The 57,671-nt window shown below is 71.4% G+C and carries 45 protein-coding genes, 2 pseudogenes and 1 riboswitch (1 of these 48 running past the window's edge); of the genes and pseudogenes, 14 read left to right on the top strand and 33 right to left on the bottom strand.

The genetic code is table 11. The features are described from left to right. The 4 genes from ACFWWQ_RS05435 to ACFWWQ_RS05420 form a co-directional block, all read right to left on the bottom strand. Window positions 1–1,729, bottom strand: the 5' portion of a protein-coding gene (locus ACFWWQ_RS05435) for a flotillin family protein (RefSeq protein ID WP_384590479.1). Its footprint begins 401 nt before the window's first position; only the first 1,729 of its 2,130 coding nucleotides appear in the window; it begins with the start codon at window positions 1,727–1,729; its stop codon lies beyond the left edge, outside the window. A 112-nt stretch (window positions 1,730–1,841) separates the two neighbouring features. Further along, window positions 1,842–2,441 (bottom strand): hypothetical protein, encoded by a 600-nt coding sequence (locus ACFWWQ_RS05430; protein ID WP_384590476.1) that lies wholly within the window; start codon window positions 2,439–2,441, stop codon window positions 1,842–1,844. 167 nt (window positions 2,442–2,608) lie between these two features. Next, entirely contained in the window at window positions 2,609–3,724 is a 1,116-nt protein-coding gene (locus tag ACFWWQ_RS05425) for a PucR family transcriptional regulator (protein WP_384590473.1), read from the bottom strand. Window positions 3,725–3,861: 137 nt separating this feature from the next. After that, a complete protein-coding gene (locus ACFWWQ_RS05420; protein ID WP_384590960.1) occupies window positions 3,862–5,832 on the bottom strand; it encodes an NAD-binding protein in 1,971 nt (656 codons plus the stop codon). Window positions 5,833–6,416: 584 nt separating this feature from the next. Here ACFWWQ_RS05420 and ACFWWQ_RS05415 point away from each other — a divergent pair. Next, window positions 6,417–7,085: a TrkA family potassium uptake protein gene (locus ACFWWQ_RS05415; protein WP_345087011.1), complete on the top strand. Its 669-nt coding sequence runs from the start codon at window positions 6,417–6,419 to the stop codon at window positions 7,083–7,085. Next, window positions 7,082–7,753 carry a TrkA family potassium uptake protein gene (locus ACFWWQ_RS05410; protein ID WP_030285300.1) on the top strand — a complete coding sequence of 224 codons (672 nt, stop codon included), beginning with the start codon at window positions 7,082–7,084 and terminating at the stop codon, window positions 7,751–7,753. Before ACFWWQ_RS05415 ends, ACFWWQ_RS05410 begins: the two co-directional genes overlap by 4 nt. Window positions 7,754–7,835: 82 nt before the next feature. Here ACFWWQ_RS05410 and ACFWWQ_RS05405 read toward each other — a convergent pair whose 3' ends face one another. From ACFWWQ_RS05405 to ACFWWQ_RS05370, 8 genes and pseudogenes are all read right to left on the bottom strand, one after another. Continuing rightward, window positions 7,836–8,687, bottom strand: coding sequence for a DUF3159 domain-containing protein (locus ACFWWQ_RS05405; RefSeq protein WP_384590469.1), 852 nt, complete (start codon window positions 8,685–8,687; stop codon window positions 7,836–7,838). A 3-nt stretch (window positions 8,688–8,690) separates the two neighbouring features. Then, window positions 8,691–9,089: an OB-fold nucleic acid binding domain-containing protein gene (locus ACFWWQ_RS05400; protein WP_078654088.1), complete on the bottom strand. Its 399-nt coding sequence runs from the start codon at window positions 9,087–9,089 to the stop codon at window positions 8,691–8,693. Window positions 9,090–9,291: 202 nt separating this feature from the next. Further along, a complete protein-coding gene (locus ACFWWQ_RS05395; protein ID WP_384590466.1) occupies window positions 9,292–9,975 on the bottom strand; it encodes a response regulator in 684 nt (227 codons plus the stop codon). Between the two features lie 157 nt (window positions 9,976–10,132). Then, window positions 10,133–12,694 (bottom strand): DUF4118 domain-containing protein, encoded by a 2,562-nt coding sequence (locus ACFWWQ_RS05390; protein ID WP_384590463.1) that lies wholly within the window; start codon window positions 12,692–12,694, stop codon window positions 10,133–10,135. A gap of 581 nt (window positions 12,695–13,275) precedes the next feature. Further along, window positions 13,276–13,563 (bottom strand): annotated as a pseudogene (locus ACFWWQ_RS05385) (ATP-binding cassette domain-containing protein); the annotation flags it as partial. 445 nt (window positions 13,564–14,008) lie between these two features. Beyond that, a complete protein-coding gene (locus ACFWWQ_RS05380; protein ID WP_384590460.1) occupies window positions 14,009–14,773 on the bottom strand; it encodes a DUF3710 domain-containing protein in 765 nt (254 codons plus the stop codon). Window position 14,774: 1 nt separating this feature from the next. After that, window positions 14,775–15,296: a dUTP diphosphatase gene (gene dut, locus ACFWWQ_RS05375; protein WP_384590457.1), complete on the bottom strand. Its 522-nt coding sequence runs from the start codon at window positions 15,294–15,296 to the stop codon at window positions 14,775–14,777. After that, window positions 15,293–15,886 carry a PaaI family thioesterase gene (locus tag ACFWWQ_RS05370; RefSeq protein WP_384590453.1) on the bottom strand — a complete coding sequence of 198 codons (594 nt, stop codon included), beginning with the start codon at window positions 15,884–15,886 and terminating at the stop codon, window positions 15,293–15,295. Before ACFWWQ_RS05370 ends, dut begins: the two co-directional genes overlap by 4 nt. Window positions 15,887–15,944: 58 nt before the next feature. Here ACFWWQ_RS05370 and ACFWWQ_RS05365 point away from each other — a divergent pair, with 58 nt between their 5' ends. After that, complete coding sequence (locus ACFWWQ_RS05365; protein WP_384590450.1) at window positions 15,945–16,388, top strand: DUF3093 domain-containing protein; 444 nt, start codon at window positions 15,945–15,947, stop codon at window positions 16,386–16,388. Between the two features lie 15 nt (window positions 16,389–16,403). Here ACFWWQ_RS05365 and ACFWWQ_RS05360 read toward each other — a convergent pair whose 3' ends face one another. From ACFWWQ_RS05360 to ACFWWQ_RS05345, 4 genes are all read right to left on the bottom strand, one after another. Continuing rightward, window positions 16,404–17,246, bottom strand: a complete 843-nt coding sequence (locus ACFWWQ_RS05360) for a hypothetical protein (RefSeq protein WP_384590446.1) — start codon at window positions 17,244–17,246, stop codon at window positions 16,404–16,406. Between the two features lie 14 nt (window positions 17,247–17,260). Beyond that, a complete protein-coding gene (locus tag ACFWWQ_RS05355; protein WP_016575747.1) occupies window positions 17,261–17,563 on the bottom strand; it encodes a DUF4193 domain-containing protein in 303 nt (100 codons plus the stop codon). A gap of 556 nt (window positions 17,564–18,119) precedes the next feature. After that, entirely contained in the window at window positions 18,120–19,379 is a 1,260-nt protein-coding gene (locus tag ACFWWQ_RS05350; protein ID WP_384590442.1) for a sensor histidine kinase, read from the bottom strand. A gap of 4 nt (window positions 19,380–19,383) precedes the next feature. Next, on the bottom strand, window positions 19,384–20,037 hold the full coding sequence (locus ACFWWQ_RS05345; protein WP_143941515.1) for a response regulator transcription factor: 654 nt from the start codon (window positions 20,035–20,037) through the stop codon (window positions 19,384–19,386). A 301-nt stretch (window positions 20,038–20,338) separates the two neighbouring features. On the opposite strand from ACFWWQ_RS05345, the gene ACFWWQ_RS05340 reads away from it, so the two are divergent. Next, a complete protein-coding gene (locus ACFWWQ_RS05340; protein WP_384590439.1) occupies window positions 20,339–20,512 on the top strand; it encodes a hypothetical protein in 174 nt (57 codons plus the stop codon). 68 nt (window positions 20,513–20,580) lie between these two features. Here the strand turns inward: ACFWWQ_RS05340 and ACFWWQ_RS05335 are convergent, their stop codons facing one another. Together ACFWWQ_RS05335 and ACFWWQ_RS05330 are read right to left on the bottom strand one after the other, a co-directional pair. After that, complete coding sequence (locus ACFWWQ_RS05335; RefSeq protein ID WP_384590436.1) at window positions 20,581–21,381, bottom strand: inositol monophosphatase family protein; 801 nt, start codon at window positions 21,379–21,381, stop codon at window positions 20,581–20,583. Window positions 21,382–21,456: 75 nt separating this feature from the next. Next, window positions 21,457–22,602 (bottom strand): ferrochelatase, encoded by a 1,146-nt coding sequence (locus ACFWWQ_RS05330; protein ID WP_384590433.1) that lies wholly within the window; start codon window positions 22,600–22,602, stop codon window positions 21,457–21,459. A 339-nt stretch (window positions 22,603–22,941) separates the two neighbouring features. Between ACFWWQ_RS05330 and ACFWWQ_RS05325 the strand changes: the two genes are divergently transcribed. Both ACFWWQ_RS05325 and ACFWWQ_RS05320 read left to right on the top strand, forming a co-directional pair. Continuing rightward, window positions 22,942–24,207 (top strand): MFS transporter, encoded by a 1,266-nt coding sequence (locus tag ACFWWQ_RS05325; protein ID WP_384590429.1) that lies wholly within the window; start codon window positions 22,942–22,944, stop codon window positions 24,205–24,207. 564 nt (window positions 24,208–24,771) lie between these two features. After that, the gene (locus ACFWWQ_RS05320; protein ID WP_384590426.1) at window positions 24,772–26,112 is read left to right on the top strand and encodes a D-arabinono-1,4-lactone oxidase; all 1,341 of its coding nucleotides are present in this window, start codon (window positions 24,772–24,774) and stop codon (window positions 26,110–26,112) included. Between the two features lie 61 nt (window positions 26,113–26,173). Here ACFWWQ_RS05320 and ACFWWQ_RS05315 read toward each other — a convergent pair whose 3' ends face one another. Beyond that, on the bottom strand, window positions 26,174–27,328 hold the full coding sequence (locus ACFWWQ_RS05315; protein ID WP_384590423.1) for a hypothetical protein: 1,155 nt from the start codon (window positions 27,326–27,328) through the stop codon (window positions 26,174–26,176). Between the two features lie 501 nt (window positions 27,329–27,829). Between ACFWWQ_RS05315 and sepH the strand changes: the two genes are divergently transcribed. After that, window positions 27,830–28,897, top strand: coding sequence for a septation protein SepH (gene sepH, locus ACFWWQ_RS05310; protein WP_384590420.1), 1,068 nt, complete (start codon window positions 27,830–27,832; stop codon window positions 28,895–28,897). Between the two features lie 77 nt (window positions 28,898–28,974). On the opposite strand, the gene ACFWWQ_RS05305 is transcribed toward sepH, so the two are convergent. After that, the gene (locus ACFWWQ_RS05305; RefSeq protein WP_384590417.1) at window positions 28,975–29,811 is read right to left on the bottom strand and encodes a sulfurtransferase; all 837 of its coding nucleotides are present in this window, start codon (window positions 29,809–29,811) and stop codon (window positions 28,975–28,977) included. A gap of 250 nt (window positions 29,812–30,061) precedes the next feature. Here ACFWWQ_RS05305 and ACFWWQ_RS05300 point away from each other — a divergent pair, with 250 nt between their 5' ends. Beyond that, window positions 30,062–30,859 (top strand): VOC family protein, encoded by a 798-nt coding sequence (locus ACFWWQ_RS05300; RefSeq protein WP_384590414.1) that lies wholly within the window; start codon window positions 30,062–30,064, stop codon window positions 30,857–30,859. A gap of 58 nt (window positions 30,860–30,917) precedes the next feature. On the opposite strand, the gene ACFWWQ_RS05295 is transcribed toward ACFWWQ_RS05300, so the two are convergent. The 5 genes from ACFWWQ_RS05295 to ACFWWQ_RS05275 all read right to left on the bottom strand — a co-directional run bounded on the left by ACFWWQ_RS05295 (window position 30,918) and on the right by ACFWWQ_RS05275 (window position 39,158). Continuing rightward, window positions 30,918–33,155, bottom strand: coding sequence for an MMPL family transporter (locus tag ACFWWQ_RS05295; RefSeq protein WP_384590411.1), 2,238 nt, complete (start codon window positions 33,153–33,155; stop codon window positions 30,918–30,920). Between the two features lie 205 nt (window positions 33,156–33,360). Beyond that, window positions 33,361–34,011 (bottom strand): thymidine kinase, encoded by a 651-nt coding sequence (locus ACFWWQ_RS05290; RefSeq protein WP_384590408.1) that lies wholly within the window; start codon window positions 34,009–34,011, stop codon window positions 33,361–33,363. Between the two features lie 217 nt (window positions 34,012–34,228). Continuing rightward, window positions 34,229–35,419, bottom strand: coding sequence for an alkaline phosphatase family protein (locus ACFWWQ_RS05285; RefSeq protein WP_384590405.1), 1,191 nt, complete (start codon window positions 35,417–35,419; stop codon window positions 34,229–34,231). Then, window positions 35,419–36,012 carry a DUF5998 family protein gene (locus ACFWWQ_RS05280; RefSeq protein WP_030285252.1) on the bottom strand — a complete coding sequence of 198 codons (594 nt, stop codon included), beginning with the start codon at window positions 36,010–36,012 and terminating at the stop codon, window positions 35,419–35,421. Before ACFWWQ_RS05280 ends, ACFWWQ_RS05285 begins: the two co-directional genes overlap by 1 nt. A 119-nt stretch (window positions 36,013–36,131) precedes the next feature. Further along, the gene (locus tag ACFWWQ_RS05275; RefSeq protein WP_384590401.1) at window positions 36,132–39,158 is read right to left on the bottom strand and encodes a GNAT family N-acetyltransferase; all 3,027 of its coding nucleotides are present in this window, start codon (window positions 39,156–39,158) and stop codon (window positions 36,132–36,134) included. Window positions 39,159–39,417: 259 nt separating this feature from the next. Here ACFWWQ_RS05275 and ACFWWQ_RS05270 point away from each other — a divergent pair, with 259 nt between their 5' ends. Then, the gene (locus tag ACFWWQ_RS05270; RefSeq protein WP_384590398.1) at window positions 39,418–39,699 is read left to right on the top strand and encodes an HPr family phosphocarrier protein; all 282 of its coding nucleotides are present in this window, start codon (window positions 39,418–39,420) and stop codon (window positions 39,697–39,699) included. Between the two features lie 295 nt (window positions 39,700–39,994). Here ACFWWQ_RS05270 and ACFWWQ_RS05265 read toward each other — a convergent pair whose 3' ends face one another. The 4 genes from ACFWWQ_RS05265 to ACFWWQ_RS05250 form a co-directional block, all read right to left on the bottom strand. Next, complete coding sequence (locus ACFWWQ_RS05265) at window positions 39,995–40,690, bottom strand: GntR family transcriptional regulator (protein WP_384590395.1); 696 nt, start codon at window positions 40,688–40,690, stop codon at window positions 39,995–39,997. A gap of 229 nt (window positions 40,691–40,919) precedes the next feature. Beyond that, a complete protein-coding gene (locus tag ACFWWQ_RS05260) occupies window positions 40,920–41,696 on the bottom strand; it encodes a M23 family metallopeptidase (RefSeq protein WP_384590392.1) in 777 nt (258 codons plus the stop codon). Between the two features lie 13 nt (window positions 41,697–41,709). Continuing rightward, window positions 41,710–41,865, bottom strand: a riboswitch (cyclic di-AMP (ydaO/yuaA leader). Window positions 41,866–42,109: 244 nt separating this feature from the next. Further along, window positions 42,110–43,492, bottom strand: coding sequence for a M16 family metallopeptidase (locus tag ACFWWQ_RS05255; RefSeq protein WP_384590956.1), 1,383 nt, complete (start codon window positions 43,490–43,492; stop codon window positions 42,110–42,112). Window positions 43,493–43,530: 38 nt separating this feature from the next. Further along, window positions 43,531–44,868: a M16 family metallopeptidase gene (locus ACFWWQ_RS05250; protein ID WP_384590953.1), complete on the bottom strand. Its 1,338-nt coding sequence runs from the start codon at window positions 44,866–44,868 to the stop codon at window positions 43,531–43,533. 294 nt (window positions 44,869–45,162) lie between these two features. Here ACFWWQ_RS05250 and ACFWWQ_RS05245 point away from each other — a divergent pair, with 294 nt between their 5' ends. After that, on the top strand, window positions 45,163–47,610 hold the full coding sequence (locus ACFWWQ_RS05245) for a DNA topoisomerase (ATP-hydrolyzing) subunit A (RefSeq protein WP_384590389.1): 2,448 nt from the start codon (window positions 45,163–45,165) through the stop codon (window positions 47,608–47,610). Window positions 47,611–48,086: 476 nt separating this feature from the next. After that, window positions 48,087–48,533 (top strand): annotated as a pseudogene (locus tag ACFWWQ_RS05240) (transposase); the annotation flags it as partial. Window positions 48,534–48,596: 63 nt separating this feature from the next. Here the strand turns inward: ACFWWQ_RS05240 and ACFWWQ_RS05235 are convergent. Further along, window positions 48,597–49,970: a CobW family GTP-binding protein gene (locus ACFWWQ_RS05235; RefSeq protein ID WP_384590386.1), complete on the bottom strand. Its 1,374-nt coding sequence runs from the start codon at window positions 49,968–49,970 to the stop codon at window positions 48,597–48,599. 707 nt (window positions 49,971–50,677) lie between these two features. Between ACFWWQ_RS05235 and ACFWWQ_RS05230 the strand changes: the two genes are divergently transcribed. The 3 genes from ACFWWQ_RS05230 (at window position 50,678) to ACFWWQ_RS05220 (ending at window position 54,767) form a co-directional block, all read left to right on the top strand. After that, entirely contained in the window at window positions 50,678–51,688 is a 1,011-nt protein-coding gene (locus ACFWWQ_RS05230; protein WP_384590383.1) for a sucrase ferredoxin, read from the top strand. A 752-nt stretch (window positions 51,689–52,440) separates the two neighbouring features. Beyond that, window positions 52,441–54,096 (top strand): ATP-binding protein, encoded by a 1,656-nt coding sequence (locus tag ACFWWQ_RS05225; protein ID WP_384590380.1) that lies wholly within the window; start codon window positions 52,441–52,443, stop codon window positions 54,094–54,096. Further along, entirely contained in the window at window positions 54,093–54,767 is a 675-nt protein-coding gene (locus ACFWWQ_RS05220) for a response regulator (RefSeq protein ID WP_384590377.1), read from the top strand. Before ACFWWQ_RS05225 ends, ACFWWQ_RS05220 begins: the two co-directional genes overlap by 4 nt. 335 nt (window positions 54,768–55,102) lie before the next feature. On the opposite strand, the gene ACFWWQ_RS05215 is transcribed toward ACFWWQ_RS05220, so the two are convergent. From ACFWWQ_RS05215 to ACFWWQ_RS05205, 3 genes are read right to left on the bottom strand one after another with little or no spacing between them, the layout of a single operon-like run. Continuing rightward, window positions 55,103–55,789: a response regulator gene (locus ACFWWQ_RS05215; RefSeq protein WP_384590375.1), complete on the bottom strand. Its 687-nt coding sequence runs from the start codon at window positions 55,787–55,789 to the stop codon at window positions 55,103–55,105. Further along, window positions 55,786–56,952 (bottom strand): sensor histidine kinase, encoded by a 1,167-nt coding sequence (locus ACFWWQ_RS05210; RefSeq protein WP_384590372.1) that lies wholly within the window; start codon window positions 56,950–56,952, stop codon window positions 55,786–55,788. Before ACFWWQ_RS05210 ends, ACFWWQ_RS05215 begins: the two co-directional genes overlap by 4 nt. Window positions 56,953–56,982: 30 nt before the next feature. Next, on the bottom strand, window positions 56,983–57,471 hold the full coding sequence (locus ACFWWQ_RS05205; protein ID WP_384590369.1) for a DUF1453 domain-containing protein: 489 nt from the start codon (window positions 57,469–57,471) through the stop codon (window positions 56,983–56,985). Window positions 57,472–57,671: the final 200 nt, after the last annotated feature.

The raw sequence follows: 57,671 nt of genomic DNA, 5'->3' as shown, positions 1-57,671 counted from the left end.
TCTCCAGGCCGGTGGCGAGCACCGTCGCCTGCGCCTCGGCGACCTGCCGCCGTACGTCGAGCTCGGCCATCCGGATGTCCTTCTCGGCGGCGAGCCGCAGCCGGTACTCCTCGTGCTCGCGGCTCGCGGCGTCCAGCGCGGCCATCGCCCCGGCCTTCTCGGTGAGCCCGGCGGCCTCCGCCTTCAGCTTCTCGCCAATGGCGACCGCGTCGGCGTGCGCCTGCGCGGTGGTGCCCTCCGCCGCGGCCAGCGCCTTGGCGCGGGCGCCCTCCGCCTCGGCCCGCAACAGCGCCGCGGCGGCCTCGGCCTCGGCACGTCCGGACCGCTCGATGGCCTCGGCGTTCCGCTCGCGGACCTGGACCTCGGCGAGGCCGGCGGCGGCCGCCTCCGCCTGCGTGCCCTCGGCGAGCCGGATCTTGGCCTGGGCGTCCAGCTCGGCGGTCTTGTGCCGGGTCTCGGCGAGGGTGACCTCCTCGGCGGCGCGGTGGATGGCGGCCGCCTCCGCTGCCTCGGCCGCCTTGATGTCCTTGACCAGCCGCTCCTGTGCCTCGGCCTCCGCCCGGATGATCAACGACTGCCGCTCGCGCTCCGCCTCCTCGACGGTGCGCAGCTTCTTGATCTCCTCCTCCTGCGCGGCGACGGTCTTCTCGACGGCGATGCGCTCCCGGATGACGTCGGCGATCTCCCGCTTCTCCGCCTCGATCTCCTTGTCGGCGGCGATCCGGGTCAGCTGCGTCTCCCGTTCCCGGGCGATGACCTCCAGCAGGCGGTCCTTCTCGATGCGTTCGTTCTCGATGGCGACGATCCGCTCGCGGTTCTTGACTGCCACCACGACCTCCCGCTCGCGGTTCTCGTTCTGGATGCCGAGCGCCTCCTCCGTCTTGAGGTGCGCGGACTGGGCCCGCAGCCGCTCCTCGGCCTGCACCCGCGCCGTCTCGGCCTCCTCGCGCGCCCGGACGGTCTCGATCTCCCGCTGCTGCTTGATCTCCGCGTCGACCTGGCGCCGCTGGAGTTCGAGGACGGCCTCGCGGGCGTCGACGTTCTGCCGGGTGATCTCCTTCTCCTCGTGGCGCTGGAACTCGTTGGTGCGGACGTGCTCGATCGCGGTGAGTTCGGTGATCTTGCGGATGCCCTGCGCGTCGAGGATGTTGGCGGAGTCCAGCTGCGACAGCGGCGTCTGCTCCAGGTAGTCGATGGCCGCGTCCTCCAGGCTGTACCCGTTGAGGTCGGTGCCGATGACCGCGATGATCCGGTCCCGGAACTCGTCCCGCATCGTGTACAGGTCCTGGAAGTCCAGCTGCTTGCCGACGGTCTTGAGCGCCTCGGAGAACTTCGCGGCGAACAGCGCCTGGAGGGTGCTGTCGTGGCTGGCGCGTTCGGTGCCGATGGCCTGGGCGACCTTGACGACGTCCTCCCTCGTCTTGTTGACGCGGACGAAGAAGGCGATCCGGATGTCGGCGCGGATGTTGTCCTTGCAGATCAGGCCCTCGTGTCCGGTGCGGCCGATCTCGATGGTCTTCACCGAGATGTCCATCACCTCGGCCTTGTGCAGCACGGGCAGCACCACCGCGCCGGTGAACGTCACCTCCACCTTGCGGTACTTGGAGACGATCAGCGCCTGACCCTGCTGGACCTTGCGGTAGAGGCGGGTGACGGCGAAGACCGCGACCAGCACGATGAGGACGGCTACGGCGACAGCTACGCCGATTCCTATGGTGAGGGCATCCATCGATACATCCCTGTGTCGATTCGGGAGGGTGGCGACGCGTGGGGCCCGGCGCGCGGTGTGCGACAGCGCGCCCAAGGGCGGGCGGGGAGTGGTGCGGCCGGACGGCCGCGGCTCAGGCGACGGGTTTGTGCGGGTCCAGCGCGCCGTCGAAGGGCACGACCCGGAAGAACTCGCCGTCGGCGTCGTAGGCGTAGATGAGGGCGCTGCTGCCCGCAACGAGTCCGCTCTCGTCGGTGCGGACCTGGACGACGGCGGTGGAGCCGTCGTCGGCGCGGACCTCCGCCTGACCGAAGTCGGCGGCGACGCGGCCGGTGCGTACGGTGCAGACGCGGCCGATGAAGTCGTCGCGGGAGGCGACCTGTTCGGGCGGCAGCAGGCGGCGGGCGAGGCGCCCGGCGAGGTGAACCCCGGCCCAGGACACCGCGAGGGCGGCGAGCAGCGTGGCGCCGCGCGCGGGCCCCTCGGGCGTCAGCGCCGCACCGGCCAGGCACACCAGCCAGGCGAGGAGCAGTCCGAGCGACAGCGATACCGTCACTGGCAGTCCGGCGCCGGCCGCATCGTCGGTGCCGGCGTGGCCACCCTCACCCCCGTCGAGGATGTGCACGCCGACGCCGCCGAGCAGAACCAGCAGCCAGTACCCGGCGACGACGATCAGGGCGAAACTGAAGAGCGCCGCCGGAAAGGCCAGCGCGGCTCTCAGAAAATCGGCCATGATCGTGCCCCCGTTGTGCTGCCGATGGCGGTACCGCTGTCGATGTCCGCATCGTGGCAGCAGAACGGGGCCGGACACATTGCCGGTTTCCGGCAATCTTTATGCGTTCTTGATGGCCTGTTATCGCCATGCGACGTGCCGGGTGCGCGGGGCGGCCCGGCGCACCGTCACAGCGGGGTCCCCGGCCAGCCCAGCGCGCGGGCACCCAGCGCCGCGGTCTCCAGCGTGAAGCGCTGCAGTCCGTCGGCGGGGTCGTAGCCGGTGAGGAACTTGATGCGCTCCAGGCGGTACGAGAGGGTGCGCACGCTCACCGACAGACGGCGGGCCGCCTCGGCGTTGACATACCTGGCCGCGGCGCACGCCGACAACGTCTCCAGGAGCGGTTCGGCGCCGCCGCGTGCCTCGGTCAGCGGGCCCAGGACGCTGCGGACGAGGTCGGCCATGGCGGCCCGGTCGCGCAGCAGCACCGGGAAGACCAGCAGGTCCGCGGCGCGCAACACGGGGGCGGCCAGCTCCAGTTGCTCGCCCAGCTCCAGGGTGCCGAGCGCCTCCTCGTAGGAGCGGACCACTCCCCCGGCGCCGCTGTGCGGGCGGCCGATCGCGACCCGCCGGGCGCCCTCACGTCCGGCGGCCTCGCTGCGGGCGGTGGCCGCGAAAGCTTCCAGGAGGGCCGGATCGGCGCTGGCGGCGATGCAGATCAGCCGCCCGCCCTTGGTGGTGATCAGCGCGTCCCGGTCGCCGAACCGGCCGATCAGCTCGCGCTCCACGCGTCCGGCGACGGGGTGGACGTCGTCGTACGGGCCGGTCCCCTCGGCGACCGCGACGGCGTGCGCGCGGGCCAGCCGCAGCCCGAACCGCTCCGCGCGTTCGGCCAGCCGCCCCAGATCGCTGCGCCCGTAGAGCAGATCGTCGATGAACTCCCGGCGGGCCGCCTCCTCCTCCCTCACCGCCAGCCGCGTCGCCCGCTCATGGCCCTCGCCGAGCGCGGAGACGGCCGCCTCCACGGCGCCGAGCAACGCGTCGCCGGTGCGGGCGCGTTCGGCGACCCCTGCCGCGCGGGCGACGCCAGGGAGGGCGCCCCAGAGCCTGCGGGTCTCACCGAGGTAGAGGCCGACCAGCTCCCGCAAGCCGTACCCCGCCTCGGCGGCCCGCTCCCCCAGAGCGCGCAGCGCCTCCCGCTCGGGGCGGTCGAGCGCCCGGCCGGTGGCCGAAACCTCGCCGAGCAGGGCGGCGTAGCCGTCGAGGAACCCGTCGGGTATCGCGGCAGGCGTGCGGCGGCTCACCGGGCGCCGCCGCGCCGTGCACCGGTGGCGCCGCCGCCCCGTCCGTACCGGCCCACGGGCCGCTCTCCCCCGTACCGCTCCACCACGTCGCGCACTCCCCACACCTTCCTTGCCGGATCCCGGACACCAGGATGCCCTCAATCCTGCCGGATCCCGGAAGCGGCCGGGCGCCGGCCCAGCAGATCGCCGAGCCCTTCGCGGGTGGCGGCGAGGAGCACCCGGTCCTGCGGGCGCAGGACGTAGGTGTCGCCGAGTTCACGGACGAGGCGGGCGGGTTCGCGCTCCCTGCCGTCCGGTTCGGCGGGCGCGGCCTCCGGTCCGGCGGCGTCGGGCGCGGAGGTGTCCACCGCCAGCACCCGCAGCCGGCCGGGGCGCAGCACCTCGGCGACGGTGCGGCCGGACAGCTCCGGATGGCTGCGCGCCTCGACGCGGGCCACCAGCAGCACGCGGCGCTCGACGGGGATGGCGCCGATGATCTGACGTCCCATCAGTGCACCGGCGAAGGCGGGCGCCGCGAGGAAGGTGACGCTGCGGCTGCGGGTAAGGGCCCGCGGATGCGCGGCGCGCAGGGTGCGGTAGACGGCGGTGGCGAACCGGTCGTCGAACAGCCGCAGCGTCACCCGCAGCCGCGGGGTGAGCGAACGGGCGTAGAGCGCCGCCTCCAGATTGGTGGAGTCCACGCTGGTCAGGGCGAGCAGCGTACGGGCCCGTTCGATCTTGGCGGCCTCCAGGACGCCCTCGTCGGTGACGTCGCCCAGCACGACCGGCACCCGCAGACGGCGGGCGAGCGGGATGCCCCGCGCCTCCGGGTCGGCCTCGACGCACACCACCGGGATGCCCAGTTCGTGCAGCCGGGCCAGGACCCGGGTGCCGACCTTGCCCAGGCCCAGCAGCACGACATGGCCCGACAGGCCGCGCGGCGGGCGGCGCAGCGCGGCGGCGCTGCGGAACGTGCCGAGCGCCTCCAGCACCGCGGCGATCAGCACCGGCAGCAGCAGCAACCCGGTCAGCCCGGACAGCAGTTGGAGGACCTTGCGGGCGAGCGGTTCGTCGACGGCCGGGTCGTTGATGGCGAACAGGTCCAGGAGCGAGAGATGGACGGCGCGCAGCGGGGGTTCGCCGGTGGTGAGGGTGGAGGCGACGGCCAGCGCCAGCACCGCGCCGACGATCCCGGCGATCGACCAGCGCAGCCGGGGCGAGAACAGCGAGCCGAGCGGGGCGCCGCGGCCACGCAGCGCACGGGGCCGCACCTGGCGGCCCCCGTAGGTGACGGTCTCCAGGACGACGCGGCTGCCGCCTGTCTCCCCCGCCGCGGCGACCGCCTCCTCTCCGGGCAGCATCACCGGCCCGTCGTCGTCGCCGCGGGACGCGCCCCGGTGGCGGCCGGCGCGGTGGCCGTCGTCCGGGTCGTCGGACGGTGACAGCAGCGCGAGGGTGCACAGCTGGGCGCCGGCGCCCCGGCCCGGCGCGTCCGGGCCGCGCTCCACGGCGCGCAGCAGCAGGCCGTCCGCCTCGATGACCTTGCTGGTGCCGGCGACGGCGGTGGCCGCGAGGGCGGGCGCGACGGTGTCGGCGTCGGAGAGCACGGTGGTCGACGCGTCGATCCACTCGGCGTCCGCCGGGTCGGTGCCCGTGGCGACCGCCGCGGCCTGGTCGAGCAGCGCCTCCACGTGCTGGCCGAGCTTGCGGTTGTAGAGCCGGATGACCAGCCTCAGCCGGGGGTTGAGGCGGCGGGCGCGCAGCGCGGCGTGGATGTTGGTCTCGTCGTCGTCATAGACGAGCGCGAGCGCCTCCGCCCCGGCCACCCCCGCCTCGATCAGCGTCGCGTCGTCCGCCTCGGCCGACTCCAGGATCCGTACGGTCTCCTCGGGCGGCACGCCGTCGTCCGCGCCCGGCGCGTCGGACGGCAGCAGGGAGGTGCGGGCCATCGCCGCGGTGACCCGGCCGAGCAGCGCGGAGGCCCGGCCCAGCCCGCGCAGCGACGGTGGAATGCGGGGCCGGTGCGGCTCTCGGGCGGAGGGCAGGACGAGGGTGACGCGTTCGCGGTAGACGTCGCGGAGTTCGGCGGCGATGCGATGGGCGAGGGCGTCGTCGCCGCAGACCACCATGGCGGGCGAGGGCGGTGACGGTGGGGACGACGGTGCGGACGGGCTCTGGTGCGGCAGGTGGGGCACCCGCGTAGCGTGCCTCATGATCACCGAACGGCGCATCCGGTCGCGCGGGCTCCGGATCGGCCGTGGTGCGTGGATGGCCGTGGCGCGTGGGTGTACGGGGCGGGCGTGGGCCGCATGGGGCGGGCGCCAGGCCGCTACAGGGCAGGCACCAGGCCGCACGGGGCGAGCCGCACGGAGCGGGCACCGGTTCGTACGGTGCGGGCACCCCGGGCCGCATGGGGCGGGGCACCAGGCCGTAAGGTGCCTCGCCGGCGTACGCCCGCGCTCGCCGCCACGTATCCGGAGTCCTGTATGCCACTTCGCTCGGTGGCCGTCGCCTCACCGACCGCGCACACCACCCTTCCGGGGCGCCGCGAGGCCCCCGCGGATGCGGGCGGCACCGGCGTTGACGCTTAAGCTCGTCCCCGGGCGGCGCCGTACGCGGTGCGGCCCGTTGTTGCCCGGTAAGCGGAGAGAGAAGAGTGAGCAGGGTGTTCGTGCGGGTCGGCGGAGTGACCAGGACTGCGGGGTAGGTGGACGTGCACATCGTCATCATGGGATGCGGGCGGGTCGGTTCCGCGCTCGCCCAGACCCTGGAGAGCCAGGGCCACACCATCGCCGTCGTCGACCAGGACCCGACCGCGTTCCGCCGCCTCGGCTCGTCGTTCGGCGGCCGCCGGGTGACCGGCGTCGGCTTCGACCAGGACACGCTGCGCGAGGCCGGGATCGAGGAGGCGGGCGCGTTCGCCGCGGTCTCCAGCGGCGACAACTCCAACATCATCGCCGCCCGGGTGGCCCGCGAGATGTTCGGCGTCGAGAACGTCGCGGCCCGGATCTACGACCCGCGCCGCGCCGAGGTCTACCAGCGCCTGGGCATCCCCACCGTCGCCACGGTCCGCTGGACCGCCGACCAGATGCTGCGGCGGCTGCTGCCGTCGGGCGCCGAACCGCTGTGGCGCGATCCGAGCGGCGGCGTGCAGCTCGCCGAGGTGCACACCTCCCCGTCCTGGGTCGGCCACAAGATCAGCAAGCTCCAGGAGGAGACCGGCGTCCGCGTCGCCTTCCTCACCCGGCTGGGCGAGGCGATGCTGCCGACCTCCCAGACCGTGCTGCAGGAAGGCGATCTGGTGCACGTCATGATGCGCACCGACGACGTCGAAACCGTCGAGGCGGCATTCGCCGAAGGTCCCGAGGAGGCCCACGCATGAGGGTCGCGATTGCCGGAGCCGGCGCGGTGGGCCGTTCCATCGCGGGTGAGCTGCTGGAGAACGGTCACGAGATCCTGCTCATCGACAAGGCGCCCACCGCCATCTCCGTCGAGCGGGTGCCGCTCGCCGAATGGCTGCTGGCCGACGCCTGCGAGATCACCTCGCTCGACGAGGCGGCGTTGCAGCGCTGCAACGTCGTCATCGCGGCGACCGGCGACGACAAGGTCAACCTCGTCGTGTCGCTGCTCGCCAAGACCGAGTACGGCGTGCCGCGGGTGGTCGCCCGGGTCAACAACCCGAAGAACGAGTGGCTGTTCAACGAGGCGTGGGGCGTGGACGTCGCCGTCTCCACGCCGCGCCTGATGTCCGCCCTCGTCGAGGAGGCGGTGAGCGTCGGCGACCTCGTACGGCTGCTGCGCTTCAGCCACGGCGACGCCAACCTCGTCGAGCTGACGCTGCCCCCGGAGGCGGCGCTGGCCGGTACGAGGGTCGGGGATGTGGACTGGCCGGAGGACACCTCGCTGGTCACCATCATCCGCGGCACCCGCGTCCTGACGCCCAACAAGGAGGACGCGCTGGAGGCGGGCGACGAGCTGCTGTTCGTCGCGGCGCAGTCGCGCGAGGAGCAGCTGGAGGACCTGCTGTCGGTCCGCCGCAAGGACGCATAGCCGACGCGCATACGGCGAAGGGCCCGGGAACCGTGGTGGTTCCCGGGCCCTTCGGGCGTTCCGGGGCAGCGCGCCGGCCGGGTCAGCGGCGGTGGCGCGGACCGTCCGACGGCACCCGCCGCCCCGTGGCCGCGCGCTCGGCCTTCTCCGCCTTCTCGGCTTCCTCGGCCGCCTCCATCTCCGCGAACACATCGATGGGCGGCGGCGCCTTCGCCAGGAAAACCCAGGTCAGATAGACCGCCAGCAGGAACGGCGGGATCTTCAGCGCGATCAGCACCCAACCCAGCTGCGCCGTGTCCGCCCACCAGTACAGCGGGAAGAGGATCGCGCACTTGGCGAAGAGGATCAGCCCCCATGCCCAGCTGGCCTTGGCGTACGCGGCCTTACGGCCGGGGTTGCGGGTGCGCCAGGAGAGGTTCTCCTTGAACACCGGTCCCAGGATCAGCCCGATCAGCGGCGCCCCCGCCACCGTCGTGATCATGTACGCCAGCGCCAGGCCGAGGGTGTAGATCATTCCCGGCAGATAGAAGTCCTTGGCGTTGCCGGTCATCATCGCGAAGACGACACCGAACGCGACGCCGAAGACGCCGCCGAGGGCGTGCTTGAGGGTGTCCTTGCGCACCAGCCGCACCACGGCCAGCACCAACGACACCGCCAGCGCCGCGATCGCCGAGGACTTCAGGTCTTTGTTGACCGTGAAGATCGTGACGAACAGCAGGCCCGGCAGCACGGTCTCCACCATGCCCCGCACCCCGCCGAACGCCTCGAACAGCGCCGCCTCGGTGACGGCCCTGCTGTCCCCCTCCGGGCCCGGCCCTCCGGCGGGGCCCTGCGGTGCGCCCGGCGCCCGGCCGTCGGACGGCTCGGCGGTGTGCACCGCGGCGGGCGGGTGGTTCGGGGATGCGTCAGTGGTCGGTCGGTCGGTCGACGTCACCGGCTATTCCTGTCCGAGCGGTCGGAGTTCGTACTTCGGATTGAAGAGCACCCGGCGTCCGTGACTCATCGAGACACGGCCCGAGGCGATGAGCTTGCGGCCCGGCTCTATGCCGACGATGGAGCGGCGGCCCAGCCACACCACGTCGAGGGCGGCCGAGCCGTCGAACAGCTCCGCCTCCAGCGCGGGCACCCCGGCGCGCGGCCGCAGCGTCACATGCCGCAACGTGCCGGTGACCTTGACGATCTGTCGGTCGTCGCAGTCGGATATCCGGGTGCAGCCCGTCGCCTGTGTGTCCTCCCGCAGCTCGGCGGACTGCAGCTCCTCCTCGGAGGACGACAGCCTGTCGAGCATCCGGCGGAACCGGCCGGCCGGCTTCTCGGATCGGGTCCCAGCACTCATGAACCCAGCGTACCGGTGCCCACCGACACCGCTCACTGCATGCGCGCGGCCGGGCACGGGGCGCGCGGGACGGACCGCGCCCGCCTGGCACGGGGCGACGCGCACGGGGCGCACCCGCCCGCGCCTACGGCTACGGCTACGGCTACGGCTACGGCTACGGCTACGGCTACGGCTACGGCTACGGCTACGGCTACGGCTACGGCTACGGCTCGAAGCGATACCCCATGCCCGGTTCCGTGACGAAGTGCCGTGGATGCGACGGGTCCGCCTCCAGTTTGCGGCGCAGCTGCGCCATGTAGACCCGCAGGTAGTTGGTCTCCTTGCCGTACGACGGCCCCCAGACCTCCTGCAGCAGCTGCTTCTGGCTCACCAGCCGGCCCGCGTTGCGCACCAGCACCTCCAGCAGATGCCACTCCGTAGGTGTCAGCCGGATGTCCCGGCCCCCGCGGTTGACCTTCTTCGCCGCGAGATCGACGGTGAAGCCCGGCGTCTCGACGACCACGTCCGCCTCCGCGGACCCCGTCGGCTCCGCCCGGCGCACCGCGGCCCGCAGCCGCGCCAGCAGCTCGTCCATCCCGAACGGCTTGGTGACGTAGTCGTCGGCGCCCGCGTCCAGCGCCTCGACCTTCTCGTCCGACGTCTGCCGGGCGGACAGCACCAGGATCGGCACCCGCGTCCAGCCCCGCAGCCCCTTGATCACCTCGACGCCGTCCATGTCCGGCAGGCCCAGGTCCAGCACCACGACATCGGGATGGCGGGCCGCGGCCAGCTTGAGAGCCGTGGCCCCGTCGGGGGCCGCGTCGACCTCGTACTTGCGCGCCTTCAGGTTGATCACGAGGGCCCGCACGATCTGCGGCTCGTCATCGACCACGAGCACCCGGTTCACTGACGTTCTCCTCGCGATGTCGGGACCCCGGGCACCCGGCCCGGGGAACGGAAGGGGGGACGGGCGGCTACCGCGCCGACCGGACCGTACGAGACGGGGCCGGCCCCCGCGGCGCCCCTGGGCGCGCCGCGGCCTTCAGGCCGCTCGCCCGCCCCGCTCATGCGAAGGCCCCGGCCGTCGAGGACCGCGGCCCGGCGGAGGACGGCCGGTCCTCCGCCGCCCGCAGCGTGAGCACCATCGTCATCCCGCCACCCGGGGTGTCCTCCGCGGCGAGCGTGCCGCCCATCGCCTCGGTGAAGCCCCGCGCCACGGCCAGCCCCAGCCCCACGCCCGCACCACGCGGCGCGTCGCCGTACCGCTGGAACGGCTCGAAGATCCGGTCCTTCGCCTCGTCCGGCACGCCCGGCCCCCGGTCGACGATCCGCAGCTCCACCCGGTCGCCCAGCGCACTCGCCGCCACCAGCGTCTGCGCCCCCTCCGGGCTGTACTTCACGGCATTCTCCACCAGATTGGCGACCGCCCGCTCCAGCAGCCCCGGATCGACCGCGACGATCGGCAGCGCCTCCGGGATGTCCAGCGTCACGCTGCCGTCCGGCACACCGCCCAGCGCCATCGGCACCACCTCGTCCAGATCGATCTCCCGGATCAGCGGGGTGACGGTGCCGGTCTGCAGCCGCGACATGTCCAGCAGATTGCCCACCAGGTGATCCAGCCGGTCGGCGCCCGCCTCGATACCTGCCAGCAGCTCCGCCTCGTCCTCCGGCGACCAGGCCACGTCGTCGGAGCGCAGCGACGTCACCGACGCCTTGATCCCGGCCAGCGGGGTCCGCAGATCGTGACTGACCGCCGCCAGCAGCGCCGTCCGGATGCGGTTGCCCTCCGCCAGCTCCCGGGCCCGCGCCGCCTCCCCCACCAGCCGCTGCCGGTCCAGGACGACGGCGGCCTGCGCGGCGAACGCCGCCAGCACCCGGCGGTCCTCGGCCGGCAGCACCCGGCCGCTCAGCGCCAGCGCCATGTGGTCACCGACCGGCACGTCGACATCCGCATCCTCCGGACGGCGCAGCGGCACACCCTTCGCCGGTTCGCCGACCTGCCCCGCGCACGTCCACGGGTCGACATCGCTGTGCCGCTCCAGCAGCGCCACCGCATCCATCCCGAACGTCTCCCGTACCCGCTCCAACAGCGCGTCCAGGCTGGTCTCACCGCGCAGCACACTCCCAGCCAGGAACGACAGGATCTCCGACTCGGCCCGCAGCCGCGCCGCCTGCTGGGTGCGCCGCGCCGCCAGATCCACCACCGACGCCACCGACACGGCCACCGCGAAGAAGATCGCGATGGCGACGATGTTCTGCGGATCGCTGACCGTCAGGGTGTGCGTCGGTGGCGTGAAGTAGAAGTTCAGCAGCAGCGACCCGACCGCCGCCGACGCCAGCGCCGGGAGCCGCCCGCCCAATAGCGCCGCCATCACCGTCAGGAAGAGGAACAGCAGCACGTCGTTGGCGAGCCCCGGCCCGTCGTCCACGCGGTACAGCAGCAGCGACAACAGCATCGGCGCCGCCACACCGACCAGCCACCCGGCCACGATCCGCGCCCGCCCCAGCCGCGCCCCACGCGCCACCGGCAGCCCGCGGCCCTTCGCGACCTCGTCGTGCGTGACGATGTGGACATCGAGGTCAGGACCCGACTCCCGGGCGACCGTCGCCCCCACCCCTGGCCCGAACACGTACTGCCAGCTCTTGCGGCGGCTGGAGCCCAGCACGATCTGCGTGGCGTTCACCCCTCGCGCGAACTCCAGCAGCGCCGCCGGGATGTCATCCCCGATGACATGGTGGAACGTCCCCCCGAGGTCCTCCACCAGCGTGCGCTGCACGGCAAGTTCCTTCGGTGACGCGGACGTCAGCCCGTCGCTGCGCGCGATGTAGACGGCGAGCACCTCGCTGCCCGACCCCTTGGCCGCCATCCGCGCGGCGCGGCGGATCAGCGTACGGCCCTCGGGGCCGCCGGTGAGTCCGACGACGATCCGCTCCCGCGCCTGCCACGTACTCCGGATGGAGTGCTCGGCGCGGTACTGCTGCAGATACTCGTCCACCCGGTCGGCGACCCACAGCAGCGCCAGTTCGCGCAGCGCCGTCAGATTGCCGGGACGGAAGTAGTTCGACAGTGCGGCATCGACCTTGTCCGGCTGGTAGATGTTGCCGTGCGCCATGCGGCGACGCAGCGCCTGTGGCGACATGTCGACAAGCTCCAGCTGCCCGGCACGCCGCACCACCTCGTCCGGAACGGTCTCCTGCTGCCGGACGCCGGTTATCGACTCGACGACATCCCCGAGTGACTCCAGATGCTGGATGTTGACGGTCGAGATCACCTCGATACCGGCTTCGAGCAGCTCCTCGATGTCCTGCCAGCGCTTCTCGTTGCGCGAACCGGGCACGTTGGTGTGGGCCATCTCGTCGACCAGCGCGACCGCGGGACGCCGCGCGAGCACCGCGTCGACGTCCATCTCGGTGAAGGTGGCGCCGCGGTACTCCATCTCGCGCCGCGCCACCTGCTCCAGGCCGTGCAGCATCACCTCGGTACGCGGCCGGCCGTGCGCCTCGACGAACCCCACGACGACATCCGTACCGCGCTCCACACGCCGGTGCGCCTCGGACAACATCGCGTAGGTCTTGCCGACGCCCGGCGCCGCACCGAGATATATCCGTAGCTTGCCGCGTGCCATGGCCCCATTGTCTTACGTCAAGCCCGCCCCCACCGGGCTGAGCCTGCTCCCGACAGTACCCATCACCCACCACCCGGCGACCGCCGAGAACGGACCGGAGCACCGGTTTTGACGGGACCCTGATGGGCGGGGCGGGTGTGTCGGGGTGACGGGCGCACGGGGCGGGGGCGCCGCGGAGCTGTCTCCCCGGAGCAACGACACCGCACGGCGATCGGGTGGAGAGGACGGCATGAACGAAGCGGCAGCCGGGACGGCCCACGGGGACGGGAGCCGGGCACCGGGGCAAGAGCCCGGTCAGGCACAGGGCCGGGAGCCCGGTCGGACACGGGGCCGGGAGCCCGGTCGGACACGAGGCTCGGCGCTCCCGCCCGCGCCCGCGGAGGAACCGGAACCGGGGGCCAGCTACACCCCAGGCGACGAGCCGATACCGGGGGGCGGCTCCGCACCGTGCGACGAACCCGTACCGAAGGCAGAGCCGCCCCCGGACGAAGACGGCAGCCTCTACGTCCTACCAGCATCCGCACCCCTCGACCTCGACGCGTCCCTGACCTGCGACTGGCGCGAGGGCGACGCGTGGTGATCTAGGCACCGGGGATGTTGGGCGCGGGCGAGATCCCGCCCTCCTGGATCACCCCGTCGCTCAACTCAAGCACGCGATCCGCCAGACCGACGAGGTGCGGGTCATGGGTCGCGACCAGCGCCGTGACACCCTCGCTGCCTACTACGGCACGCAACAGCTCCATCACCTCTCTCCCGGTCTCGGCGTCCAACTGTCCGGTAAGTTCGTCCGCAATGAGGAGAGGCGGCTGGTTGACGAGCGCCCGGGCGATGGCGACGCGCTGCTGCTGTCCGCCGGCGAGCTCACCGGGACCTGTCACGCCGCATCTCCAGCAGCCCGTTTTCGTCGAGGTCGGCCAGGGCCCGTCCCGTCCACGGTGACCTGCAACCGCCATCAGAACACCACCCAGTGACGCAGTGACGCAGTGACGCAGTGACGCAGTGACGCAGTGACGCAGTGACGCAGTGACGCCAAACTGACATATCGACTCTGCGCCCCGCCAACCCTTCTCGCCCCACTCCGTCCTGCTTGCCGCACCGCGCCCCTACCGCGTCAACACATCGCCCCCAAACTCACTCCACCTCGCAAGCCACACTCACACCACACAGCAAGCCACACTCACCCCGAACACATGGATGCCCGTGGCCGCACCCTCTCGGGTACGTCCACGGGCATCCATCTCTCAGCGCTCGACCGAGCCAACCGCACGACGGGGACGGACACAGGCGGCGAACCGCCCGCCCCGCCCCCCGCGGTCAGCGGATCTCGGTGGTCTCCGGCCCGCGCTCCAGGCGCTCCACCCCACCGCCGAAGCGGGAACCTTCGGCCGGCTCCTGCTGTACGCCGTCGGGCACCATCTGGGCGTCATCCGGCAGCTTCAGGACGATCGGGTCACGCGGCGCCATCGGGGCGTCACCCCGGATGACGACGGTGTCCTGGAAGATGTGCTCCAGCACGCTGGCGGCCTCCGGCTGCACCGCGCCCTGGCCGGAGATGACGCCGCGCAGGAACCACCGCGGGCCGTCGACGCCGACGAAGCGCACGACCTGCACACCGTTGGTGCCGTCGGGCAGCTGCACAGGGACCTGGGCGCGCAGTTCCCAGCCGAGGGGGCCCTCGACCTCGTCGATGACACCGCCCTGCTGCGTGATGCCGGAGGCGATCTCTTCGCGGACCTCGCCCCAGATGCCTTCGTTCCTGGGTGCGGCGAACGCCTGCACCTGCACGGCGCTGTCCTGGAGGACGACGGTCGCGGCGACGATCGCGTCACCCGCGACCTCCACCCGCAGCTCCATGCCGTCGACGCCGGGGACGAAGAGCCCTCCCAGGTCTACGCGGCCCTCGCCGGGGTTCTTGACCTCGGACACGTCCCAGGGCCCGTCGGGACGGGGCGCGGGCGGCAGAGCGACCCTCTCCTCCCCCGCGCCCGCGTCGGTTTCGCTCACCGCGGCCTCATCGGCGAGTTCCGTGTCCTCCGCCGGCTCGTGCGCGCTCTCGTTCTTCTTGCGACGTCCGAACACGTCACTGTCCTTCCCGGTCGGCACCGACCGATGCGTATTCATTCCCGCCCGTGGAGCCGCCCACCGCCGCGTGACCGCCGGTGGACCCGAATCCCCCCTCGGCCCGCGCCGAGCCGGGAAGTTCCGCCACCTCGTGGAAGCGCACCTTCTCGACCTGCTGGACGACCAATTGGGCGATCCGGTCGAACCTCTCGAACCGCACGCTCTCGCGCGGATCCAGATTGACCACGATCACCTTGATCTCTCCACGGTACCCGGCATCGACCGTCCCAGGGGCATTCACCAGCGCCAGTCCGCACCGGGCGGCCAGGCCGGACCGGGGGTGCACAAAGGCGGCGTACCCGTCGGGCAGGGCGAGGGAGATACCGGTGGGCAGCACGACGCGCTCCCCCGGGGCGAGGTCGGCAGCCTCGGTGGTCACCAGGTCGAGGCCCGCGTCGCCGGGGTGCCCGTACGAGGGGACGGGGACCTCGGGGTCGAGGCGGCGCAGCAGCACATCGACCGGGTTGCGTCGTTCGCTCACGGGTTCACCTCGAAGGCGCGGGCACGCCTGGTCCGGTCCGGGTCCTCCATGGCGGCCCGGATCTCCTCGCTGCGGCCGTTGTCGATGAAGTGGTCGACCTTGACCTCGATGAAAACGGCGTCGGCGCGAACGGCGAGGGGGCCGTCGGGGGCGCCTATGCGGCCGACGGCGGTGGAGTAGATCTTGCGGCCGTCGACGGCAGTGACGCGTGCGTCCAGGTGCAGGACGGTACCCAGGGGGACGGGGCGCAGGAAGTCGGTCTCCAGGCGGCCGGTCACCGCGATCACACGCAGCAGCCAGTTCAGCGAGCCCAGGGTCTCGTCGAGCGCGGTGGCCAGCACGCCGCCGTGAGCCAGGCCTGGAGCACCCTGGTGGGCCTCCTTGACGGTGAACTCGGCGCGTACGCTCACGCCGTCACCGGCGCGGGCCTCCAGGTGGAGGCCGTGCTGCTGGCCTTCGCCGCAGCCGAAGCAGCGGTCGTAATGGGCGCCGAGGAGTTCGCCGGGGGCCGGGGCGTCAGGGTGCCGGACCGGGGCGACGGCGCCCTCGGGGGGCGTCAGCCGCGTCCTGGGTTCGTCAGTTCCACTCACGAGTGCAGACCCTACCCGCGCGCGCCGAGGGCCCGCGCCGCCGTGCCAAGCTTGTGCCATGCAGTCGTACGAAGAACGTCTCACGGCGCCCCGTTCCTGGTGGCTTGTCGCCGTGCTGGTCGGTGTGGCCTGTGCCTTGATGCTGCTCCCCGTGGGGACGCTGCCGATGCTCGGCGGGCTGATCGGCGGGTGCGCGCTGTCGGCCGTGGTGGTGAGCGCGTACGGGTCGGCGCGGATCCGGGTGGTCGGTGACGCGCTGATCGCAGGGGACGCGAAGATCCCGGTGGCGGCGCTGGGTGACGCGCAGGTGCTGGACGCCGAGGAAGCAGTGGCCTGGCGGACGTACAAGGCCGATGCGCGGGCGTTCATGATGCTGCGCAGTTACATCCGGACCGCGGTGCGGGTGGAGATCGTCGATCCGTCGGATCCGACACCGTACGCGTATCTGTCGACGCGGGACCCGGAGCGCCTGGTGGCGGCGCTGGCTGCTGCGCGCATCTGACCGGCGGCCGGGAGGTTACGCGGTTTCCTGCGGCCCGGGCAGTGGGCCGGGGGCCGCGACGTCGGGGAGGGCGTCCCAGGAGACCTGGCGGGTGCGCAGGTCCTTGCGGAGGGTGTCGGCGAGCTTGCCCGTCTCGCGGCGGTTGAGGAACGCGCCGACCGCGGCGCCGACCATGAACGGGGTGAGGTTGGGCAGATTGCGCAGGGTGCGCTTCATGATCTGCTGGCGCAGCTCGCGTCTCATCTGGCCGCCGAGCGCGAGGTTGAGCGTGGCGGGCCGGACGACGTCGATGCCGCGTTCCTCGGTCCAGGAGGTCAGGTAGGCGAAGCCGCGCTGCCCGGTGGTGCCCTGGGGGCGCAGGCCGTAGACCTCGTGGAGTTCGGCGATGAGTTTGATCTCGATCGAGGCCACGCCGACGACTTCGGCGGCCAGCTCGGTCGGCATCGCCGGTGGTACGGGCAGCATGGCTGCCGCCCCGACACCGGCGCCGACGGCCGCGGTGGCCCTGGTGGCACCCGCGACGAGCTTGTCGGCGAGCTCCTCGGGGGTCAGGCCGGGGAACTGGGTACGCAGGGCCGCGAGGTCGCGGACGGGGATCCGCGGGGCGATGGCGATGAGCCGGTCGGCGAGTGCGGCGAGCTGGGCCCGCACGCTGCCGCCGCCGCGTACGGCGCCTTTGCCGATCGTGGCGGCGAGCGAGGCCACACGGCCTCGCTCCTGCGGTGAGCCGGCCGTCCGCTCCGTGGGGAGGGCGGTGGGGTCGGCGGGCACGGGCGCGTATTCTCCGCGTGATCGTGCGCCGGCCGCCGGGCCTTTCCCGCCCTTGAGGCCCTTACGGAACGGGTTCACGCCTGCCACGGCGCCGACCGGTCTCAGGCCGCGCAGTCGCGGCAGATCGGGTTGCCGTTCTTGTCCTCCGCCGCGAGCTGGCTGCGGTGGTGGACCAGGAAGCAGCTCATGCACGTGAACTCGTCCTGCTGCTTGGGCAGGACCCGTACGGCGAGCTCCTCGTTGGACAGGTCGGCGCCGGGGAGTTCCAGGCCCTCGGCCTGCTCGAACTCGTCGACGTCGACCGCCGAGGCGGACTTGTCGTTCCGCCGCGACTTCAGTTCCTCGATGCTGTCCTCGTTGAGGTCGTCATCGGTCTTGCGTGGGGTGTCGTAATCCGTAGCCATGTCGCTCTCCCCCTCTGGGTGTCTGCGGTGCCTCAGCGCTCGTAACGCGTGAGAGGCCGGACTTGTGCCCGACCTGAGGCGGAGATTTTGCCTCACATCAAGGTCTGTTACTCAATCGACACCCAACCGCACCCGGAAGGGGTGATCGGTTTGGATGGCGAACTGGACCGTACACGGTCCGAATGCCGCATCGCGCGGATGCCAACCCGTGTACTTCCCGTGATCAAGGCTCCGGGAAACCCGGATTTTCCCGGCTTTTCGCCGGGCGTTTCGCTCACGGAGGGTGGAGGGGCGGAATGCAACCGCTGTGAGCGATCACACATGGAAAGGGCGGCGGGAGGGCCGTCCGAATTCCGCGCAAAGCGAACTCGGCGAAGGATGACCGCCCGGCCCCCGTTCCGTCAAACCGCGCATCGCCCGCATGGCGCTGTACGGCCGCCCAGCGGGCTTTCGTACACGCATACGTCCGTTGACGTACGAAAGCGTCCGTCCGCGCCCCAGCGGGCCGCACAGCGCGTCCACGCCGCCCCGCCGGCCCCTCGGGACGACGGCCGACTCAGAGCGGGAGCACCACGCGCATCGTGAGGCCACCGCCTTCGCGCGGCTCCGCCGTGATGGTGCCGTCGTGGGCGCGGGCCACCGAACGCACGATGGACAGCCCCAGGCCGACGCCCTTGTCGCTGCCGGTCCGCTCGGTGCGCAGCCGCCGGAACGGCTCGAAGAGGTTCTCCACCTCGTAGGCGGGGACCACCGGGCCCGTATTGGAGACGACCAGCACCGCACAGCCCGGTTGCGGCTCGGTGGTGACCTCCACCCAGCCGCCCGCGGGGACGTTGTAGCGCACGGCGTTCTGGACAAGGTTGAGCGCGATCCGCTCCAAAAGGACGCCGTTGCCCTGGACGAACACCTGACGGCGCGCCCCGCGGAACTCGATGCCCCTCTCCTGCGCCTCGCCGCGGGCCTGGTCGACAGCCTGAGAGGCGACCTCGGCCAGGTCGACCGGCCTCTTGTCGACAATCTTGTTCTCGCTGCGGGCGAGCAGCAGCAGTCCCTCGACGAGCTGCTCACTGCGTTCGTTGGTGGCCAGCAGCGTCTTGCCCAGCTGGGTCAGCTCCGGCGACGCGTCCGGGTCGGCGAGCTGCACCTCCAGAAGGGTGCGGTTGATCGCCAGAGGGGTGCGCAGCTCGTGTGAGGCATTGGCGACAAAGCGCCTTTGCGACTCGAAGGCCCGGTCAAGGCGGTCAAGCATCTCGTCGAAGGTGTCCGCCAGCTCCTTCAGCTCGTCGTCGGGCCCGCCCAGCTCGATCCGGCGGTGCAGATCGGAGCCGGCCACCCGCTGCGCGGTGCGGGTGATCCGCCCCAGAGGCGACAGGACCCGCCCCGCTATGGCGTACCCGAAAGCGAACGCGACGACCGTCAGGCCGAGCAGCGCCAGCAGCGAGCGGTTGAGGAGGGTGTTGAGGGCGAAGGCACGCTGGTGCTGGATGCAGTCGCCGACCGCGCGGTTGAGCTGATCGACGTCGGCTACCGACGACAGGCCGCTGCAGGTGCTGCTGGAGATCCGCAGACTCTGCGCGTCGATGATCTTGAACGGCAGCTGGTTCCCGGCGCCCAGAGCATCGGCCGCGAGGATGTAGATGATCGCCAGCAGCACGATTCCGGCCATCAGGAACATGCCGCCGTACAGCAGCGTGAGCCGTATCCGGATGGTCGGGCGCAGCCAGGGGAAGGGCCGGACGTTGACCGGCTTCGGGTCCCAGGTCGGCTTGGGCGGGGTGGGGGGTGACGTGGGCATCCCCTTGGAGAAGGAAGGCATGTGCTCAGATCCGGTATCCCGAACCGGGGACGGTGACGATCACGGCGGGCTCACCCAGCTTGCGGCGCAGCGTCATGACCGTGACGCGGACGACGTTGGTGAACGGGTCGGTGTTCTCGTCCCACGCCTTCTCCAGCAGCTGCTCGGCCGAGACCACCGTTCCCTCACTGCGCATCAGCACCTCCAGGACCGCGAACTCCTTGGGCGCGAGCTGCACCTCCCGGCCATCCCGGAAGACCTCGCGGCGATTGGGGTCGAGTTTGATACCGGCGCGTTCCAGGACGGGCGGCAGGGCGACGGTCGTACGGCGCCCCAGGGCGCGCACCCGGGCGGTCAGCTCGGTGAAGGCGAACGGCTTGGGGAGGTAGTCGTCGGCGCCGATCTCCAGGCCCTCCACACGGTCGCTGACGTCCCCGGAGGCGGTGAGCATCAGGACGCGGGTGGCGATGCCCAGCTCCACGATGCGGCGGCAGACGTCGTCGCCATGCACGAGCGGCAGGTCACGGTCGAGGACCACGACGTCGTAGTCGTTCAGCTCGATCCGCTCCAGGGCTGCTGCGCCGTCGTAGACCACGTCGACGGCCATGGCCTCCCGGCGCAGTCCGGTGGCCACCGCATCGGCGAGCAGTTGCTCGTCCTCGACGACGAGAACACGCACGTCGCAAATCCTTCCGCAAAGCCCCGCAGGCGGGGCACATCAATGTCTCAGAGCCCTTCCATCCTGCCCCGAAGAGCCATAAACCGGCGGTAAGGGGGGCTCGCGGGGCGCGCAGGCCCCGATTCGCCGGATTCGCGGGCGGGTTGAGGTTTCCCTGAGGTGGCGTGGGGGGAGGACGACTGCACACCCGCGATCACGCCCCGCCAGGCGTCTCTTGACGACCCTCCGCAGGGATCATGCCGTGATCGACCCACCCGTCGGCACACAGTGCCAACCCGGACCCACGACGAGGGGGCGCACCATGGACGCGTTCACCGCAGGCATTCTGCAGCGCATACGGAACACCGAAGCCGTTCTGGACCGGGCTCGTGCGTCGGGCGACGACTACCTCGTCGACGTCGAGCAGGCAGAGCTTGAAGACCTGCAGCGCCTGGCCATCGAGTACGGAGTGGAGGTCGGCGCGGTCCGCGCCTGACGTCCACCGCACGCCGCCGCGCCCCGGTCACCGCACAGGTGCCGGGGCGCAGTCGTGGCGTGGCGCCGTCAGTCGTGCCAGGCGCCCAGATCCTCCAGCAGCGGCTGCAGCACGCCGAACACCTCGGGCGACGCGGCGACGGTCAGCTCGTGGGAGGCGGGCTCGCCGGGACGGCCGCCGGTGAGTGCCCCGGCCTCGCGGGCGATGAGCACTCCGGCGGCCAGGTCCCACGGGTTCAGCCCGCGCTCGTAATAGCCGTCGAGGCGGCCGCACGCCACATCGCACAGGTCGATGGCGGCCGATCCCCCACGCCGGATGTCGCGGACCTGCGGCACCAGCGTGCGCACCACCTCGGCCTGCGCGGCACGACGCTCGGCGAGATAGCCGAAGCCCGTACCGATCAGGGCCTGGGAGAACGGGGGCGCGGGCCGGTGGCTCACGCGCTCCCCGTTGTTGAATGCACCACCCCCCAGAACTGCGTGACAGGTCTCACCGCGCATCGGGGCGGCCACCACGCCGACGACGGCCTCGCCGTCCTTTTCCGCGGCGATGGAAACGGCCCAGGAAGGCAGTCCGTAGAGGTAGTTGACCGTCCCGTCCACGGGGTCGATGACCCAGCGCACGCCGCTGGTGCCGGCGACGCTGGCGCCCTCCTCGCCGAGGAACCCGTCGTGCGGCCGGTGCTCGGTGAGAAAGCCGGTGATCAGCTTCTCGGAGGCGATGTCCATCTCGGTGACGACATCGATGGGGCTGGTCTTCGTGGCGGCCACACCGAGGTCGGCGGGACGGCCGTCACGCAGCAGCCGGCCGGCCCGGTCGGCGGCCTCAAGGGCCAGCTGGAGAAGTTCGTCGTACAGCGGGTCGGACACGGGGCTCCTTGCTCGGTCGAGCGGCGGGCGGACGGCAGATGGCGGCGTGTGCGCCTTGCGGGGCGAGCCGCCGCGCTAGAGGGCGACGGGGCCGGTCCAGTCGGCGCCGGCGGCCGCCGAACGGGGCGTGCGGGCCGGGCAGCAGCCGACCGGGCACAGGTCGTGCGAGGCGCCCAGCGCTCCCAGGGCGCAGCGCCGGGGGTCCCGGCCGCGTTCGGTGGCGGCGCGTTCCAGGAGGAGGTCGCGTACGGCGGCGGCGAAGCGGGGGGCGGCCCCGACGGTCGCCGACCGGGCGACGGGCAGACCCAGCTCCGCGGCCTTGGCGGCGGCCTCGGTGTCGAGGTCGTACTTGACCTCCATGTGGTCGGAGACGAACCCGATGGGGGCCATCACGACAGCCGGAACGCCCTGCCGGTGCTGTTCCTCCAGGTGATCGCAGATGTCGGGCTCCAGCCACGGGATGTGGGGGGCGCCGCTGCGTGACTGGTAGACGAGGTGCCAGGGGTGATCGACACCGGTCTCCTCACGCACCGCGTCGGCGATCACCCGGGCCACGTCCAGGTGCTGCGCGACGTACGCGCCGCCCGCCCCGTCGGTGGTGTGGTCGGCCGGCGTGCCCGAAGTGTCGGCGGCGGCGGCGGGGATGGAGTGGGTGGTGAACGCGAGGTGCGCGCCGTCGCGGACGTCCTCGGGGAGCGCCGCGAGGGAGGCGAGCACGCCGTCGGCCATCGGGCGGACGAACCCGGGGTGGTTGAAGTAGTGCCGGAGCTTGTCGACCTGCGGGACGGCCAGCCCTTCGGCCTTCAGGGTGGTCAGCGCGTCGGCGAGGTTCTCGCGGTACTGGCGGCAGCCCGAGTACGAGGCGTACGCGCTCGTGGCGAGGGTCGCGATACGGCGGTGACCGTCACGCACCATGGCGCGCAGGGTGTCCGTCAGATAGGGCGCCCAGTTGCGGTTGCCCCAGTAGACGGGGAGATCCAGGCCGTGGTCGGCGAAATCCTTGCGGAGCGCGTCCAGCAGACTGCGGTTCTGAGCGTTGATGGGGCTGACGCCGCCGAACAGGAAGTAGTGCTGCCCCACCTCCTTGAGACGCTCGCGGGGGATGCCGCGGCCGCGGGTGACGTTCTCCAGGAACGGGACGACGTCGTCGGGGCCTTCGGGGCCGCCGAAGGAGAGCAGCAGCAGGGCGTCGTAAGGACGGGGATCGCACTGTTCGGGCATGTCTCGATCCTCCCACCGTTCGTCACGACGCGACGGGGCAGGCCCCGGCAGCCCCGTGTGCGCAGCACGGGGCCGCGCTCCACCCGTGCGCCCACGGGTGACGGCATCGGTCCGTCCCTATGGGACAGCCGTCACGGCCTATGGGGCAGCTGTCACGGCGCGCTGGGGACGTCGCGCAGTCCCCCGGGGGCCGGGCGGAAACGGGGGCGCAGCGGGCCGCGCAGCTCGAGGCGGATGGGCCGGGAATGCGGAGGCGGCCGCTCCTCCGTCCCCCGTAAGCTGTATCGGCCACAGACATCCCTTACCGATCTTCGGTCCTCACCCGGCGGAGCACCCTCGTTGCCCAGTCCCTACCGCGCCATATTCGGCCCGCCCGGCACCAAGTCCTTCTCCGCCGCCGGACTCCTGGGGCGGATGCCGCTGTCGATGCTGGGCATCGGCGTGGTGACCATGGTTTCGCAGCTGACCGGCCGCTACGGCCTCGCCGGGGCACTGTCGGCGACACTCGCACTGTCCGCGGCGCTCCTGGGGCCGCAGATCTCCCGGTTGGTGGACCGCTACGGACAACGCCGGGTGCTGCGCCCCGCGACGCTGATGTCGGTGATCGCCGTCGCCGGTCTGCTGCTCAGCGCACAGCAGCGCTGGGCCGACTGGACGCTGTTCGTGTACGCGGCGTGCGCGGGGTGCGTGCCGAGCGTCGGCGCGATGGTGCGGGCACGGTGGGCGGCGCTCTACCGGGGTTCGCCGCGCGAGCTGCACACCGCGTACTCGTGGGAGTCGATCGTCGACGAGTGCTGCTTCATCTTCGGCCCCATCCTGTCGATCGGGCTGTGCACGGCTTGGTTCCCGGAGTCGGGTCCGCTGCTGGCGGCCGTCTTCCTGGTGGCGGGAGTGTTCTGGTTGACGGCGCAGCGCGCCACGGAGCCGGTGCCGCATCCGCGTGTCGAGCACGCCGCGGGGTCGGCCCTGCGGGCGCCGGGGCTGCAGGTGCTGGTGGTGACGTTCGTGTCGACGGGCGCGATCTTCGGCGCGATCGACGTGGTGACCGTCGCCTTCGCCGAGGCGGACGGCCACAAGGGGGCGGCCAGCCTCGTACTGGCCGTCTACGCGCTGGGTTCCTGCCTGGCGGGCGCCGTGTTCGGGCTGCTGCACCTGAAGGGGCACGCATCCCGCCGGTGGGTGGTGGGCGTGTGCGTCATGGCGGTGAGCATGGTGCCGCTGCAACTGGCGGGAACGCTGCCACTGCTGGCCGTCGCACTGTTCGTCGCGGGGCTGTCGGTCGCGCCCACGATGGTGACGACGATGGCGCTGATCGAGGAGCATGTCCCCCGGGAGAAGCTGACCGAAGGCATGACGTGGACGAGCACCGGCCTCGCGGTAGGTGTCGCACTCGGCTCCTCCGCCGCCGGCTGGGTGGTGGACGTCGCGGGCGCGGGACGCGGCTATCTCGTCCCGTGCGCGGCGGGACTCCTCGGCGCCGTGGTGGCCCTGCTCGGATACCGCCGCCTCCGCCCCGGGGCCACGGCGGCTGGACCTGCCGGGATTGTGCAGCAGGGCGGACCGACGGGCGGCGAGGAACGGGCTGATGGGAAGCGGGTGCTGTAGGTGGGGTGAAGTGGCCGGTACGGGGGCGCGTGTCGCAAGGAGGTGGTGGTGACTGCGCGAATGGGCGGGATGACTGGTGACTGTCACATTCGCGTAAGTCGCTTTGTCGATAGTGCAGTGTGGTGACCTGGCGAGCGCACGGCATCCACCCGATGGCTCGCCGGGACGACGCGCCGCACGCATGCCTACTGGGGCGCGACAGCGACAGCGACAGCGACAGCGACAAAAGCCAACATCCAACAACCCTCGCGCGATGTCGACAATCCCTCGGCGTATGAACCACTGACCGTGACACACGCTTACCGAGACACCCCCGGGCGCACCAGTTTGCACTGACACGTAGCCACCACCACGCCAAGCTCCCCCTCGTACGGCCAACGCGCCACTCCGATGAAGCGTCAGGCGATACGACGTGTCCGAGAGGCGGCGACTTCCACCCACTCCCGCCCCCGTGTGATTCTCATCACCTCCCCTGAACTGGCCAGTAACGGCTGGCATCATGCGCTCAACTCAGACCGACGGCAGCCCTGTCAGGGGCCGCCCGCACAGGGAGGGGACGTCACCATGGCAGTCAGCGACGCCGTCGGCGGCTCGGGAGGACGCGGCAGCGGAGGGCCGTGGCGGAACTGGGCGGGGAACGTCTCCGTCCGGCCCGCTCGCACCGTGGCCCCGGCGAGTAGCCAGGAGTTGGCGGCCTCCGTCCGGTCCGCAGCTGAGGACGGATTGACCGTCAAGGCCGTCGGCACCGGCCACTCCTTCACCTCGGTCGCCGCCACCGACGGGCTGCTGATACGCCCGGAACGCCTATGCGGGGTGCGCGACATCGACCGGGACGCCGGGACGGTCACAGTGGCGGCCGGTACCCCTCTGCACCACCTGAACCGCACGCTGGCCGCGCACGGACTGTCGCTGACCAACATGGGCGACGTCACGGAACAGACCGTCTCCGGGGCGACCGCCACCGGGACGCACGGTACCGGCCGCGAGTCCGCCTCCCTCGCCGCGCAGATCACCGCCCTGGAACTGGTCACCGCCGACGGGTCGGTGCTGCGTTGCTCGGCCGAGCAGAACGCGGGTGTCTTCGCCGCGGCCCGGCTCGGCCTGGGGGCGCTCGGCGTCGTCACCGAGCTGACGTTCGCGGTGGAGCCGGAGTTCCTGCTGACCGCCCGCGAGGAACCCATGCCGTTCGACGAGGTGACCGACCGGTTCGAGGAGCTGGCCACCGAGAACGAACACTTCGAGTTCTACTGGTTTCCTCACACCGGCAACTGCAATACGAAGCGGAACAACCGCAGCCAGGGACCCGCCGCACCTCCCGGGAAGGTCCGCGGCTGGATCGAGGACGAGTTGCTGTCCAACGGCGTATTTCAAGCTGCCTGCACCCTCGGCCGGGCCGTCCCGGCGACCGTCCCGGCCGTCGCCAAGCTCGCCAGCCGTGCCCTGTCGGCGCGGACGTACACCGACATCCCCTACAAGGTGTTCACCTCGCCGCGCCGGGTGCGGTTCGTGGAGATGGAGTACGCGCTGCCCCGTGCAGCCGCCATCGGCGCACTGCATGAGCTGAAGGCTCTCGTGGACGGGTCGGGTTTCAAGGTGTCGTTCCCGGTGGAGGTGCGGTGCGCACCGGCCGACGACATCGCTTTGTCGACTGCCTCCGGTCGCGACACCGTGTACATCGCGGTGCACATGTACCGGGGCACGTCGCACGGTGCGTACTTCGCGGCCACTGAGCGGATCATGACGGCCCACGGCGGCCGTCCGCACTGGGGCAAGCTGCACACCCGGGACGCGGAGTATCTGTCGGGTGTCTATCCGCGGTTCGGTGAGTTCATCGCGGTGCGTGACCGGCTCGACCCGGGGCGGCTGTTCGGCAATGCCTATCTGCGGCGGGTACTGGGCGAGTGACGACGCGGCTGCGGCCGGCGCCCCGGGGAGGGGTACCGGCCGCGGCCGCGGGTGGATGCCGTCAGGACGGGTTCGGGGCAGGATCCTGAGAGGCGGTCTTCCCTCCGGTGCCCTGGCCACCGATACCCGCGTCGCCGGTGCCGCTCTTGCCCCCGGCCGGTCCCGTGGGCTCGGGCGTGGTCGGTTCGGACGAGGAGGTGGCACCGTCGGACGGCGTGGGCGCGGGGGTGGTCGCGGACGATTCACCGTTCGCACCGCCACCCGGGCTCGGCGTGCTACCGCTGTCCGGACCGGCGGTGGGGTCCGGAGCACCGGTGGGGGTGCCGTTGTCGCGCCCCGTGCCGTGGGAGTGATCCGGACGGGGCGACGCCGGGGTGTCGTCGGGAGCCGTGTCACGCTGGCTGCTACTGGTGTGGGTGATGCGGCCGAGCGTGGTGCCGGAGCTGCCGCTCGGGGTCTCCCCCGTGATCAGCTCGATGCCGGTGACCACCCCCATGGCGAGCACGAAGATGCCGACCGCACCGAGGACCGGCCGACGCCAGCCACGCATCCGGGTCCCGTACGTGGCGGTGACGGTCTCGTCACCGGGGAACCGCGCCGTCTCCGCACCATCGGCGGGCCCTCCGTGCGGGCGCGCCACGCCCAGGGCGACGGTGTGCTCGTCGAGACGCGGCACCAACTGCGTACGGTCCGTGACGCCCGCCGGGCGCCCCGCACGCAGGGCACGGGTCGCGTCGTCGGACGGCATGTCCGCTCCGGGGCGGAGCAGACGGGTCGCCGCGTCGTCCCCGGTGGGTGGCTGTGCGTCCGCCCGGGGCAGCAGTTGGGTGCGGGTGTCGTCCACCGGGGCGGCGGGTTTCACGGCTGCCGCCGTGACCGCGTCCTGCGCCCCGTCCCAGTCAAAGGTCGGCAGCATCGTGGTGGCCGCGGTATCCGGGCCGCCCTTCCGGGGGGTGCGGGAGTCACGGGGCCGGGTGGCGATCGTCGCCTCCTTGATCTGCTCTCCGGTACGCCGGAACAGATGCTGGAAGACCGAGCCGCCGGTGGTGGCCACGATACTGACCACTCCGGCGCCGATGATCGTTCCGTAGACGCCGAGCTGACCCGCGAGGTAAGCGGCGACGGCTGCCGCGAGAGCACTGCCCGCGACCTGAGGAACGCTCAGATCGATCCGCTTCTCCTTACCCTTTCGTTCGATTTTGGTTTCTTCGTCCATCTCCAGCCCTTGATCAGCATTTCGATCCACCTTGCACACCAAAGATACTTTTATGCGAAGGGAATTGTTCCGGATCTGGCGATTCTGTGAACCTTGCCACCTGTCGTTGTGGTAGAGAGATCGACAAGGCGACTCAACTCCGTTGTCGCACCACAACTTCAGCGACGCGGCGGTGCACTTCAGTGGCCCGAATGGAGTACTGTGGCGAGCCCTGGCCCCAGGACTCCGTACGGCTGCCCGGACTCACAGGGGAGAGGGGCCCAACAGGTGGCACCCGCCCTGGAGCGCCGCCGCTCAGCACGGGTGATCGGTCCCAGGGCAGGCGATACGGACACCGGCGTTGCGAACAGGTAACCGTCTCGCTTCGGCGTTTACGGACTCCGGTCCGATCCGCCGGGCAACTCGACAATGTTGTGGCAGGCTGCACCCCGGGCAGGCCACACTCGACCAGCGGAAGCAGCGACGCACGTGACGTCGGCAGGCACCACCCGGGAGGTCCCCATGCCCGAACTGCGTGTCGTGGCCGTCTCCAACGACGGCACACGGCTGGTGCTCAAAGCTGCGGACAGCACCGAGTACACCCTGCCGATCGACGAGCGGCTGCGCGCCGCGGTCCGCAACGACCGCGCACGCCTGGGCCAGATCGAGATCGAGGTCGAGAGCCACCTGCGGCCGCGGGACATCCAGGCGCGGATAAGAGCGGGTGCGTCCGCCGAGGAGGTCGCCCAGCTCGCCGGGATCCCCGTCGAACGCGTCCGCCGCTTCGAGGGGCCGGTGCTCGCCGAGCGTGCCTTCATGGCCGAGCGGGCCCGTAAGACGCCCGTGCGGCGCCCCGGGGAGAACGCGGGGCCGCAGCTCGGTGAGGTGGTGGCCGAGCGGCTGTCACTGCGCGGCGCCGACAAGGACAGCGTGCAGTGGGACTCCTGGCGCCGCGACGACGGCACCTGGGAGGTGCTGCTGGTCTACCGCGTCGCCGGTGAGCCGTTCTCCGCGGCGTGGACGTACGACCCGCCCCGGCGGCTCGTCCAGGCTGTCGGCGAGGACGCGCGGGCGCTGATCGGCGAGGCCGACGACACCCCCGAGCCCAGCTTCCCGTTCATCCCGCGGATCGCACGGCTGCCGCGTGACCGGCCGCTGGACCGTGCCCTGGACCGGCAGACGCCGGACCGCACGGAGCGCGCGGAGCGCGTCGCCCCCGTCGAGGAGGAGGCCGCATCGCAGGTCGCCGAGGAGGCCACCGCTGAACGGGAGCGGGATTCGCTGACCAGCCTGCTGGAGGCAGTGCCGAGTTTCCGTGGCGACATGGTCGTACCGGACAGCGTCACGACGCCGGTCGACGAGCCGATGGACGACGAGGTCGAGGAGCCGGCCGCACCGGCGGCCAGCGCGGGTGCCGGGTCCGCGTATGCCGACGTGCTGATGCCGCGCGCGGTCGCCGGGCACCGTGACCGGCTGACCGGGACCACCGACCGGCAGGCCGAGGCCGACGGTGTCCGCCCCGGGCGCCGTGCCGCCGTGCCGAGCTGGGACGAGATCGTCTTCGGCACCCGGCGCAAGAAGCAGGAGTGAAGCAGGAGTAGCGCCACCGCGCACAGCGATCCGCCCGCCCCGTGCCGCATGGGGCGGGCGGATCGTTGTGAGGTGGCTCAGCCGGGCTGTGCGCCGGTGGCGACGGGGCGGGACGGGTCGGCGGTCCAGCCACTCCACGAGCCGATGTACAGCGCGGCCGGGACGCCCGCGAGGGACAGCGCCAGCACCTCCTGGGCGCCGGAGACGCCCGAACCGCAGTAGACGCCGACCTCCGCGTCGCCCTTGGCACCCAGCGCCGCGAACCGGTTGGCCAGCGCGGCGGCCGGGCGGAAGGTGTGGTCCTCGGTGACGTTCTCCGTCGTCGGGGCGGAGACGGCGCCGGGGATGTGACCGCCGACGCGGTCGACGGAGACGGCCTCGCCCCGGTAACGCTCGGCGGACCGGGCGTCCAGTAGGACACCGCGGCGGGCCAGGGCAGCCGCCTCGTCCGCCGTCAGCTGCGGCAGTCCGCCGGGCTCGGGCGTGAAGTCGCCCTCCTGCGGCTGCGGGATCTCCGTCGTCACGGCCCCGCCGGACGCCTTCCAGGCCGCCAGCCCGCCGTCCAGCACCCGCACCTCGCGGTGCCCGGCCCAGCGCAGCAGCCACCATGCCCGCGCGGCGGCCCAGCCCAGCCCGGCGTCGTAGGTGACGACGGGGCGGTCGCCCCGTACCCCGGCGCGCCGCATGGCGGCGGTGAGAACGGCGACGTCCGGCAGGGGGTGGCGGCCCTCGTCACCGGCCGGGCCGGCGAGGTCGGCGTCGAGGTCGATGAAGACGGCGCCGGGCAGGTGTCCTGCCTCGTAGTCGGGGCGGCCGTGCGGTCCCTGGAGCTGCCAGCGGACGTCCAGGAGGACGGGCGGATGGGCGCCCGCCGACTCGCTCGCGAGTTCGGTAGCGGTGATGATGTCATTCATGGCACTCATCCTTGCGTAGGGGCGACTACGTACGGAAGGCGGACGCACACCCTCCGTATGACGGAGGGGGCGCCGCCCGCTCCAGTCACGGTATAGGGGTAACACCCCCGAAAACGGGCGTTCTCCGGGACGAAACCGCCGGTCACGGCGCGGCCGGAGGCTGTCACGGGGTGCCTGGTGCGAGCATCTTGCCTCGGGTTCCGCGCCCGTCCCATGGCCGCCACCGTGATGGTCCGAGGAGTGAGTGACGATGACGACCGAGGCAGCGACCCGGCGGATGTCCGGTGCGCCCTGCTGGGTGAGCCTGCTGACGCACCGCCTGGCCGCGACGCAGGAGTTCTACGGTGCGCTGTTCGGCTGGGAGTTCCGTCCGGGGCCGCAGCACCTGGGGCCGTACTGCCGCGCCGTCCTGGACGGGCGGGAGGTGGCCGGGCTCGGGGAGCCCGCGGCCGACCGCCTACTGCCCGTCGCCTGGACCACCTATCTGGCCTGCGACGACGCGGACGCGACCGCGGAGCGGATCCGGTACTGCGGCGGGACGGTGGGAGTGGGGCCGCTGGACGCCGACGACGCCGGGCGGATGGCCCTCGCCTGCGACCCGCAGGGCGCGGTCTTCGGGATCTGGCAGGGCCGCGCGATGGCCGGCACCGCGACCGCCGGAGAACCGGGCACCCCGGTGTGGAACGAGCTGATCACCCGCGAGACCCACTCCGCCGGACCGTTCTACGAGCACGTCTTCGGCTACGAGCCCAAGGCGGTCGTCTCGGCCGACTTCGACTATCTGACGCTGTACCTCAAGGGCCGCCCGGTGGCCGGTCTCCACGGGGTGGGCAACGCGTTGCCGCGTGAGGCGGGCCCGCGGTGGATGACGTACTTCGCCGTGTCGGACGCCGACGCCGCGGTCCGGCGGGTCGAGGGGCTCGGCGGCCAGGTGGTGCGGCCGCCGCGCGACTCGCCCCATGGGCGGCTGGCCACCGTGACCGACCCCGGGGGCGCCCCTTTCACCGTCATCCGGCCCGCGCCCGGTGGGACGGGGGCGGATGCGTAACGGGTGATCCGTCGCACTGCGGTCGCGGCGGAGGCTCCCGGGGCCGGTCCAAGACCCGTCAGTCGGCGGTGGCGTGAGCCGCCGGTACCGGAACTTCCCGGAGCGGCACCGGGGTGGCGAGTCCCTGGGCGCGTCGCATGCCGCGGGACGGCCACCAGCTGGCGTTGCCGAGCAGAATCAGGGCCGACGGCAGGATCATGACGCGGATGATGAAGGCGTCGAGCAGGACAGCGACCGCGAGGCTGAAGCCGATCTGCTTCATCTCCGCCAGGTGCAGGAACATGAAGCTCGCGAACACCGTGACCATGACGACGGCCGCGCTGGTCACCACCTTTGCCGACTTGTCGATTCCCTCGATCACCGCCTGCCGGGTGGGCACCCCGTGCATCGCCGCCTCCTTGATCCGGCTGACGACGAAGACCTGATAGTCCATCGACAGTCCGAAGAGGATCACGAAGAGGAACAGCGGCACCCGGGAGCCGATCGCGTGGGTGGCGCTCTCCTCGAAGCCGAACACCGTGGAGGCCCAGCCCCATTGGAAGAAGGCGACCACCAGGCCGAACGACGCGCCGACGGACAGCAGATTCAGCACCACGCCCATCGCGGCGACGGCCGCCGAGCGGAAGACCAGCAGCGTCATGACGAACGTCAGCAGCAGCAGGAGCCCGACGACTGCCGGCAGTTTGTCGTTCTGGTGGGAGAGGTAGTCGGCGTCCTGGGCGACGGGGCCGGTGACGGCGTACTCGGCGCCCTGCACCTTCCCGAGCGTGGCCGGGAGGTAGCTCTCGCGCAGCTCCTTCAGCGAGCCGGACGCCTGCGGGGAGCTGAGGTTGTAGGGCACGGAGAGGGTCATCATGCTGATCCGGCCATCGGGGGTCGAGGTCAGCTCGGGTGGTTTCGTGGAAAACATGGGGTCGGTCTCGGCCCGTTGGGCGAGGTCCTTCAGCGCCGTGCGTACCTGGCCGACCTCGCCGGTATCACTCTTGACGACGACCCAGTGGGAGGCGAGCAGATCGGGAAAGGCGGCGTTGAGCCGGTCGTAGACCTTCATCGCGGGGATGGACCGGGAGTGGGTGGCGGTGTTCAGTACGCGCAGGTGCATCCCGAATGCGGGGACGGCGAGGCCGGTCATGACGAGCAACGACACCAGGAGGGTGACCGCCGGGTGGTTCCTGGCGGGTCGCAACAGTGCGGTCCACACCCGGCCGGTCCGCTCGGGCCTGCGCCGGGAGCGCCTGCCGCGTTCCGCCGCGCGGGCCGCCTTACGGTCCAGACGGCGGCCGATGAGGACGAGGAGCGCGGGCAGCACCGTCATCGAGCTGAGGACGGCGACGAGGACGACGACGATGGTGCCGACGGCGAGCGAGGAGAAGATGACGTCGGTGGCGAGGAAGAGCGTGGCGGTGGTCAGGGCCACAGCGAGGCCGGAGACCGCGATGGCCCGGCCCGAGGTCGCGGCGGCGATCCCCACCAGCACCTCGGGGCCGACCCGGCCATCGGCGTGAGCCCGTTCCTCCCGTTCCCGCTTGAGGTAGAAGAGCGTGTAGTCGACGCCGACCGCCATGCCGATCAGCAGGATGAGGCTGTTTCCGACGCCCGCGTCGGGCAGCAGATGCGAGACCAGCTGGCACAGGCCCATGGCGGCGCCGATGGAGGAGACCGCCAGCAGCAGCGGCACGCCGACCATGATCAGCGAGCCGAAGGCGACGAGCAGGGTGATCAGGGTGATCGGGAAGGTGATCTTTTCCGAGGTGGCGAGGTCGTCGTCGCGCGAGGTGTCCAGGCCCTTGCCGACCGAGGCGTCACCGGTCTCCTCGACGCGCAGGCCCGGGTGGCCGCGCTGCACCTCGGCGGTCTGCTTCAGCAGCGGGTCGAGGTGCTGCTGAGCCTCCAGCCGGGGGCCCTTGAGGGTCACCTCGACCATCAGCATCCGGCGATTCTCCGCACGCACCGGGCCGGCGACGCGGAGGACCTCGGGTAACGGCTTCATCCGGGTGACGACGTCCTGTGCGGCGCTCCGAGCCGCCGCGCCTACGGGGTCACCGGACCTGTTGGTGATCATGATGCGCTCGGCCGCCTTGTGCTGGAGGTTGCCCTCCGCCGCGAGGGCCTCGGCGCGGCCCGCCTCGCCCACCCAGTAGTCCCTGTCGCCCGCCTCGTCCGTACCGACCAGGCTTCCGAGCGCGAGACACAGGGCGACGAAGACGAACCAGCCGATGACGGCACGCGCCGGGTGCAAGGCACTCCAGCTCGCCACCCGCACGGTAAGTGGCTGTTTGAGTGGCTGTTTTTTCACCGAACCCAGCTCCTTCACGGCACTGCCCCCCGGCTCGACGGACAACGCTCACTCACGTCCATCAGATGTAAGTCGGAAGTTACACATGAAGCATGGGGCGGTCAATCCGGAATGCGTAACGGCATCCGGGCGCGGCGGAACGGGGGTGCCGTCGGCGACGGCCGCACGAGGGCCCGCAGAATCGGCAGGGACCCAGCGGGAAAGATCAGGCAGGGTCGACCGGCAGGACGTCCGGAGAGAGGACGTCCGCGCGGGCGGTGGCGCTGGTCACCCGGCGCTGGTGGTGTCGGCGGCACAGCACCTCGTAGCCGACGTCGCCCTCGTGCTGGTCCACGTCGCCGACGACGACCTGCTCGCCCTCGACGACCATCTCGCCGCCCACTGTGCGGGCGTTGTGGGTGGCGCGCGCACCGCACCAGCACATCGCCTCGACCTGCAGGGCCTCGATCCGGTCCGCCAGCTCGATCAGCCGCTGGGAGCCGGGGAAGAGCCTGGTGCGGAAGTCGGTGGTGATACCGAACGCGAAGACGTCCAGCCCCAGGTCGTCGACGACGCGCGCGAGCTGGTCGATCTGCTCGGGGTGGAGGAACTGCGCCTCGTCCACGATCACGTAATCGACCTTGCCGCCCTTCGACATCTCACCGATGAGATGGGCGTAGAGATCCATGTCCGGGGCCGCCTCGACGGCGTCCGTCACCAGGCCGAGCCGCGAGGAGAGCTTGCCCGCGCCCGCCCGGTCGTCGCGAGTGAAGATCACGCCCTGCAGGCCGCGCGCCGAGCGGTTGTGGCCCATCTGGAGCGCCAGGGTGCTCTTCCCGCAGTCCATGGTGCCGGAGAAAAAGACCAGTTCGGACATCAGGAGAGGGGGCCTTTCGGACGGTCGGGTGCGGTGGACGGCGTGCCGGACCGGGGCGCCGCGTCGGTCCGCCGGGCGCGCCCGGAAGGGACACCGGCTACGGGACGCCGGAACGCGAGCCCCTCGGGATCGTGACGGCGTGGCGGAACGGGGCGGGTCAGGTACGGGCTTCGCGGGTCAGGCGCGGGCTTCGCGGGTCAGGCGCGGGCTTCGCGGGTCAGGCGCGGACTTCCAGCAGCGGAACGAGCTGCTCCACGGGGGTCATCGACCCGTGCATGCCGACCATCTTCGACTCGCCGGGCTCGCGTTCGCTCGCGATGATCACCATGTCGGCGTGGGCGGCGGCGACGACGTCACCGATGCGGCCGCGCACCCGGTCGTCGATGTGTGGCCCGAACCAGCCCGCCGCGATGGCCTCGTCGCGGCTCGCCACCCACATCTGCTCGCCGACGACCTCCCGCCACACGGCGAGGACGTCGTCCGCCGCTCCCGGGTGGGCGTAGACATGACGGGCGCGGCCCTCGCCGCCCAACAGACGGACCCCGGCACGCAGTTCCCAGTCCTCGTCGAAGTCGATGCGCGACTCCGGGTCGAAGGGGATGTCGATCATGCCGTGGTCGGCGGTGATGTACAGGGCGCTGCGCGGCGGGAGTTGTTCGGCGAGCCGCTGCGCGAGCCGGTCGACGTACATCAGCTGACCGCGCCAGGCATCGGAGTCCACGCCGTAGCGGTGGCCGTTGCCGTCGACCTCCGCGTAGTACGTGTAGACCAGCGAGCGGTCGCCCGCGGCGAGTTGCGCGGCGGCGAGGTCCATGCGTTCCTCGCCGCTGAGGCGGCCGTGGAAGGTGCCGCCGCTCAGCGCGATCTTGGTGAGCGGGGTCTGCGCGAAGTGAGGCGCGGAGACCTGGCAGGTGTGCACACCCGCGGCGTCGGCCAGCTGGAACACCGTCGGATGCGGCTGCCAGGCGTACGGGTCGGTCCACGGCTGCCAGCGCAGCTGGTTCATCAGCGCGCCGGAGGACGGGTCCTCGCAGGTGTAGCCGGGCAGGCCGTGGGCGCCCGGGGGCAGGCCGGTGCCGACGGAGGCGAGGGAGGTGGCGGTGGTGGAGGGGAAACCGGCGGTGAGCGGGCGGCCGGTGCCGTTGCAGGAGGTGTCCAGGAGGGACGTCAGGAACGGCGCCTCATCCGGGTGGGCGCGCAGCAGCTCCCAGCCGAGGCCGTCGATGAGGAAGACGCAGGCCCGGTCGGCGGGGGCCAACTCCATCGACGTCGGCGGGCCGGACACACCCTGACCTGCGACGACGGCGGGCAGCAGATCGGCGAGCGAGCCGGTGCCGTACCGGGGCAGCGGGGCGGTCAGCGGGTCGAGCGGCTCGGGCTCCGGCCAGGCGGGGGCGGTGTACCCCATCAGCGGGCGCTCGTGGTGGCCGCGGTGGCCTCGGAGAGCGCCTGCGCGAAGGTGAGCGTCTCGCGGACGGAGTCGGGCCCGTCACCGGCCTCGCTGACGCGCAGCGAGAGATCGTCGGCGGTGGAGGAGCCGGTGTAGCCGTGATCCGCCTCGCAGTTGGGGTCGCCGCAGGTGGCGGGCTCCAGATCGAGGCGGGCGACGGCGCCCCAGCCGATGGTGAGCACGACCTCGCGGGGCAACTGGCCCGGGGTGTACGACTCCGGGTTGGCCACCACGCGGCTGAGCACCACCGAGGAGATCCGCCCGAGCTTCACGGACTCGGTGGAGGTCGTGGCGTACGGGGACGGGGAGGTGGCGTCGGCGGCCTGCTCGTCGGTGTGGCTGACGATGAAGCGGGTGTCGGTGAGGACGAGGACGGTCACATGGCGGCGGACCTCGTTGGCGTCGAAGGTCGTCTCCTGGTGCACCAGGTACGCCGCGACCGGCTCACCGCCGACGGCGGCCTGCACCGCCTCGGCCACGAGGGCCGGGTAGTAGCCGCTGCGCTCGATCGCCGCGCGCAGCCCCTGGGTCGTCGTACCGGTCTTAGCCATGTCCTCCATCTTACGGGCCCACAGGGGGGCGGCAGGACGCCTGGGACAAGCCGGTCCGCGGGGGCTGGTACGGCGGACACACGGGGCGGGGCCCGGCTCCCGCCGCGCCGCGCGGGGGGTCAGTAGACGGGCAGGCGGCGGGGGCCGAGGTCGGTGGTGGCGGGCGGGCGGGCGAGGCGGACGGATGCCCCGAGGACCGACAGACCGCGCGGGGCGACGACGACCGGTTCCAGGTCGACGCCCACCACCTCGGGGTGGTCGTCGACGAGCCGGGACACCCGCAGCAGCACCTCGGCCAGTGCGGCGGTGTCGACGGGCTGGGAGCCGCGCCAGCCGAAGAGGAGGGGGGCGGCGCGGATCGACCGGATCTGGGCGTCGACATCGCGGTCGGTCGCGGGGATGAGGCGGTGCGCGATGTCGCCCAGCAGCTGGGAGGGGGCGCCCGCCAGGCCGAACGAGAGGACGGCACCGGCCGCCGGGTCGATGGCGGCGCGGACCACCGTGTCGACGCCGCGCGGCACCATCTTCTGCACGACGGGCGCAAGCTCCTCCGGGGTGCCGAGGGAGGCGGTCAGTTCGCCGTAGGTGCGGCGCAGGTCCTCCTCGTCGGCTATGTCCAGGCGGATGCCGCCGAGGTCGCTGCGGTGGCGCAGGTGGGGCGCGGTGGTTTTGAGGGCGACGGGGTAGCCGAGGCGGGCGGCGGCGCGGACGGCGGCGTCCGGGCCGGGGGCGGGCAGCGACGGCTGGGTGGGGATGCCGTAGCGGGCGAGCAGGGCGGCGGCATCCTCGGCGGGCAGCGGAACGGAGCGGCCGGCGGGCGGGTCGAGGTGGTCGAGCAGCCGCGCGATGTCGGCACCGGCCGCGGCCTCCTGGATGTCGTCGTACGCGGGGACCCGGCCCGGCTCGGCGACCTCCCGGCGCCAGGCGGCGTACCGCACGGCCTCGGCGAGGGCCCGGACGGCGCGCTCGGCGGCGGGGTAGGCGGGGAGCGGGGTGCGGGCGAGCGGGTAGGGCGCGGTGGGCGAGGTGGGGGCCACGGGAACGTCGTCTGCGGCGAGGGTCTCGGGTCCGGCCGAGGCGGCGGGCGCTGCGGCTCCGGCGCCGGAGGCTTCCGGTCCGGCCTGGGCGGCGGGCTCCGCGGGGCCGGTGGCCGGAGCATCTGGGTCTGCAGCTCGGGCGGCGGGGCCGGTGGCCGGGACGCCGAGGCCCGCGCTCGGGGCATTATCGGGTGCCCTCGGGACAACGTCCTTGGGCACCCCCGGGCCGGCCGGAGCCGCAAGCGCCGTAGCGAGCGCATCCATGGCCAGATGCACGACGGCCACTGGCTTGGCCGGGCCCGCGGCGGCCGCCGAGCGCAGTGCCGCGGCCAGTTCCTCGCCCTCCCCCGGGGCGGTCGCGTTGCCCTCCCCCACCCAGGGGATCGCGGTGACCACGACGGCGTCGCAGCCCTCGCGTGCCAGTTCCTCGGCGAGGGCGGTGTGGAAGTCGTGCGGGGTCGCGGCGGAGGGCAGCACCCGGGGGCGCCGCGGGCGCAGACCCTCGGTCAGGCACGCGTCGTAGGCGAGGAGGGAGAGCGCCTCGGAGTTGCCGAGGACGGCGACGCGGGCGCCCGCGGGGAGCGGCTGGGAGGCGAGCAGCAGCCCGGCGTCGAGGAGTTCGGTGACGGTGTCGACGCGGATGACACCGGCCTGCCGCATCAGGGCGGCGACGGTGCTGTCCGGGATGCGGACGGTGGGGACCGTGTGCCCCAGGGGCGCGGTGCCGTGGTGGCGGGCGCCCTTGGCGACGACGACCGGTTTGACGGCGGCGGTGCGGCGGGCGAGGCGGGTGAACTTGCGGGGGTTGCCGATGGATTCGAGGTAGAGGATCGCGACGTCGGTGTCCGGGTCGTCGTACCAGTACTGGAGCAGGTCGTTCCCGGAGGCGTCGGCGCGGTTTCCGGCGGAGACGAAGGTGGAGACCCCGGCGGGCGAGCCGTCCCCGGGGCCGCGCTCGTGCAAGCCGCTGAGCAGGGCGATGCCGATCGCGCCGGACTGGGTGAACAGCCCGATGCGGCCGGTGGCGGGCATCACCGGCGCGAAGGAGGCGTTCAGCCGGACGCCGGGGGCGGTGTTGATCAGGCCGAAGGCGTTCGGGCCGATCAGGCGCATGCCGTAGGAGCGGGTGCGGCGCAGCAGGGCGCGCTGGCGTTCGCGCCCCTCGGTTCCGGCCTCGGCGTACCCGGAGGAGAGGACCAGGACGCCCTGGACGCCGTGTTCCCCGCAGTCGTCGATCACCTCGGGGACGTGGTCGGCCGGGACGGCAATGACCGCGAGGTCGACCGGGCCGTCGATCTCCCGCAGGGAGCGGACGGCGGGGACACCCTCGGGGTCGAGGCGGTCGGTCCCCTCGGGGAAGGCGCGGTTGACGGCGTGGACGCGGCCGGTGAAGCCGGAGTCGAGGACATGGCGCAGGGCGGTGCGGCCGACGCCGCCGGGCGTGCGGCCGGTGCCGATGACGGCGACCGAGCCGGGGGCGAGGAGCCGCTGCATGGAGCGGGCCTCGGCGCGCTGCTCGCGGCCGCGCATCACGGCCATGGACTGCTCGGTCGGTTCGAGGTCGAATTCCAGCCGGACGACGCCGTCCTCGAAGGTGCGCTGCTGGGTGTACCCGGCGTCCGTGAACACCTTGATCATCTTGGAGTTGGCGGGGAGGACCTCGGCGGCGAACCGGCGGATGCCGCGCTCCCGTGCGACGGCGGCGATGTGCTCCAGCAGCGCGGAGGCGACGCCGCGGCCCTGGTGGGCGTCCTGCACCAGGAAGGCGACCTCCGCCTGGTCGTCCCCCGGGTCCGTGGCCGGCAGACCCCGGTCGTTGATCCGGTCGTAGCGGACGGTGGCGATGAACTCGCCGCCCACGGTGGCGGCGAGGCCGACCCGGTCGACGTAGTCGTGGTGGGTGAAGCGGTGCACGTCGCGGTCGGAGAGGCGGGGATAGGGCGCGAAGAAGCGGTAGTACTTCGATTCGTCCGAAACCTGTTCGTAGAAGGAGACCAGGCGCTCGGCGTCGTCCGGGGTGATCGGGCGGATCCGGGCGGTGCCGCCGTCGCGCAGCACCACATCGGCTTCCCAGTGGCTCGGGTACGCGCGATCCGGCGGCTGCTGCATGCGGACAGCGTACGGCCGGGCACCGACAACCGGCTCGTGCGCGCGGGCGGGGCCGGGCGCCGGGCCGGCGGCGGGCGTCCTGGCGGCAGTCGTCGGGCGGCACCCGCGGACCGGTCCGGACGTGGTGCGGACGAGGTGCGGACGAGGTACGGACAAGGTGCGGACGAGGGTGCGGAACACCGGAGGTGGGGCTTCCGGAGCACCCGCGACCGCGCGAGAGACTGGTCTAGATAACTGTGACGACTTGAAGGGCAACACCATGGCTGAGCGCCGCGTCAATGTCGGTTGGGCCGAGGGGCTGCACGCCCGTCCTGCCTCGATCTTCGTCCGTGCGGCCACCGCCGCCGGCGTTCCCGTGACGATCGCCAAGGCCGACGGCGCCCCCGTGAACGCGGCCTCGATGCTCGCGGTGCTGAGCCTGGGCGCCCAGGGTGGCGAGGAGATCGTGCTCGCCTCGGACGCCGAGGGCGCGGAGGCCGCACTGGAGCGCCTGGCGAAGCTGGTCACCGAGGGCCTCGACGAGCTGCCGGAGACCGTCTGAACCGGGACGCCGCCACCTCCCCGCAGCCGGGGAAAGGCCCCACCGTCACGGCCGGAAACGGTCACCGCGGCGGGGCCTTTCGCGTTCCGGGCAACGGAACGGCCACCGCTCCCCGGGGCGGCACCTGTCCCCCGCTCGCAATTCGCCGCAGCCCCGGCGGGCACCGCACGACCGAATACATGAATACGCATCTACGCGGTTGCGGCAATTCCCGGATGGCGCGTTTTCCGGCACCCGTTTCCGCAATTCCCCGAACAGATCCCGCCACCCGCCGGTCGCCCCGTATACCGCGCCCCTATGAAGAACGCACCCGCCCGCTGCTGACGGGACGTTGCGGATGGCGCACCGCGGCCGGCTGACGGTGCCGCGGGCGGTACGCCGGGAGCGACCGCGCGACATGCGACGCCATCAGGGCGCGCGCCGCCTCTGCGTCGCCCCGGGCCACCGCGTCCAGCACCGCACCATGGTCGTCCCAGGTCTCCACATACCGCGCCGGAAGCTCGACGACGTACATCCACTCGATCTTCCGCCGCACCTGGGTCAGCAGCGCGGTCAGCCCCGGATTTCCCGCCGCCCGCGCCAGCGTCTCGTGGAACCAGCCGTCCAACCGGGGCAGATCGCCCGGACAGCCGCGGCGGGCGCGCTCCCTGCCGAGCCGCACCACGCCCCGTAAGACCTTCAGATGCGCGTCGGTGCGGCGGACCGCCGCACGGGCGGCGCCCATCGGCTCCAGGAGCGCGCGCAGGTCCAGGAGGTCGGCCGCCTCCTGGACGGTGGGCGCCGCGACGCAGGCGCCCGCGTGCCGTCGCGCGGTGACGAACCCCTCGGACTGCAGGGTCCGCAACGCCTCACGGACCGGCACCCGGGAGACGCCGTAACGGGTGGCCAGAATGTCCTCGACGAGCCGGCTGCCGGGGATCAGCACGCCGGAAACGATGTCGTCGCGAATCGCCGCGGAGATGCGCTGCACGGAAATCTGGCCTTGCGTCATCGTGGGCGCCTCCACCGTCCTCCCCGGAAAACGCCGGTGTACGGCGCCTTTTCGGCGACTCTATTCGACGGTGGTGGCGCCTTTACCGCCTTCACGCATTCATGGAGATCTTTTGGTGAGAGCCTTCCCTGACCGCCGGGAAATCCAGCCATCCGCTGTACAGCACCGGACGCACCGGAGCCCCGGGCGCCCGGTGAGGGCGGGCCGGGGCTCCGGGAGGCGAGATGGATCAGACGTTGACGCCGTGCGACCGCAGGTAGGAGATCGGGTCGATGTCCGAGCCGTAGTCCGGACCGGTCCGGGCCTCGAAGTGCAGGTGCGGGCCGGTGACGTTGCCGGTCGCGCCGGACAGGCCGATCTGCTCATGGGGCATCACCTGCTGGCCGACCGAGACACCGATCTGCGACAGGTGGCCGTACTGGGTGTACGTGCCGTCGTTCATCTTGATGACGATGTTGTTGCCGTACGCGCCGCCCCACCCCGCCTCGACGACGGTGCCCGCGCCGACGGCGTGCACGGTGGTGCCGGGGTCGGCGTGGAAGTCGATGCCGGTGTGCGTACCGGAGGACCACAGTCCGCTGGACGCCTGGTAGGCGGTGGAGACGTACGAGCCGGAAATCGGGGCGACGAAGGCGTTGAGGCGCTTGCGCTCCTCCTCGCGGGCGGCGCGGACCTCGGCCTCGTGCCGCTTGTCGGCCGCCGCCTTGGCGGCCCGGGCCTGCTTCTCCGCCTCGGCCTCGGCCTTCGCCTTGGCCTCGGCGGTCTCGGCGACGGCCTGCTGCGCATCGGCCTGGGCCTGGACGCGCTCGGCGAGTTCGTCACCGAGGACGACGGCCCGCTGCAGGCCCGTGTCGTGCGCGGCGCCGGACGTGGCGGCCATCGCGGGAGAGGACACGGAGACGACGACGCCGGAGGCGGCGAGACCGGCGATGCCGGCGATGTTGCGGGTCGTCCGGGCGCTGCGGCTCGGACGGCGGTGCTTCCCGGTGGCACGGGTGAACGCCATGTGCTGGCTGGTTCCTTTCCTTCCCTCTCGCCTACCGGGTTAGCTGACGGGTTCGGAGCAGGAAGGTCTCCTACGGGTCCCTCCGGAGAGGCGCCCGATTCACCCCAGGGACGTGTGGGTCCCCGGCTCCCCTGGCTCGCGCCGTACGGGGACTCGGCGATGGCTGTCCGATGCCGCGGTTGCGGCGTGCAGCTGGCGGACAGCGCGCATGAAGCTAATCGTGACAACTTTCAATCGGCAAACAGAAACGCCATATTGTGCGTCACGCCACACCGGCGCGACGGAACCAGCGGCCAGCAAATCCGGACATAAAGGGGATCCCGAGGGTGGCCTTCCGCCCTCGGGATCCCCTTTTGTTCCACTGTGCCGGGCCGCCGTGACGACCCGGCCGGGGCCACCGCTCCTCCGGCTCGTCAGCCCCTGACGACCGTCACCTCGCCGATGCCCAGCGCCCGGACCGGCTCGGCGATCTGCGCCGCATCACCGACCAGCACCGTCACCAGCCGGTCCGCCGGGAACGCGCTGACCACGGCGGCGGTCGCCTCGACCGTACCGGTCTCGGCCAGCCGCGCGTACAGCTGCGCCTGGTAGTCGTCCGGCAGATGCTGCTCCACCTGGTCGGCGAGGGTGCCCGCTACCGCCGCCGCCGTCTCGTACTTCAGCGGCGCGACGCCGACGAGGTTCTGCACGGCGACGTCCCGCTCGGCGTCCGTCAGCCCCTCCGCCGCGAGGGTACGCAGCACCTTCCACAGGTCGTCGAGGGCCGGACCGGTGGACTCGGTGTCGACCGAGCCGCTGATCGCCAGCATCGAGGCGCCGGTGGAGCCCCCGGGCGCGTCCGGCGCCGACGAACGCAGCACCTGCCCGAAGGCCCGCACCCCGTAGGTGTAGCCCTTCTCCTCACGCAGCACCCGGTCCAGACGCGACGTCAGGGTGCCGCCCAGGCAGTACGTGCCGAGGACCTGCGCAGGCCACTGGCGGTCGTGGCGGTCGGCGCCGATCCGCCCGATGAGCAGCTGCGTCTGCACCGCTCCGGGGCGATCGACGATCACGACGCGGCCGGTGTCGTCCGCGGTGATCGGCGCGACGGCGACCGGCTCGGCGGCGGACCCCTGCCAGGCGCCCAGCGTGTCGGCGAGCGCCGCGTCCACGTCAATGCCGGTGAAGTCACCGACGATCACGACGGTGGCCGCCGCGGGCCTCAGATGCGCCGCGTAGAACGCCCGGACGGCCGCCGCGTCGATGCGGCCGACGGTCTCCTCGGTGCCCTGCCGGGGCCGCGACATCCTGGACGACGCGGGGAACAGCTCCTTGGACAGCGCCATCGCGGCGCGGCGCCCCGGGTTGGCCAGCTCGTGCGGGATCTCGTCGAGACGGTTACGCACCAGGCGCTCCACCTCGCCCTCGGGGAAGGCCGGGGCGCGCAGCGCGTCGGCGAGCAGCCCCAGGGCGCGCGACAGCCGGGAGGCCGGGACCTCCAGGGAGACCCGCACCCCGGGGTGGTCGGCGTGCGCGTCCAACGTGGCGCCGCAGCGCTCCAGTTCGGCGGCGAATTCCTCGGCGTCGTGCCGGTCGGTGCCCTCCGACAGCGCCCGCGCCATGATCGTGGCGACACCGTCCAGGCGCTCCGGCTCGGACTCCAGCGGCGCGACGATGTCGACCTCGACGGCGACGACCTGCTGGCCGGGGCGGTGGCTGCGCAGCACCGTCAGGCCGTTGGGCAGCGCACCGCGCTCGGGCGCCGGGAAGGCCCACGGCTTGGGCGCCCCGCCCCGGGGCTGCGGGTGGAAGGTCATCTCGCTCATGGCCAGGTCCTCGCGGGTCGTGGCGTCACTCACCGGTCCGCCTCCTCGTCGTTGTCGGCGCTCTCGTCGGCGGCGGTCGGCTCGTACACCAGCACCGCGCGGTTGTCGGGGCGCAGCCGGGCCTGGGCGACGGCGTGCACCTCCTCGGGCGTGATGTCCAGAACACGCCCCACGGCGGTCAGCGCCAGCTGCGGGTCGCCGAACAGGACGGCGTAGCGGCACAGTTCGTCGGCGCGCCCGCTGACCGTCGCGAGGCGGTCCAGCCACTCGCGCTCCAGCTGGGCCTGCGCCCGCTCCATCTCCTCCGGGGTCGGCCCCTCGGCGGCGAACCGGGCCAGCTCCTCGTCGACGGCGCTCTCGATGTCCGCGACCTCCACGCCACCGGACGTCTTGACGTCCAGCCAGCCCAGGGACGGCGCACCGGCCAGCCGCAACAGGCCGAACCCGGCGGCGACGGCGCTGCGGTCGCGGCGCACCAGGCGGTTGTAGAGGCGTGAGGACTCGCCGCCGCCCAGGACGGTCAACGCGAGATCGGCGGCGTCCGCCTCCCGGGTGCCGTCGTGCGGCAGCCGGTAGGCCGACATCAGGGCACGCGAGGGCACCTCCTCCTCGATGACCTCCCGCAGCTGGCCGCCGACGGTGTCCGGCAGGGCACCGCTGCGCGGCGGCTGCTTGCCGTCGTGCGAGGGGATCGACCCGAAGTACTTCTCGACCCAGGCGAGCGTCTGCTCGGGGTCGATGTCGCCGACCACCGACAGGACCGCGTTGTTGGGCGCGTAATAGGTGCGGAAGAACGCCCGCGCGTCCTCCAGGGACGCCGCGTCCAGATCGGCCATCGACCCGATGGGCGTGTGGTGGTAGGGGTGGCCCTCCGGGTACGCCATGGCCGTCAGCTTCTCGAAGGCCGTGCCGTAGGGGACGTTGTCGTACCGCTGGCGGCGTTCGTTCTTGACGACGTCGCGCTGGTTCTCCAGGGACTCCTCGTCGAGCGCCGTCAGGAGGGAGCCCATGCGGTCCGCCTCCAGCCAGAGCGCCAGCTCCAGCTCATGGGCGGGCATGGTCTCGAAGTAGTTGGTGCGCTCGAAGCTGGTGGTGCCGTTCAGCGAGCCGCCTGCACCCTGCACCAGCTCGAAGTGGCCGTTCCCCTTGACCTGCGCGGACCCCTGGAACATCAGATGCTCGAAGAGGTGGGCCAGGCCGGTACGGCCCTTGACCTCGTGACGCGAACCTACGTCGTACCACAGGCAGACGGCTGCCACCGGCGTCAGATGGTCCTCCGAGAGCACCACGCGCAGGCCGTTGGCCAGCCGGTGCTCGGTCGCTGTCAGGCCGCCGGAGCCGGCTTTTTCTGTGGCCGTGTGACCCATGGGCATGTACGTCCCTTCGATCCGCTTGCGAAGAAGTCCTGTCACTGTATGCAATCGCGTCGGCATCTGGCGAAGTTCCCGTGCGGCCGCCCCCGTACGAGCGGCGGGAGATGCGCCACGGCCCCGTGGAGGGGAGTCGCGTCCGGCGTTGTCGGTGGGGCGGTCCACAATGGTCCGCGTCGGAGTCAGCAGACTCACCGGTCGATCCCCCGCCGGTCGGACCGGCAGCTGTTCACCAACGGCTGGTCGACCCACACATCGGCAGTAGACGCAGCAGAAGGAGCCGCAGCCGCGATGGCCCGCCGCAGCACGAAGACCCCGCCGCCGGACGACTTCGAGGAGAGGATCCTCGACATCGACGTCGTCGACGAGATGCAGGGTTCCTTCCTTGAGTACGCGTATTCGGTCATCTACTCCCGCGCCCTGCCGGACGCCCGGGACGGCATGAAGCCCGTGCACCGCCGCATCCTCTACCAGATGAACGAGATGGGCCTGCGCCCCGACCGTGGCTACGTCAAGTGCGCCCGCGTCGTCGGCGAGGTCATGGGCAAGCTCCACCCCCACGGCGACGCCTCCATCTACGACGCCCTGGTGCGCATGGCACAGCCGTTCTCGATGCGGCTGCCCCTGGTGGACGGCCACGGCAACTTCGGCTCGCTCGGCAACGACGACCCGCCCGCCGCGATGCGGTACACCGAGTGCCGGATGGCGTCCGCGACGACCCTGATGACGGAGTCGATCGACGAGGACACCGTCGATTTCGCGCCGAACTACGACGGCCAGGAGCGGGAGCCGGTCACCCTCCCCGCCGCCTACCCGAACCTTCTGGTCAACGGCGCATCCGGTATCGCTGTCGGTATGGCGACAAATATGCCGCCGCACAACCTCGGCGAGGTCATCGCCGCCGCCCGTCACCTCATCAAGCACCCCAACGCCGACCTCGAAACGCTGATGCGGTTCGTGCCGGGTCCCGATCTGCCCACCGGTGGCCGGATCGTGGGGCTGGGCGGCGTGCGCGACGCGTACGAGAAGGGCCGCGGCACCTTCAAGATCCGCGCCACGGTGGCGGTCGATAACGTCACCGCGCGCCGCAAGGGCCTCGTCGTCACCGAACTGCCCTTCAGTGTCGGCCCCGAGAAGGTCATCTCGAAGATCAAGGACCTGGTCGGCTCGAAGCGGCTGCAGGGCATCGCCGACGTCAAGGACCTCACCGACCGCGAACACGGTCTGCGCCTGGTCATCGAGATCAAGAACGGCTTCAACCCGGAAGCCGTCCTGGAGCAGCTCTACAAGCTGACGCCGATGGAGGAGACCTTCGGCATCAACAACGTCGCCCTCGTCGACGGCCAGCCGCTGACCCTGGGCCTCAAGGAGCTGCTGGAGGTCTACGTCGACCACCGCTTCGAGGTCGTGCGGCGGCGCAGCGAGTTCCGCCGCGGCAAGCGCCGCGACCGGCTGCACCTGGTGGAGGGCCTGCTCACCGCCCTCGTCGACATCGACGAGGTCATCCGCCTCATCCGCTCCAGCGAGAACAGCGCCCAGGCCAAGGAGCGGCTGATCGAACGCTTCTCCCTGAGCGACATCCAGACGCAGTACATCCTGGACACGCCGCTGCGCCGGCTCACCAAGTTCGACCGCATCGAGCTGGAGGCGGAGCGCGACACGCTGCGCTCCGAGATCGAGCAGCTGACCGGCATCCTGGAGTCGGACGCCGAGCTGCGCAAGCTGGTCTCCGGCGAACTCGCCGCCGTCTCCAAGAAGTACGGCACCGAACGCCGCACCGTCCTGCTGGAGTCCGCCGGTACCTCGGTCGCCGCGGTACCGCTGGAGGTCTCCGACGACCCGTGCCGAGTACTGCTGTCGTCGACGGGTCTGCTGGCCCGGACGGCTGGTGGGGACACCCCGTTCGACGCCGACGCCAAGCGCGTCAAGCACGACGTCGTCGTCTCCGCCGTGCCCGCGACCACGCGCGGTGAGGTCGGCGCCGTGACATCGTCGGGACGGCTGCTGCGCCTGCCGGTGATCGACCTGCCGCAGCTCCCCGAGACGGTGGCCGCACCCAGCCTCGCCGGTGGCGCACAGCTGTCGGAGTTCCTGACCCTGCAGAACGGCGAGACCCTGATCTGCCTGACCACACTCGACGAGTCCTCACCGGGCCTCGCACTCGGCACGGAACAGGGCATCGTCAAACGCGTGGTGCCCGACTACCCGGCGCACAAGGACGAGTTGGAGGTCATCACCCTCAAGGAGGGCGACCGCATCGTCGGCGCCGCCGAACTGCGCACCGGTGAGGAGGACCTGATCTTCATCACCGACGAGGCACAACTGCTCCGGTACCCGGCCTCGCAGGTCCGGCCACAGGGCCGCCCGGCGGGCGGCATGGCCGGGGTCAAACTCGGCGCGGGCGCCAAGGTGCTCTCCTTCGGCGCCATCGATCCGGCGGCCGACGCGGTGGTCTTCACCGTCGCCGGTTCGCACGGCATGCTCGACGACTCGCTGGCGACGGCCAAACTCACCCCGTTCGACCAGTACCCACGCAAGGGCCGCGCGACCGGCGGCGTACGCTGCCAGCGCTTCCTGAAGGGCGAGGACTGCCTCACCCTCGCCTGGGCAGGCGCGGCCCCCGCCCGCGCCGCCGACGCCAAGGGCGCCCCGGTGCCCCTCCCGGAACCGGACCCGCGGCGCGACGGCTCCGGCGTACCGCTGACGAAGCCCGTGGCAGCGCTGGCGGGGCCGGCGTAGAGGGATCGGCTACGGCGACAGCCGCTCGGAGGGGGCGCACCCGCACTGTGGTGTGGGGGCGCCCCTGACGCTGTGCGGGGGGGGGTGGACGCAGAGGTGCGGAAGGGGCGGTTGCGTTGTCGTCCGGTCCGGTGCTGCTCCGTTGTTCCTAATTCGTGAGTAGGCGGTTCCAGATCAGCTCGTGGGTGAGCTGTTGGACTGTTGAAGTGGGTTGGGTTCGTAGTGGTCGCGTGGGCGCCGGGCAGACTCCTGTCGGTTCCCGGTCCGTTGATGCCTTACGAGAGAACGGTGGCGCCGGCGGCTTCGGGCCGCTACGGAACCCAACCCGGCCCCCCGCACGTAGATCGTTGCGGTGTGAGCCCGTCGCAGGGCGACCTCTTCGCTTCCTCCCGAGCCACCGAGCTCTTCGTAAGACAGAGGCCCCTGCGGCGCGCTGGTGCCGCGAACGGCTAGTGAGATGGCGGGCCGAAGAGTACGCAGCCTGCGCGGCCGCCGCAGACCTCGCGACGGCGGTGGAGGAGCATTTTCGCCGGCACCCGGACGCTGAGATCCTCCTCAGCTTCCCCGGCCTGGGGGTACAGCTCGCCGCCCGGGTGCTCGCCGAGATCGGAGACGACCGCAGCCGCTTCGCCGACGCCCGCGCCTTGAATGCCTACGCGGGATCAGCCCCCATCACTCGCGCTTCGGGCAAGAAACGCTACGTGGGACGGCGTTTCATCAAGAACGACCGGCTGATCACCGCCGGATTCCTCTGGGTCTTCTCCTCGCTGAGAGCCTCTTGTGGGGCTGACGCGCACCACCGCCGACGACGCGAGCGCGGAGACTGGCACGCCCAAGCCCAGCGGCACCTGTTCAACCGCCTGATCGGCCAGCTCTACCACTGTTTGCAGACCGGACAGTTCTTCGACGAGCAGCATGCCTTCACCTCCTCAGCAGCGGACTTGGCCGTCGCGGCTTGGCTTCTCAGACACGTGAGATGTCTCTCGTTATCGCTCGTGACCGTCTTGGTCATCGCGGTCGGCTACGTAGCGCAGGACGCCCCACATGGCGCGCTCCAGTAGGTCGTCGTCGTGGGGTGACGATGCGTCTTGGGGTGATGTTGCACGCTGCCGCGGTCGGTTGTGCGCAAGCGTGTCATCGGGGGACGGCGCGGTGACAGTCACTGCTTCTGTCATCCTGCATGCACACAACTGCTCCTGCAGTGACCCCGCGTCGATACGGCTACCGATGAGCACGAGCTGCGTACAACGCTCCTCGCCACGCTCCCAAGACGTCGGGTAGAACCGAAGAAAATCACCCACCGCGTGTACTCCGAACTTCTGTCTGCTCCCCGGAACGTCGAAGTGCACGAACCCCTTGATGCGATACAGACCTGCCGGGCGACTGTCGAGAAAATCCATCAACCGACGCGGGTGCATGGCGACACGCGAGGTGAACTCCACGGTCTGGTAACCGCTGTGAAGGTGTTGCCCGTGGCAGTCGCCCGAACACGGCTCGCCCTCATGCGGCGGCGACTGTCGCTGGCCCTCGCCCGACGCGTCATGCGCACGCGCACTGACACTGACATCCACCACGGCCACTGGGGCATGCTGTGGTTGGGGGTGCTGACTGTCGCGAGCCACGGTGCCCGGCTGACAGTCACTCCCCGAACTGATACGTGTCACCGCCTCCGCGTCATGGTGACGCGCCGCGCGGTAGTCGGCCGTTTCCCGCAACAGGTCCTCGAACGACAACTGCTTCATCGCCGGGTCACAGTCGTCTCCCGGTCCGCGGTCGAAGAACACCTCCGGGGCGATGCGTCCGTACGCCGCGCAGATCACGGGCCGTCCCGGCGCCAGCTCCCCCAAGGTGGTGGCGAGCCGTTGGCGCTGCTCGTCACCGATACGGTCAGCCTTGTTGAGCACGACAAGGTCGGCGATGCCGACATGCCGGTCAAGTTCGGGATGGCGGCCGCGCATTGCCTCGAACTCGGCGGCATCGACGACCTCTACCAGGCCACCGTAAACAATCCGGGTGTTCTCGCTGGCGAGGATCATGCGGATGAGTTCCTGTGGCTCGGCCAGGCCGCTGGCCTCGATGACGATGACGTCGATACGGGCCGCGGGCCGTGCGAGACGTTTCAGGTATTCATCCAACTCGCTGGTGTCGACCGCGCAGCACAGGCATCCGTTGCCGAGCGAAACCATCGAGTCCACCTGACCGGCGACTGCCATCGCATCGATCTCGATGCTCCCGAAATCGTTGACGATAGCGCCGATGCGTGTACCGTCACCTGCCGCCAGAAGGTGGTTGAGCAACGTGGTCTTGCCCGATCCCAAAAAGCCGGCAAGGACGACAACCGGGATCTGCTGCGTGGCCAAGGGGGCGCCTCCATGATTCGGAGACCGGGCCGCAGCGCGGGTGACCGACCGAGCGGACCGGAGGAAACGGGCTGCCGATCGTAACGGACCCCTGATGCACCCAGGCGAGGTAGTCCAGCCGACGAAGTGAGGCGGCCGCATCCACCTCGATCAGCGGGGCCGTCGACCTCCCACGTGCTCTTCCCCATGGCTGACAGCAACACGGACGGGCCGGTGCATCCGGCCTCGCGACGGTATCCACGCCCGCGGGTCAAGCCAGGCCACAGCGTCTGTGGCCGCGGTGCCAGCACGCCGAAGTTGCGGTGCTCCCCGCCCTGAGAAGCACCGCCCCGGCTGCCACTGCTGGGCGTAGTGGGGCCCCATGCCCAGGGCTCCCGCTGGGCCCCAATCGCTCTGGCCGCTATGCGGCCAGGGGCACCCGAGCCCGCCCGGCCTTACCGCCGCCCCGGCCGACGGGACCGCCCGGCAGACTGTCGCCCCGGCCCGCCGGCAGGTCGTGCCGCCCCGCGTGGCCCCGTCGTAGCGGCAGACTTCCTGCGGCGCCTTCGGCCACCGCCCGTCACCGCTTGGGGACGGTGATCACTTCGGTGCCCGTCGCACGGTTCACCGCCTTCGGCCACTCCATCCCCATCCCCATCCGCTGCCCGCTCCTCGGCCAGCGCGTTGTCGGCACCTCCCTCCGCTTCAGGCAGGTTAGGCTTACCTTCGTGAGCACCTGCACTCTTGCTTCCCGCGAAGGCGCCGAGCCCCTCGCCGGAACCGCGGCCACCGCCCGAACCTGGCTGCTCATCGAGCAGCCGGGCCCGTGGGGAGTCGAGGCTCTGACGAACAGCCACCTCGACCCGGACCTCGGCCGAGCCCTGAAGGCCGTCACCGACGGAACTGGCGTCCGCGTTGCGTTGATCCGCCGCCCCAGTCCGTACAGCAAGAGAAGCACCATGCTCCGGCGCCGGGTGTTCCTCGCCCACACCGCACCGGGCCGCTCCTGGATCCGTACCACCACCGTCGCCGACCCGAGGAGCCTGCTCCGACTGGACTTCACCGCCGCGGATGCCGGTCATCACGATGGGCTCTGGGACGCCTACTCCGGCCCCCCTCCCGTCCTGGTCTGCACGAATGGCAAACGGGACAGGTGCTGCGCCGTCCTGGGACGCCCTCTCGCCGCCGACCTCGCGAGTACCGGCACCGAGACCTGGGAAGTCACCCACATCGGTGGCCACCGCTTCGCGCCAACCCTGGTCGTGCTGCCCTACGGGTACGCCTACGGTCGTGCCTCGGCCGATCTGGTCAGGCACGCCATCGAGGCGGCGAGCAACGGCCGGATCGCGCTCGACCACTGCCGCGGGCGCTCCACCTGGGACCGCCCGGCCCAAGCCGCCGACCTCGCCGTCCGGGACATGCTGGGTGAGCACCGCGCGGACGCACTCGACGTCGTACGGACCGACACGGTGCGGCCCGAAGCGGTGTGGGCCAACCCTCCGGCCTCCGCGCGCGCCACCGCTGCGGAGCCCCTCCCTGCGTGGTCCGTCACCGTCTCCCATTCCGACGGCCGCATGTGGCAGGTGCTGGTCGAACAGCGGGCCGATGGTGCTCCTGCGCCCGCGAGCTGTGGCTCGCTGCTCGACCCACCTGCGCGTATGGCCGTTACAGCCATCACTCACCTCAGCAGCGGATCGCCCACGAGCCTTGTGAGTGGTCGCCTCGTCGCAGCATCCTGACGTGCCCGCGGGAACGGAGCCCCACGCCTGCCGAGGAGCCGCTCCCCGGCTGGCGTGGGCCGGAACGGTCTCCTGCTGACTCACCTTCCTGGTACGCCCTGCCCGGGAGGCCAAGGCCACCGCGACGGCGATGCCGACTCCGAGCACCGACCACACGACGTGCGCCCCTCGTCGGCCACCCGAATTCGGCAGTGCCTCCCGAGTGGCACATCCCCGCGTTGCTGCGTTCATCCCTTGTCTCCCCCGCTCGCTGTGTCGCGTGCTGTGGCGTCGGGCCTTCAGGGCCTCTCCGTCCAGGCCCAGCAGTTCCGGCGTCACCCGCTCTCTCTTCGCGAGGTTAGGACTTCACGATCCGCAGCCGAAAGCCCTGTGGATAACTCAACCGTCGCAGCTCTTGACCACTAGGCATTCCCGACCGTAACCGAACGAACACCCACAGTACGTAGGCCGCCAGGTCGCACTGCGGGGGATTACCGAGGCGACAGTGACCGCCCTTACTGTTCGTCCACATGGGCGAGCCGGAAAAACCAAAGTCTCCGATCCCGAGCGCTGAAGAGTCCTCGGGCCCCACCACCTTGCCCAAGCCCCCCAGTGCCGAAGGCCACGGCGGTACACCGCCGCCCGTGTCCGGCACGCACCACCCGCTGTCGGTGTGCCGAAGACGAACCACTGCCGCTGGCCACCCGGCCGCCCATCACTGGTTGCTGCGGACGCGCCTCCATTGGCCGCGCCGCGTCTTCGCTCAGGTCCTGATGGTGCAGTTGGCCATCGCCACCGGTGTGACAGCACTCGTCACCGGCCTCTTCCTGGCCCCGCTCAGCGTGGAACTCGACAACCAGGCGATGCACCGCGCCCTGGCAATCGCCCAGACCACCGCTGCCGAGCCCCGGCTGGACAACGCACTGGAGAACTCACGCCCCACGCGGCACGGCCCCGTCCAACGGGCAGCCGAGCGGATCCGCAACGCCACAGGCGCCGAATACGTAGTGGTCATGAACAGGCACGGTGTGCGCTGGTCTCACACCGACCCGAACGAGATCGGACGGCGCGTCTCCACCGACCCGAGCCTGGCCCTCGCGGGCCACGAGGTCATGGAGATCGACGACGGCACCCTCGGCCGATCGGCACGCGGCAAGGTACCGCTACGCAACGACGGCAGGGAAATCATCGGCGCCGTATCCGTGGGCATCGCCTACGAGAGCGTGCACGAACGGCTTCTGTCCACCGTCCCGCAGCTGCTCGCCTACGCGGGCGGCGCCCTGGCCGCAGGAGCACTCGCCGCCTATCTGGTGGCCCGCCGTTTGCAGCGTCGTACGCACGACTTGGCGTTCTCTGATATTTCCGCACTGCTCAGCGAGCGCGAAGCAATGCTGCACGGCATCCGAGAGGGGTTCCTCGCCCTCGACAAGAACGGCCGGATCCGTCTGATGAACGATGAGGCGCAGCGGCTGCTGGGCCTGCCACCTGAGGTCACCGGGAACATGGTGGACGCCGCCCTTCCTGCTGGCCGCACAGCAGATGTATTGGCCGGCCGAGTCTCAGGAGCGGATCTGCTGACCGTCAGCGGTCAGCGCGTTCTCGTGGTCAACCGGATGCCCACCGACGACGGCGGGGCGGTGGTCACGCTGCGGGACCGTACCGAATTGGAGCGGCTGGGTCGCGAACTGGACGGCACCCGCGGACTCATCGACGCGCTCCGCGCTCAGGATCACGAACATGCCAACCAGCTCCACACACTCCTCGGCCTGCTGGAACTGGGCCTCCACGAGGAGGCCAGCTCCTTCATCACACAAGCGGTCGGCGTTCATCGAGCAACGGCCGAGCAAGTCACGGAGCGCATTCACGATCCGCTTGTGGCATCTCTCCTTGTCGGTAAAGCGACTATGGCAACCGAACGCGGTGTCTCACTCACCCTCGCCTCTGACACTCACCTCCCCGACCACCTGGTCGACCCGCACAGCTTGGTTACCGTTCTCGGCAATCTGGTGGACAACGCCCTGGATGCCACCGCCACGGTTCCCGACGCACAACTGGAGGTGCAGGTCCACGCGGACGGGCGGACGGCGGTCGTCCGCGTCAGCGACAACGGCCCGGGCGTCCCGGCGGCCCATCGCGCTTCGGTCTTCACCGAAGGATGGACGACGAAGGAACCCCCGCCCCATGGGCAGCGTGGCATCGGCTTGGCGCTGGTACGGAGGCTGGCCGAGCGCTACGGCGGCACCACGATAGTCGGTGACCGCCCCGGTGGGGGAGCTGTCTTCACGGTCACGCTCCCTGATGCGTTGTCCGACGAGCTGTCCGAGGAATGCTCAACTCCCCCAAGACAAGCCGCCGCAACCAACCTTCCGTGGAACGACGGCACCATCACGGGCACGTTCCCCGATGAGGCAACAGGAGCCCACCAGTGATCAATGTCGTGGTCGTGGACGATGACATCCAGGTGGCGAAGATCAACGCTGCCTACGTCGGCAAAGTGCCGGGTTTCCAGGTCAGTTGCCTCGCCCACACCGCAGCCCAGGCTCACGAAGCGCTGCGCACCCACGCAGTTGACCTGGTTCTCCTGGACCATTACCTCCCCGATGGCACGGGCCTACAGCTGGTGAGCAGCCTACGGAGCCGCGGCATACCGACAGACGTGATCATGGTGACCGCGGCACGTGACATCACGACGGTTCAAGCGGCGATGCGTCACGGCGCTCTGCAGTACCTCGTCAAACCGTTCACGTTCGCCGGTCTGCGCTCCAAGTTGGAGGGATACGCGGCCTTGCGTCGCACCTTCGAGGACGGCGGTCAGGCCGAGCAGTCAGAGGTGGACCGGATCTTCGGAGCGCTGGGGGCGGCCGGTACGGGTGCGACAGAGCTTCCCAAAGGCCACTCTGCCGCCACCGCCGACCGCGTGCGCGCCGTTCTCCGCACCGCCGATGCTCCCTTGTCCGCTCAGGGTGTCGCTGTACGGGCCGGACTCAGCCGTCAGACGGCGCAGCGCTATCTGAAGCTTCTGGAACGAGCAGGGCGCGTCCGGCTCACTCTCAGATACGGAGAGACCGGACGCCCCGAGCATCGCTATGCATGGGTATGAGAACGCGGTGAGGCCGCACCGGCACTGGTCAAGGACCGTACTTCGCTCTCCGTAAGCCGGGCCACGTCTGCGGGTTCGCCCGTGGCGACCGTGCCGAACCAGGGGTGCGAGGACGTGGAGGCTCCCTCCAGGCACTGTCGCGTCACCCGTACCGTCCTGCCTGGGGAGGGTCTCCTTGCTCCAGGCAACGGTGACGGGGCACTTCCACGTGATATGGCCATGCCACTCTGCTGCTTGTCCACCGAACGCTCCTTTGCACCCACCTGTTGGCCGGTTTCGTCAAGGACGGGCGGGCAGGGTGATGTCCGGTTTCGCCTTCCGGTCCGTTCACTCCATCAGGCGAGGTTCTCGCCAGGTGGCTGCGCCAGGCCGTGCTGGTACGCGTAGTGGATCGCCTGCACCCGGTCGCGCAGCCCGGCCTTGCCGAAGAGATTGTTGATATGTGTCTTTACCGTCGCGGTGGAGACGTGGAGTGTGCACGCGATCTCCGTGTTGGACAGTCCTTCGGCGACGAGCCGCAGTACCTCGACCTCGCGTGCGGTCAGCCCGTCCGGTGGTTCCGCGGATCGTCTGCGCGGCGACGGTGCGGGCTCGGCGACGCGTTCCAGCAGTCGCCGCTGGATCCTGGGTGACAGCCCGGCTTCCCCGGAGAGGACGTCGTTGATGGCACGGATGATCTCGTCGCCGTCCGCGTCCTTGGTCAGATAGCCGCGGGCACCGGCTTGGAGGGCAGGGAAGAGTGAATCGTCATCGGCGTAGGTGGTGAGGACGATCACCTGGGTGCCCGGGTGGTCGGTCCGGATGCGTCGCGTGGCTTCGACTCCGTCGCAGCGGGGCATGCGCAGATCCATCAGGACGATATCCGGGGTGAGTTCGGCGACGAGGCGGACAGCTTCCTCACCGTCCGGCGCGGATCCGACGACGTCGATGCCGGGCAGGAGGCCCAGCAGCATCACGATGCCTTGGCGCACCACGGTCTGATCGTCGGCGACCACCACGCGCCTCACGGGCCCGCCCGTCATGCCGGCACCTGCAGCCGCACCACAAAAATCTCCCCTTCAGGTCCTGATTCCAGCGTGCCGCCGAGGAGTTCGGCGCGCTCCCGCATGCCCACCAGACCGTATCCGGAGCCGCTGCACGCGAGTGCGTCGGGCTCCGTGCGCCCCACCGTGTTGCGTACCTCCAAGCCGATCGCGTCCTCCGTATAGGTGAGGTGGACGTCGGTGCGGGCCCCGGGCGCGTGTTTGCGGACATTGGTCAGCGCCTCCTGCGCGACACGGCGTACCGCCAGCGCCGCCTCCGGGAGGAGTCCGCGACGCTCCCCCGTGATCTCCAGGCGGGCGCCTTCCGCCGCGGTCAGTTCACGCAGGTACTCCTCGACGGGGCGCATCTCGCCCCGGAGCGCGGACAGCGCCTCACGGGTGCCGTCGAGTCCTTCGCGCGCCATTCCGCGGCAGGCCGTCGCCCGTTCGAGGAGCTGCTCGCGGTCGGTTTCGAGGTCGGTGCTGCGCTGGATGAGTAGCCGGACCGCCTCCAGGTGGACCAGTTGGGCGCTCAGGCTGTGGGCGAGGACGTCGTGGATCTCGCGGGCGATGCGGCCCCGTTCGGCCAGGGCGGCGGTCTCCGCCTCGGCGTTGCGCGCGGCGCGTTCCTGGGCGAGCAGCCGCTGGGTGTTGCCGCGTGCCTCCGCGTCGAGACGCATCACGTAGCCGGCGAGGGCGAGTCCTCCGGTGGTCGTCGCCGTCGTCAGCCAGTTGTCGTCGTTCACGAGGGCGAAGGTCGCGAGTGCGGCGGTCGCGCAGAGCAGGGCGGCGGCGAGTGGCAAGCGTTCCATGGCAACGACGGCGCAGCCGCACCAGAGCACGACCGCGGGGAGCGAGGCGCCGACGGCATGGAAGGCGAACGCGCCACCCGCCATGGCCAGAAATAGTCCGAGGGATGGCCACAGTCGCTGCCGCAGTGTGGTCAGGAAGAAGCCGTGGAAGGCCGCTCCCGCGAGGAGTACCGCGACGGCTCCGACGGGTCTCCACAAGCCGTGGAACGGCGGCCGGGTGAGCGTGGCCCACAGCAACAGCCCCACGAGGAGGACACGGACGACCCTGCCGATCCACCGGCGGGTCTCGCTCATGCCTTCGCGGACGAGCGCTTCCCTCAGGGGCCAGCGCGTCCAGACGTTCTGCGACACTCGGTGTCCTTCCCTGAGCGGCGGCGTTTCTCAGCCACCCACCGGAACACGGTACGTGGGCCGTACGGAGCGGGCCCTCCAGAAGGTGACCCCGTTCCGCGACAGCAGCATCGCGGCGACGGAGAGCATCAAGGCACCCGTCCCCTGGTGGATGCCGCACCGGAGCCCCGCTCCGATGAGCCCCAGGCGCACGACCATGCAGCACAGCCAGACGCCCACGGTCCGCCAGCCGCCCTTTGTCCAGACAGTGCCGTCGGTGTCCGTCCACATCGTGGTGGTCCAGGCCCAGGCGGCTCCGCTCGCAAGTCCGAGCAGGAGGCCGGCGGTCAGCAGCACGGCCGACGTGGTCGGGTGGGAGGCGTCCAGGAGGTGCGGTTCACGCAGCGCCATCACCGCCAGAATCGCGGGAATCAGCCACATTTTCCGGCCACTTGACGACAGTTGCTGCGCGGTGAACTGGCGGATGAACACGAACGCGACCACCGCGACGATGACAACGGTGTTGAGCAGGCCGCTCATGAACCCTGGCCTCCGGATGACGGGAACGCTGACATCTCCGACGCTACGGAGCGTCCACCGTCGGCGGATCGGCCCACGGGTGGGGCCCGGGTGGAATGCCGGGGGGGGGGGGGGGGGGGGGCGGGGGGGGGGGGGGGGGGGCGGGGGCCGTGGCTCGGCGGCTCGCGGGGGGTGGCGGAGGCGAGGCGCGGTCGCGGTGT

Origin of the sequence: Streptomyces sp. NPDC059080 (genome assembly GCF_042739975.1) — a bacterium.
In the GTDB taxonomy this organism is placed as follows: domain Bacteria; phylum Actinomycetota; class Actinomycetes; order Streptomycetales; family Streptomycetaceae; genus Streptomyces; species Streptomyces benahoarensis.
Note: the sequence above shows the minus strand (reverse complement) of the source record. Positions and strands in the feature narration are given on the sequence as shown.

What these genes read in the sequence shown, in the direction of transcription:
- ACFWWQ_RS05430 (WP_384590476.1), bottom strand. Translation starts at nt 2,441, where the DNA reads ATGGCCGATTTTCTGAGAGCCGCGCTGGCCTTTCCGGCGGCGCTCTTC.
- ACFWWQ_RS05420 (WP_384590960.1), bottom strand. Translation starts at nt 5,832, where the DNA reads ATGGTGGTCTGCGGCGACGACGCCCTCGCCCATCGCATCGCCGCCGAA.
- ACFWWQ_RS05410 (WP_030285300.1), top strand. Translation starts at nt 7,082, where the DNA reads ATGAGGGTCGCGATTGCCGGAGCCGGCGCGGTGGGCCGTTCCATCGCG.
- ACFWWQ_RS05400 (WP_078654088.1), bottom strand. Translation starts at nt 9,089, where the DNA reads ATGAGTGCTGGGACCCGATCCGAGAAGCCGGCCGGCCGGTTCCGCCGG.
- ACFWWQ_RS05390 (WP_384590463.1), bottom strand. Translation starts at nt 12,694, where the DNA reads ATGGCACGCGGCAAGCTACGGATATATCTCGGTGCGGCGCCGGGCGTC.
- ACFWWQ_RS05365 (WP_384590450.1), top strand. Translation starts at nt 15,945, where the DNA reads ATGCAGTCGTACGAAGAACGTCTCACGGCGCCCCGTTCCTGGTGGCTT.
- ACFWWQ_RS05355 (WP_016575747.1), bottom strand. Translation starts at nt 17,563, where the DNA reads ATGGCTACGGATTACGACACCCCACGCAAGACCGATGACGACCTCAAC.
- ACFWWQ_RS05350 (WP_384590442.1), bottom strand. Translation starts at nt 19,379, where the DNA reads ATGCCTTCCTTCTCCAAGGGGATGCCCACGTCACCCCCCACCCCGCCC.
- ACFWWQ_RS05340 (WP_384590439.1), top strand. Translation starts at nt 20,339, where the DNA reads ATGGACGCGTTCACCGCAGGCATTCTGCAGCGCATACGGAACACCGAA.
- ACFWWQ_RS05330 (WP_384590433.1), bottom strand. Translation starts at nt 22,602, where the DNA reads ATGCCCGAACAGTGCGATCCCCGTCCTTACGACGCCCTGCTGCTGCTC.
- ACFWWQ_RS05320 (WP_384590426.1), top strand. Translation starts at nt 24,772, where the DNA reads ATGGCAGTCAGCGACGCCGTCGGCGGCTCGGGAGGACGCGGCAGCGGA.
- ACFWWQ_RS05315 (WP_384590423.1), bottom strand. Translation starts at nt 27,328, where the DNA reads ATGGACGAAGAAACCAAAATCGAACGAAAGGGTAAGGAGAAGCGGATC.
- sepH (WP_384590420.1), top strand. Translation starts at nt 27,830, where the DNA reads ATGCCCGAACTGCGTGTCGTGGCCGTCTCCAACGACGGCACACGGCTG.
- ACFWWQ_RS05305 (WP_384590417.1), bottom strand. Translation starts at nt 29,811, where the DNA reads ATGAATGACATCATCACCGCTACCGAACTCGCGAGCGAGTCGGCGGGC.
- ACFWWQ_RS05300 (WP_384590414.1), top strand. Translation starts at nt 30,062, where the DNA reads ATGACGACCGAGGCAGCGACCCGGCGGATGTCCGGTGCGCCCTGCTGG.
- ACFWWQ_RS05290 (WP_384590408.1), bottom strand. Translation starts at nt 34,011, where the DNA reads ATGTCCGAACTGGTCTTTTTCTCCGGCACCATGGACTGCGGGAAGAGC.
- ACFWWQ_RS05285 (WP_384590405.1), bottom strand. Translation starts at nt 35,419, where the DNA reads ATGGGGTACACCGCCCCCGCCTGGCCGGAGCCCGAGCCGCTCGACCCG.
- ACFWWQ_RS05280 (WP_030285252.1), bottom strand. Translation starts at nt 36,012, where the DNA reads ATGGCTAAGACCGGTACGACGACCCAGGGGCTGCGCGCGGCGATCGAG.
- ACFWWQ_RS05275 (WP_384590401.1), bottom strand. Translation starts at nt 39,158, where the DNA reads ATGCAGCAGCCGCCGGATCGCGCGTACCCGAGCCACTGGGAAGCCGAT.
- ACFWWQ_RS05270 (WP_384590398.1), top strand. Translation starts at nt 39,418, where the DNA reads ATGGCTGAGCGCCGCGTCAATGTCGGTTGGGCCGAGGGGCTGCACGCC.
- ACFWWQ_RS05265 (WP_384590395.1), bottom strand. Translation starts at nt 40,690, where the DNA reads ATGACGCAAGGCCAGATTTCCGTGCAGCGCATCTCCGCGGCGATTCGC.
- ACFWWQ_RS05260 (WP_384590392.1), bottom strand. Translation starts at nt 41,696, where the DNA reads ATGGCGTTCACCCGTGCCACCGGGAAGCACCGCCGTCCGAGCCGCAGC.
- ACFWWQ_RS05255 (WP_384590956.1), bottom strand. Translation starts at nt 43,492, where the DNA reads ATGACCTTCCACCCGCAGCCCCGGGGCGGGGCGCCCAAGCCGTGGGCC.
- ACFWWQ_RS05250 (WP_384590953.1), bottom strand. Translation starts at nt 44,868, where the DNA reads ATGGGTCACACGGCCACAGAAAAAGCCGGCTCCGGCGGCCTGACAGCG.
- ACFWWQ_RS05245 (WP_384590389.1), top strand. Translation starts at nt 45,163, where the DNA reads ATGGCCCGCCGCAGCACGAAGACCCCGCCGCCGGACGACTTCGAGGAG.
- ACFWWQ_RS05225 (WP_384590380.1), top strand. Translation starts at nt 52,441, where the DNA reads ATGGTGCAGTTGGCCATCGCCACCGGTGTGACAGCACTCGTCACCGGC.
- ACFWWQ_RS05215 (WP_384590375.1), bottom strand. Translation starts at nt 55,789, where the DNA reads ATGACGGGCGGGCCCGTGAGGCGCGTGGTGGTCGCCGACGATCAGACC.
- ACFWWQ_RS05205 (WP_384590369.1), bottom strand. Translation starts at nt 57,471, where the DNA reads ATGAGCGGCCTGCTCAACACCGTTGTCATCGTCGCGGTGGTCGCGTTC.